Annotated in this window: 38 protein-coding genes and 3 tRNA genes; 22 read left to right on the plus strand and 19 right to left on the minus strand. The window is 61.6% G+C overall.

Features of this window, described 5'->3' with window-relative positions:
* The 5 genes from JWR51_RS17415 to JWR51_RS17435 all read right to left on the minus strand — a co-directional run.
* Positions 1-2,045, minus strand: a 2,045-nt coding sequence (locus tag JWR51_RS17415) for a valine--tRNA ligase (RefSeq protein WP_299750363.1), incomplete at its 3' end; no start/stop codon positions are given.
* 231 nt (positions 2,046-2,276) lie between these two features.
* Positions 2,277-3,059: a DUF2497 domain-containing protein gene (locus JWR51_RS17420; RefSeq protein ID WP_299750366.1), complete on the minus strand. Its 783-nt coding sequence runs from the start codon at positions 3,057-3,059 to the stop codon at positions 2,277-2,279.
* A gap of 228 nt (positions 3,060-3,287) precedes the next feature.
* Positions 3,288-4,613, minus strand: coding sequence for a TolC family outer membrane protein (locus JWR51_RS17425; protein WP_299750368.1), 1,326 nt, complete (start codon positions 4,611-4,613; stop codon positions 3,288-3,290).
* Positions 4,614-4,782: 169 nt separating this feature from the next.
* Complete coding sequence (locus JWR51_RS17430; RefSeq protein WP_299750371.1) at positions 4,783-5,433, minus strand: protein-L-isoaspartate O-methyltransferase; 651 nt, start codon at positions 5,431-5,433, stop codon at positions 4,783-4,785.
* Positions 5,434-5,617: 184 nt separating this feature from the next.
* Positions 5,618-6,859 (minus strand): MFS transporter, encoded by a 1,242-nt coding sequence (locus JWR51_RS17435; protein WP_299750374.1) that lies wholly within the window; start codon positions 6,857-6,859, stop codon positions 5,618-5,620.
* A gap of 254 nt (positions 6,860-7,113) precedes the next feature.
* On the opposite strand from JWR51_RS17435, the gene JWR51_RS17440 reads away from it, so the two are divergent.
* Positions 7,114-7,187, plus strand: a tRNA-Cys gene (locus JWR51_RS17440).
* A 133-nt stretch (positions 7,188-7,320) separates the two neighbouring features.
* Positions 7,321-7,809 carry a hypothetical protein gene (locus tag JWR51_RS17445; protein ID WP_299750377.1) on the plus strand — a complete coding sequence of 163 codons (489 nt, stop codon included), beginning with the start codon at positions 7,321-7,323 and terminating at the stop codon, positions 7,807-7,809.
* A gap of 64 nt (positions 7,810-7,873) precedes the next feature.
* On the opposite strand, the gene JWR51_RS17450 is transcribed toward JWR51_RS17445, so the two are convergent.
* Positions 7,874-8,119 (minus strand): hypothetical protein, encoded by a 246-nt coding sequence (locus JWR51_RS17450; protein ID WP_299750379.1) that lies wholly within the window; start codon positions 8,117-8,119, stop codon positions 7,874-7,876.
* Between the two features lie 282 nt (positions 8,120-8,401).
* Between JWR51_RS17450 and JWR51_RS17455 the strand changes: the two genes are divergently transcribed.
* Positions 8,402-9,121, plus strand: a complete 720-nt coding sequence (locus JWR51_RS17455) for an outer membrane protein (protein ID WP_299750382.1) — start codon at positions 8,402-8,404, stop codon at positions 9,119-9,121.
* 152 nt (positions 9,122-9,273) lie between these two features.
* On the opposite strand, the gene JWR51_RS17460 is transcribed toward JWR51_RS17455, so the two are convergent.
* Positions 9,274-9,501, minus strand: a complete 228-nt coding sequence (locus JWR51_RS17460; protein ID WP_299750385.1) for a hypothetical protein — start codon at positions 9,499-9,501, stop codon at positions 9,274-9,276.
* Between the two features lie 173 nt (positions 9,502-9,674).
* On the opposite strand from JWR51_RS17460, the gene JWR51_RS17465 reads away from it, so the two are divergent.
* Positions 9,675-11,528, plus strand: a complete 1,854-nt coding sequence (locus JWR51_RS17465) for an ABC transporter ATP-binding protein (RefSeq protein WP_299750388.1) — start codon at positions 9,675-9,677, stop codon at positions 11,526-11,528.
* Positions 11,529-11,571: 43 nt separating this feature from the next.
* On the opposite strand, the gene JWR51_RS17470 is transcribed toward JWR51_RS17465, so the two are convergent.
* Complete coding sequence (locus tag JWR51_RS17470; protein ID WP_299750391.1) at positions 11,572-12,516, minus strand: Tim44 domain-containing protein; 945 nt, start codon at positions 12,514-12,516, stop codon at positions 11,572-11,574.
* A 113-nt stretch (positions 12,517-12,629) separates the two neighbouring features.
* The gene (locus JWR51_RS17475; protein WP_299750394.1) at positions 12,630-14,138 is read right to left on the minus strand and encodes a catalase; all 1,509 of its coding nucleotides are present in this window, start codon (positions 14,136-14,138) and stop codon (positions 12,630-12,632) included.
* Positions 14,139-14,240: 102 nt separating this feature from the next.
* Between JWR51_RS17475 and JWR51_RS17480 the strand changes: the two genes are divergently transcribed.
* From JWR51_RS17480 to JWR51_RS17490, 3 genes are read left to right on the plus strand one after another with little or no spacing between them, the layout of a single operon-like run.
* Positions 14,241-15,146, plus strand: a complete 906-nt coding sequence (locus JWR51_RS17480) for a LysR substrate-binding domain-containing protein (protein WP_299750397.1) — start codon at positions 14,241-14,243, stop codon at positions 15,144-15,146.
* 53 nt (positions 15,147-15,199) lie between these two features.
* The gene (locus tag JWR51_RS17485; protein WP_299750400.1) at positions 15,200-16,144 is read left to right on the plus strand and encodes a diacylglycerol kinase family protein; all 945 of its coding nucleotides are present in this window, start codon (positions 15,200-15,202) and stop codon (positions 16,142-16,144) included.
* Positions 16,141-16,968 (plus strand): metallophosphoesterase, encoded by an 828-nt coding sequence (locus tag JWR51_RS17490; RefSeq protein ID WP_299750403.1) that lies wholly within the window; start codon positions 16,141-16,143, stop codon positions 16,966-16,968. The genes JWR51_RS17485 and JWR51_RS17490 overlap by 4 nt, the downstream gene beginning before the upstream one ends.
* 67 nt (positions 16,969-17,035) lie before the next feature.
* On the opposite strand, the gene JWR51_RS17495 is transcribed toward JWR51_RS17490, so the two are convergent.
* Positions 17,036-17,233 carry a DUF2934 domain-containing protein gene (locus JWR51_RS17495; protein WP_299750405.1) on the minus strand — a complete coding sequence of 66 codons (198 nt, stop codon included), beginning with the start codon at positions 17,231-17,233 and terminating at the stop codon, positions 17,036-17,038.
* A gap of 425 nt (positions 17,234-17,658) precedes the next feature.
* On the opposite strand from JWR51_RS17495, the gene JWR51_RS17500 reads away from it, so the two are divergent.
* The gene (locus tag JWR51_RS17500) at positions 17,659-18,348 is read left to right on the plus strand and encodes an outer membrane protein (protein WP_299750408.1); all 690 of its coding nucleotides are present in this window, start codon (positions 17,659-17,661) and stop codon (positions 18,346-18,348) included.
* A gap of 63 nt (positions 18,349-18,411) precedes the next feature.
* Here the strand turns inward: JWR51_RS17500 and JWR51_RS17505 are convergent, their stop codons facing one another.
* Positions 18,412-19,374 (minus strand): AraC family transcriptional regulator, encoded by a 963-nt coding sequence (locus JWR51_RS17505; protein ID WP_299750411.1) that lies wholly within the window; start codon positions 19,372-19,374, stop codon positions 18,412-18,414.
* A gap of 303 nt (positions 19,375-19,677) precedes the next feature.
* Here JWR51_RS17505 and JWR51_RS17510 point away from each other — a divergent pair, with 303 nt between their 5' ends.
* From JWR51_RS17510 to JWR51_RS17545, 8 genes are all read left to right on the plus strand, one after another.
* On the plus strand, positions 19,678-20,865 hold the full coding sequence (locus JWR51_RS17510) for a benzoate/H(+) symporter BenE family transporter (protein WP_299750414.1): 1,188 nt from the start codon (positions 19,678-19,680) through the stop codon (positions 20,863-20,865).
* A complete protein-coding gene (locus JWR51_RS17515; RefSeq protein ID WP_299750417.1) occupies positions 20,862-21,587 on the plus strand; it encodes a molybdenum cofactor guanylyltransferase in 726 nt (241 codons plus the stop codon). The genes JWR51_RS17510 and JWR51_RS17515 overlap by 4 nt, the downstream gene beginning before the upstream one ends.
* Positions 21,578-21,652 (plus strand) — tRNA-Asn (locus JWR51_RS17520). The genes JWR51_RS17515 and JWR51_RS17520 overlap by 10 nt, the downstream gene beginning before the upstream one ends.
* Before the next feature lie 136 nt (positions 21,653-21,788).
* Positions 21,789-23,012, plus strand: coding sequence for an MFS transporter (locus JWR51_RS17525; RefSeq protein ID WP_299750420.1), 1,224 nt, complete (start codon positions 21,789-21,791; stop codon positions 23,010-23,012).
* Entirely contained in the window at positions 23,009-23,467 is a 459-nt protein-coding gene (locus tag JWR51_RS17530; RefSeq protein ID WP_299750422.1) for an SRPBCC domain-containing protein, read from the plus strand. The genes JWR51_RS17525 and JWR51_RS17530 overlap by 4 nt, the downstream gene beginning before the upstream one ends.
* Positions 23,468-23,609: 142 nt before the next feature.
* A complete protein-coding gene (locus tag JWR51_RS17535) occupies positions 23,610-24,653 on the plus strand; it encodes a cysteine synthase A (protein ID WP_299750425.1) in 1,044 nt (347 codons plus the stop codon).
* 658 nt (positions 24,654-25,311) lie between these two features.
* The gene (gene cls / locus JWR51_RS17540) at positions 25,312-26,763 is read left to right on the plus strand and encodes a cardiolipin synthase (RefSeq protein WP_299750428.1); all 1,452 of its coding nucleotides are present in this window, start codon (positions 25,312-25,314) and stop codon (positions 26,761-26,763) included.
* Between the two features lie 13 nt (positions 26,764-26,776).
* Positions 26,777-27,493, plus strand: coding sequence for an alanyl-tRNA editing protein (locus JWR51_RS17545; RefSeq protein ID WP_299750431.1), 717 nt, complete (start codon positions 26,777-26,779; stop codon positions 27,491-27,493).
* A gap of 154 nt (positions 27,494-27,647) precedes the next feature.
* Here JWR51_RS17545 and JWR51_RS17550 read toward each other — a convergent pair whose 3' ends face one another.
* The 5 genes from JWR51_RS17550 to JWR51_RS17570 all read right to left on the minus strand — a co-directional run bounded on the left by JWR51_RS17550 (position 27,648) and on the right by JWR51_RS17570 (position 33,049).
* Complete coding sequence (locus JWR51_RS17550; protein WP_299750434.1) at positions 27,648-28,673, minus strand: amino acid ABC transporter substrate-binding protein; 1,026 nt, start codon at positions 28,671-28,673, stop codon at positions 27,648-27,650.
* Positions 28,674-28,800: 127 nt separating this feature from the next.
* The gene (locus JWR51_RS17555; protein WP_299750437.1) at positions 28,801-29,598 is read right to left on the minus strand and encodes an amino acid ABC transporter ATP-binding protein; all 798 of its coding nucleotides are present in this window, start codon (positions 29,596-29,598) and stop codon (positions 28,801-28,803) included.
* Positions 29,599-29,601: 3 nt separating this feature from the next.
* Entirely contained in the window at positions 29,602-30,696 is a 1,095-nt protein-coding gene (locus JWR51_RS17560; RefSeq protein WP_299750467.1) for an amino acid ABC transporter permease, read from the minus strand.
* A 40-nt stretch (positions 30,697-30,736) separates the two neighbouring features.
* Complete coding sequence (locus tag JWR51_RS17565; RefSeq protein ID WP_299750440.1) at positions 30,737-31,852, minus strand: amino acid ABC transporter permease; 1,116 nt, start codon at positions 31,850-31,852, stop codon at positions 30,737-30,739.
* Between the two features lie 180 nt (positions 31,853-32,032).
* Positions 32,033-33,049 (minus strand): amino acid ABC transporter substrate-binding protein, encoded by a 1,017-nt coding sequence (locus JWR51_RS17570; RefSeq protein WP_299750443.1) that lies wholly within the window; start codon positions 33,047-33,049, stop codon positions 32,033-32,035.
* A gap of 216 nt (positions 33,050-33,265) precedes the next feature.
* On the opposite strand from JWR51_RS17570, the gene metC reads away from it, so the two are divergent.
* Positions 33,266-34,453 carry a cystathionine beta-lyase gene (metC, locus tag JWR51_RS17575; RefSeq protein WP_299750446.1) on the plus strand — a complete coding sequence of 396 codons (1,188 nt, stop codon included), beginning with the start codon at positions 33,266-33,268 and terminating at the stop codon, positions 34,451-34,453.
* On the opposite strand, the gene JWR51_RS17580 is transcribed toward metC, so the two are convergent.
* Entirely contained in the window at positions 34,435-35,172 is a 738-nt protein-coding gene (locus JWR51_RS17580) for a phosphatase PAP2 family protein (RefSeq protein WP_299750449.1), read from the minus strand. The two genes, metC and JWR51_RS17580, sit on opposite strands and share 19 nt — an antisense overlap.
* 104 nt (positions 35,173-35,276) lie before the next feature.
* Here JWR51_RS17580 and JWR51_RS17585 point away from each other — a divergent pair.
* From JWR51_RS17585 to JWR51_RS17605, 5 genes are all read left to right on the plus strand, one after another.
* Positions 35,277-35,353: transfer RNA gene (locus JWR51_RS17585), tRNA-Pro, on the plus strand.
* A 62-nt stretch (positions 35,354-35,415) separates the two neighbouring features.
* Positions 35,416-35,721 (plus strand): ETC complex I subunit, encoded by a 306-nt coding sequence (locus JWR51_RS17590; protein ID WP_299730928.1) that lies wholly within the window; start codon positions 35,416-35,418, stop codon positions 35,719-35,721.
* Between the two features lie 81 nt (positions 35,722-35,802).
* The gene (locus tag JWR51_RS17595) at positions 35,803-36,546 is read left to right on the plus strand and encodes a sulfite exporter TauE/SafE family protein (RefSeq protein ID WP_299750452.1); all 744 of its coding nucleotides are present in this window, start codon (positions 35,803-35,805) and stop codon (positions 36,544-36,546) included.
* Between the two features lie 79 nt (positions 36,547-36,625).
* Complete coding sequence (locus tag JWR51_RS17600) at positions 36,626-37,492, plus strand: TraB/GumN family protein (protein ID WP_299750455.1); 867 nt, start codon at positions 36,626-36,628, stop codon at positions 37,490-37,492.
* 82 nt (positions 37,493-37,574) lie between these two features.
* Positions 37,575-38,195 carry a YitT family protein gene (locus tag JWR51_RS17605; RefSeq protein WP_299750458.1) on the plus strand — a complete coding sequence of 207 codons (621 nt, stop codon included), beginning with the start codon at positions 37,575-37,577 and terminating at the stop codon, positions 38,193-38,195.
* 98 nt (positions 38,196-38,293) lie between these two features.
* Here the strand turns inward: JWR51_RS17605 and JWR51_RS17610 are convergent, their stop codons facing one another.
* Positions 38,294-39,445, minus strand: a complete 1,152-nt coding sequence (locus JWR51_RS17610) for a Gfo/Idh/MocA family oxidoreductase (RefSeq protein WP_299750461.1) — start codon at positions 39,443-39,445, stop codon at positions 38,294-38,296.
* An 11-nt stretch (positions 39,446-39,456) separates the two neighbouring features.
* Complete coding sequence (locus JWR51_RS17615; protein ID WP_299750464.1) at positions 39,457-40,509, minus strand: sugar phosphate isomerase/epimerase; 1,053 nt, start codon at positions 40,507-40,509, stop codon at positions 39,457-39,459.
* Positions 40,510-40,767: the final 258 nt, after the last annotated feature.

The following is a 40,767-nucleotide window of genomic DNA, read 5'->3' on the forward strand; positions in this document are numbered from 1 at the left end:
CGGCATTCGTTCATTTCAAGGAAGCGCGAAGCGTTCCAGAGCTTGGTGACGAAGTTGCGGTAGCCCTCGACGCGGGACATGGAGAGCTTGAGGTCGCGCCCCTGTGCCGCCATGGCAGCGAGGGTGAAGCGCGTCGCGTCGGCGCCGTACTGGTCGATCAGTGCCAGCGGGTCGATGACGTTGCCCTTGGTCTTGCTCATCTTCTGGCCCTTTTCGTCGCGGACCAGGGCGTGCATGTAGACGGTGTGGAACGGCTCTTCCTCGAGGAATTCCAGGCCCATCATCATCATGCGGGCGACCCAGAAGAAGATGATGTCGAAGCCGGTGACCAGCACATCCGTGGGATAGTAGCGGCGCAGCTCCGCCGTCTCGTCGGGCCAACCGAGCGTGGAGAATGGCCACAGGGCCGAGGAAAACCAGGTGTCGAGCACGTCGTCGTCGCGCCAGATGTAGGCGACGTTCAGCTCACCGGTGTTCATTTGATGCAAAAAAGCATCCTGGGATGAACTCATCACACGGACCGGTCTGCCATATAGTTTAGTGGCATCGGCCAGCGCATCCTCTTCCGTCATTGCAACGAAAGTTTGCGGATTTTCGTCGTTCACAGCGTAGGAAAGCTTGCCGTTCTCCATCGTCGGGCCATACCAGGCCGGAATTTGGTGGCCCCACCAGAGCTGGCGCGAGATGCACCACGGCTTGATGTTCTCCAGCCAGGCGAAATAGGTGTTTTCGTATTGCTGCGGCACGAATCTAGTACGCCCCTCGCGCACCGAAGCCATGGCCGGCTGCGCCAGTACGTCGGCCTTAACCCACCATTGGTCGGTCAGGAACGGTTCGATGACGACGAGTTTGCTCTTCTCGTCATGGGGCACCATGATCTTCTTGTCCTCGATATGATCGAGGCCGCGTGTCGCATTGTCTTCCGCCAGGATGCTCAGCTCTGCCACGATAGCCTTTCGGACTGCAAAGCGATCAAGGCCATCATACTTTAAGATGGCAGTCAGCTGACTGTTTCGAGGCAGGTCTTTGAGGAATGCGTTGTTGCCGGCGAGGAACATGGTTCCGCGCGTGGTGAACACGTTGATCTGCTCGAGCTTGTTGCGAACACCAACCTCGAAGTCGTTGAAATCATGCGCCGGGGTGATTTTGACCGCGCCGGTGCCCAGCGCGGGATCTGCATACTCGTCGGCCACGATCGGAATACGCCGGCCCACCAGCGGCAGGTCGACGAACTTGCCGACTAGGCTGGTATAGCGCTCGTCCTCGGGGTGCACGGCGATGCCGCTATCACCCAGCATGGTCTCGGGGCGCGTGGTGGCGACGATGATATAGTCGCGCGTCTCCCATTCCGTGGGCTTGCCGTCCTCGTCATGGGCGATGGGAAACTGGTAGGTGACGCCATCCGCCAGGGGATAGCGCAAGTGCCACATGTGGCCCTTGATCTCGATGTTCTCGACTTCGAGATCGGAAATCGCAGTTTCCAGGCCCGGATGCCAGTTGACCAGACGCTTGGCGCGATAGATCAGGCCGCGCTTATGCAGCTCAACGAAAACCTTGGTGACCGCCCGAACCATCTGGTCGTCCGGCGCGCCGTTTTCACCCATGGTGAAGCGTTCGCGGCTGAAATCGGCTGAGGCACCGAGGCGCTGGAGCTGGTTGAAAATGGTGCCGCCGCTTTCGCCCTTCCACTCCCAGACGCGTTCCAGGAATTTCTCCCGGCCCATTTCGCGGCGGCCGGGAAGCTGGCGCTCCATCAACTGGCGCTCGACGATCATCTGGGTGGCGATGCCCGCATGGTCCATGCCCGGCTGCCACAGCACGTCCTTCTTCAGCATGCGGTTGAAGCGGACAAGGATGTCCTGGATGGTATTGTTGAGCGCGTGCCCTATGTGCAGCGAGCCGGTAACGTTGGGCGGCGGGATGACGATGGTGAACGTCTCGGCGCCCTCGGCGGCCCCTGCCCCGGCCGCAAAGGCATTTGCCTGCAGCCAATCGGCATAGATGCGGGACTCGACGGCGGCGGGCTCGTAATTCTTTTCGATCATCACGTCACTCACAACGGCAACAACCCGCCAAGTCTGGTGACGCGGCGGGCCGGTTCAAAAGGGTTGGGCAGACTTCAAGCAAATGCGCGCCGCAGGGTCAACAGCGACGCGTCATCAGCTCGATATATAGGACGGCTCCGGACCAATCGCCATTCAACTGATGCCGACCCGCAAACGCCGGTTCTCGAGAACAAGCGTTTCGACTCAGCCTGAGCTGAATGCCGTTCGGTCCTAGTCGCCGCGGGAGACGCGGGCGATTTCTTTTTCGACCATGCGCTCGACGACGGATGGCAGGTTTTCGTCCAGCCATTCCTTGAGCATGGGGCGAAGCATGTCGCGCATCAGCGACTCGATGGTGGCGCCGCCATTGCCGAGACCCATGCCGTTGAGCTTGGTGATCGAGGAGCGGACGGCCGCCTGGGTCGCGGGTTCAAGCAATTGTGCCGCCATATCGGAACTGAGGGTCGGGTCGGGCATCGGTGCGGCCTGCGCAACCGAAGGCTGCGGCCGGAAGGCAGCAGCGGGCGGCGGCGTGAACACAGGTTCCGGCTCGGGCTCAGGTTCGAACTGCGCCGCAATATCAAACACCGGCTCAGGTTCCGGTCCTGGCGCCAGGAGCGCCGCGAATTCCGACTCAGGCTCGGCTTCGGGTTCCGGATCGGCGATATCGAAGGCAATGTCTTCGGGCTCGACCAGTTCGGGCGGAACGAAGGCGCGCGGTGCAAAGGCGATCGGCTCCTCCTCTTCCACGGCGGCGATGGGGTTGAAGCTCAAGCCTGCCATCGGATCATCATCGTCCTGATCGTCAAGAATTTGCGAGGGCGACAGCGCCAGCGGCTCGATATCTTCGAGCATGTCGCTGAGATCGCGATTGGCTGCGGGAGCCGGCGCCAGGGATGGCCGGGCCGGAGTTGCCTGCATTGGCGGCGGCGCTGCCTGGGCAGAGGGCCGGCGCGGCACCGCCGCATCATCGTCAGCAATGATCTGCCGGATAGACGAGAGAATTTCATCCATCGACGGCTCTTTGGGGGCAGGCTTATTCATCGGTGCCTCTTACTCACTGCAGACATCGCGCTGGCGGCCATCCGCAACGTGGCCACCTGATTCGTCCCGATCACCTTAGACCGGGCCGGAAGATTAAGGAATCGTGTTCGTCCAGAACTATACGGTCTTCCACTAAAACTTGTGGCCGGACAATGTCCGGCCACAAATTGTGGATTGCAATCTCGCGCGCCAGGAAAGCTAGTCGGCGACGGTGCGCAATTCCTGCCACACGTCCTCGACGGTCGAGGTGTAGTTGTCGCCCGATTTGAGGGAGACGGGCAGCTTGAGCTCCGCGGCCGAGAGGCGGCCGGTGGCGGCAATCAGCGTGAACATGGCGATGACCCGGCTGGAGCTGGCCTGGATCAGGGTTTCCTTGGCGGTCGTCAGTTCCGCCTGGGAGTCGAGTACGTCAAGCGTGGTGCGCTGGCCAAGATCGCGTTCCTGGATCACGCCATTGAGCACCTGCTGCACCGAAGCGACGGCGGCTTGGGCCGAGGTGATCTGGGCGGAGGCATTCTGCAGCGTCGACCAAGAGGTGATGACGGCCTCGCGGACCTCGTCATAGGTCGCCATGGCGTCGACTTCGCTCTTGATCTGCTCGAGATTGGCCTTGCGCACGCTGGCGCCAAGCGCGCCGCCGGCATAGATCGGGATCGACAGCGACAGGCGGACCGAGCCGCTGACGCCCTGCTGGCCGGTATTGCCGAAGCAGCCGATGCCGCAGAGCGAGCCGATCAGATCGAGCGTCGGGCCGAACGCGGCCTGGGCACCGTCGGTACCAGCCTGGCCGGCGCGGATCGCTGCCTTGGCGCTGAGGATCGCCGGATGGCGTTCTTCGGCACTGGCGATGGCGCTATCGATACTGGCCGGCATCATGAAGCCGAAGCCGACATTGGAGGTGAGATTGGATGGCTTGTGGCCAACCCAGCGCTGGTAGCTGGCCTGGCTAGTCTGCAGGCTGGCAACCGCGGCACGGTAAGAGGCAACGGCCTGGGCCTGGCGCGCGGTGGCCTGGGCCACGTCGATCTTGGTGCCCTCGCCCACGTCGAGGCGGTCATTGGCCGACTTCAACTGAGCGTCGTAAAAAGTGATGCTTTCCTGTCGCGACGAGACCAACTGCATATCGCGGATGACATTCATATAGGCCTGGGCTACCGAGAGCAGCACGTTCTGCTCGGCATTGCGCAGCGCCTGGCCGCTCAAATCGGACAGGGCACGGGCCTGCTCGATCTCGGCTTCGGTCTTGAAATTGTCGAACAGGGTCTGGTTATAGCTGAGGCCGCCGGTGAGGCCGGTGTCGCTCTGAAAACCGCCATTGGCCACCGACCAGCTATAATCGCCGGTGATGTTGGCGCCGATCGTGGGACGCTTGCCAGCTTCGCGCAGGGCGATATCTTCGGCGGCGGACTTCACGCTCAGCAGCGCCGATTCGATATTGGGGTTGTTGGTGTAGGCACTCGCCAGCGCCTGAGCCAAGGTTTCCGCCTGCGCCGCAACGGGCAACGCTCCCAAGGCGATGGCCATGGCCCCCGCCATTAAAACACGCATTGGGTACATGACCAGCTCTCCAGTTCCATACTCTTATGCCGTGAGTTGGGCCTTCCGGCCAGCCCTGGCAATACTTAGCAAAATCTCAACCACGAGATAATTGGCTGCCGTGCCTATGGCGCAACAGTATCATCCGCCATGATAGTTAAAAAACGAATTGTTCCGCCGGCCGCGTCGAAACCAGTGGCGGCAGGCTGGCATTGAACTCGGCACGGGCGGTCACCGCAGTGCCGGCCTTCACATAAACATTGGCAACCGCGACGGCACCCTGGCGGATCATGGCCACCAGCCGTCCACCGTCCTTGAGCCGCGCGAACAGGGCCGGCGGCACGATTTCGACGGCGCCTTGCAGTAGGATGACATCGAAAAGACCGCTGGCATCGGCGATCGAGCCCGCGGCAACACGGCCATTGGCGACGCCGAGCGAGGCGAGATTGGCATTGGCCGCAGCGACCAAAGCGGTGTCTTCCTCCAGGCCCAGCACATTGGCGCCAAGGCCGGCGAGAACCGCCACCGAATAGCCAGTGCCGGCGCCGATATCGAGCACTTCGTCGCCGGGCTGAACCTCGGCGAGTTGTACCAGCTTGGCCAGTAGCGACGGCGGCGCCATGAAGCGCGCACCGGTGGCGCCCAAGGGCTGGGTGTCATCGATATAGGCGATAGGCTTACGGGCGGCGGACACGAACAGCTCGCGCGGCACCCGACCCATGACCGCCAAAATCCGGCGCTCCGTCACGTGATGGGTGCGCAGTTGATTGTCGACCATCAGTTTACGCGCGAGTTCGTAATCAACCATTGCGCCGCAGCCCCCTGCCCTTAAAATCATATGCCGGTTGTGAATATCCCCCGCGCCGCGCGCATGCAAGCTGGTGTTGCCGGGGCGCGACAAAAAGGCTGTGCGATTGAACCATATCGGCCACGCGCAAGATAGATAGGATCAGAACTTGAATCCGGATTTGGCGGTAACGCCTTGATCCTTCTCACCCCGAGAGGGTCTGCACCTTGCGGAGCGCCGGGAACATTCTGGCCCAGGCCAGCACGATCACGATGGTGCCCACGCCGCCGAAGATGCCGGCGCCGACCGGTCCGAGCAGCCCCGCGACCATGCCGGACTCGAATTCGCCGAGCTGGTTGGAGGCGCCAATGAACAGCGAATTGACGGCATTGACCCGGCCGCGCATCGCATCGGGCGTGAGCAATTGGACCAGCGAGCTACGGATCACGACGCTTACCGTGTCGGACGCTCCCAACACCACCAGCAGCGCCACCGACAGGATGATATTGGTCGAGAGGGCAAAGATGATGGTGGCGACGCCGAACACCGCCACGGCGATCAGCATGGTCCGCCCGACATTGCGCTCAAGCCGATGCCGCGCCAGCCAGATCGACATGGCGAAGGCCCCTATGGCCGGTGCCGCGCGCAAAAAGCCCAGCGCCCAGGGCCCGGCATGCAGAATATCGCGCGCAAAAATCGGCAGCAGCGAGGTGATGCCGCCGAGCAGGACTGCGAACAGGTCCAGCGACAGGGTGCCAAGAATGATCGGCCGGCTCTTTATGAAGCCCACGCCAGCAAACACCGATTGCAGCGTCACCGGTTCCCGGTCCTGAACTGTCGCTGGCCGCTGAATGCGGATGACGTTGAAGGCCGCGCCCGCGAAGAACAGGGCGGAGACGGCAAACGGGATGACCGGGCCCACGCCATAGAGCAGGCCGCCCAAGGCCGGCCCGACAACGATGGCACCCTGCATGAACGAGGTCGAGGTGGCGATGGCGCGCTGCAACATGCTGGCCGGCACGATGCCGGGCAGCAGTGCGGCCATGGTCGGGCGCTCAAAGGCGATGGCGCAGCCCAATACGGCCATACCAACGTAAATGCCGGTCGTGCTCAGCCAGCCCTGCCACACGCCCAGCGCCATGGTGGCGACGGTGACGGCTTCGATGAGCTGGCAGATGAGCCCGATCCGGCGGCGATCATAGCGATCAGCCACCTGCCCCACCACGAAGGTCAACACCAGCACCGGCAGGAATTGCACCAAACCAACAAGGCCGAGCGCGAAAGCACTGTTGGTCTGGTCATAAATCAGCCAGCCGACCGCCACGGTGACACCGTTCAGCGCCAGCGACGACAGCACGCGCGACGAGATGAAATGCCGGTATGACCAATTTTGCCGCAGCAGCGCCGAATCGATCAGCGCGGGGTCGGCTTCGGTGGTCGATGGCATCGCGGTCCTCATTGTTGTCGCAGCTATGGACGCAAAAACGGCGTGCACCAATACCACTTTGGGCATGACCCGATCGCAAGTGGGGATGGTGCACGGTTAGCCCAGCCACACACACTTGCCGTGGCGCTTGGACGGCATCAGCGCAATGACTCAGAATATTTGGTCTTGCAGCGCATCGCCCTCCAGAAAATCGCGGATCGGCATTCCGGCATCTTGCATAAACCCATGCATGGCCGTACATAGCGGCCCCTAGAGGCCTCGTGGCGGAGTGGTGACGCAGCGGATTGCAAATCCGCGTACTCCGGTTCAATTCCGGACGAGGCCTCCAGACAATTCAACATGCAGATCAGCGATCAACGCCCCGCGTCGCAGTCTTGTGCTAAGCATTTCTGGGCGTTTCCGGCGCCTCCCGTCCCGCCATCTAATTGTGGTTATCTGGTCTCAGGCCTTAGGAGCGAGCGATGGCGCAGACCAGCGGGCCTCCTAAAGCCATAAATCCGGTCGCGCTGCAGCTGTTGGTACTTGCATGCCATGGCGCAACGATGGCGCTGGCCTTCGGGCTATTTATCGTTATTACCCTGATGGACCTGCATGGCCGAGGGGTCGTTTATGTGGCAATGATGGCGCTGTTCGCGCCCGCTACGCTCTCCGGCTATGTGTGTCGAAGGCTGTCACTGCGAATGCCGTCGTCCGGCTTCACCTGGTGGATGGCCTTCCTGTTCACCCTGTCGACCGCTGGTATCGCAATGGGGATAGGCGCCTACGGCGGGATGCCGTCGCGGCCACTGGGCATGGACCGCATGCAAACTGGCGGACTTATACTGGGTGTAGGGTCGATCAGCATTCTGGCATCAGCAGTGCTGTTCAGGCTAGGCGCCAGTACGCACAAGACGGACAGAGACATCATCAAGCGCATGTTGACCCGGACCAGAGGTCGAGATGCCTCCTAAGCGGATAGCTACCTCGCGATCTCGTCGCCACGCCTAGTCCAAGAGCCGGCGGCGTACTCCGCTGCTAAAGCTTCTTGCCCTTCGGCTCGGATTTGCCGGGGTTTGCCAAGCTATGAATCTCCTGACCATACCCCGGTCCTTCAGCATCACGAGCTTGCTCCCGCACGTACTCTCCTCGCGAGCTTCCGTTGGGATAACAGTCGCTTTGGTTGCAGGATTTCACTTCTTGTCCCCAATTGTCCTGCTGGGCATTGATAGGGGTGACACCCAACGGCATGGCGACCACAGCAGCTAAAAAGAGAATTTTCATCGTCGGGCTCCACACGGTTTGCAAGCCACAACAATAGTTCCCCCCGAAGGCCGCGGCGCTAGCTACTTGTGGCTACATCCAGGCGACGTGCTCGATCGGCAGATAGGGGGTGCCGCCCCAGCCGACACAGTAAATCGAAGTCTATAATGAACATTTATTCATCAACCTGAACAACAAATGTTGCGCGCGAGACACAAAACAGAAAAGGTCTGCCTATTTAAAATAAAGGACTAGCCTTCTCCCCAGATTTAGCCAAGAAGGGCAAACCTGAGGGAGTAACAAATGAATAAATTTCTGATTTCTACGGTAGCCTTGACGTTGCTCACAGGCTCTGCGAGTGCCGCTGATTTTGGCGTGATCACTCAGGACGCCCCTGCGGGCTACATCGCCCCTACCAGCGATTGGACGGGTTTTTATGCCGGTGTATTTGGCGGCGTCGGTGGCGGATCACCTGATCTGACAATGACCATACCCGGCGGTGGGCCAGTGTTGGAATTCTTCGGCAACAGCTCTGGCGGCCTCGCCGGCGTTCAAGTCGGCGCCGATTATCAGATTGGTGATTTCGTACTGGGCGCCGTTACCGACATTGCCGTGTCCAATATCGAGGCCCGTGGTGGTGCCGCTGTTCCTATAGTTTTTGGTTATGAGTCTCCACTTAACTACTTGGGCACAGTACGCGGCCGCATCGGTTTTCTGCCGACGGATAACCTGCTTGCTTATGTGCATGGCGGTCTCGCATACGGACAGACCAGCCCAGACGTCACCGTCCCCCCCCCTGCCGGCGCTGATCTCGACCCGGTCAACCGTGTGGGGTACACAATTGGCGCGGGCTTTGAGTATAAACTCACCGACAACATTTCTGTGCAGACCGAGTACGCTTACACCAATCTGGGCAATGCGTCGGTCAGCTACACGCCCTTTGGCGGTTTCCCGGCGGGCGTAGATATCAAGGAAAGTTACGACTTCCACACCGTCAAAGCGGGCGTTAATTTCCGGTTCTGATTGGGATTGCACTCCCCAGACAGCGGCTCCAGCTTCGGTTGGGGCCGTTTTTTATTGTGTCATTTCATCTTCGCAGCGGACCCGATCGCATCGTGGCCAAGGCCATCATACCCCACGGAGCAGATCACAGCGCTGCGTCGCAACACGCGTACTTAGTCGGCAGGGCGGGGCACTTTCTTGACCTCTATCCAGTCCGCCATCCCGCCCAGCTTCAGGCTTCCACTCGATCCGTCGGCATCCAGTTCGGCCACCGGCCTGAACTGGTTGAGATAGACATAGAGATTGCTCGTCTGCTCCCAGAAACCATGGCTCTCGATCTCGAAGACCGTCCCGCGTTTATAGCCCTTCGTCGCGCCTTTGATCTGAACTCGGTTCGTCATCCAAGCCACCTCCGCAAAGACAATTTAATGCAATTCATCGGCGCCGCAACCGCTGGGTTGTGATGTTCCCATCACTTTGGCATAATGGCGGCAGTATCCGCACCGGGAGAGCAAGATGAAAACCTTCGTGTCCAATCAGAAAGGAGCCGTTCATCAACAGGACATGACGCTTTATGCAATTCCAGTTCCCCTGGGCGAGGTCGCGCGCAAATGCAGCCCCTAGCCACTTCCTAGTCAGACTTTTCCCACGCGTCGATAAATCGTCCGATGCATACGATGCAGCTGGGCGATTTGCGCACGCGCGCAAATTTCTCTCGTATTATAGGCCCCACCTGCCGCTGCTCGCGGCGGACTTGGCCTGCGCCCTGCTGGTCGCCGCAACGGCGTTAGCACTGCCGCTTTGCGCCAATTACGTCACCAAGAGCCTGCTGCAACTGCCGCAGGTGCCCGAGGCCATCGGACAGATCTACCTGATGGGCGGGGTGATGCTCGCCATGCTGGCGTTGCAGGTGGCGGCGGTGTTTTTCGTCGATTACCAGGGCCATGTCATGGGCGCCCGGATCGAGAGCGAGGTCCGCAAGGAGCTGTTCGAGCACTGCCAGAAGCTGTCATTCGCGTTCTACGACAACCAGCGCGTCGGGCAGCTGATGAGCAGGATCACCAATGATTCCCTATGGCTGGGCGAGCTGTATCACCACGGCCCCGAGGACCTGTCGATTGCGGCGCTCAAGTTCTTCGGCGCGCTGCTGATCCTGTCGTTCATCGACCCGGTGCTGACCGGGCTCATTGCGGCGCTGACGCCGTTCGCGGTGATTTACGCGCTGCATTTCAACCGGCGCATGAATGTTGCCCTCCAGGCCAGCAAGGAACGGATCGCGGCGGTCAATGAGCGGGTCGAAGATTCGCTGGCAGGCATAAGAGTGGTCCAATCGTTCGCCAATGAAGGCCTTGAGGCCAGCCGGTTCGATGAGGCCAATGGGCTGTTTCTCGAGAGCCGCAAGGACGGCTATCGTAGCGAGGCCTGGTTCTCGGTCGGGACGGCGACGTTTGCCCAATTGGTGACGGTTCTGGTGATCGTCGTCGGCGCCATCCGCGTGCTGACGGCCGAACTCAGCGTGGCCGACATGCTGACCTTCCTGCTCTGCGTGGCGGTGCTGGTCGATCCGGTGGAGCGGCTGGCCAATTTCGTGCGGCTTTGGCAGGAGGGCTATACGGGCTTCGTGCGCGCCATGGAGCTGCTGGACGTGGCGCCGGATATCGAGGATCGCCCTGGCGCAGTCGATATTGCGCGAGCAAGTGGCGCTGTCCGCTTCCGCGACGTCAGCTTTCGCTACAATGACGACGGCGCGCACGTTCTCAGCAATCTCTCGCTAGACATCGAACCGGGTGAGTTTGTCGCCCTTGTCGGTCCCTCTGGCGTCGGCAAGAGTACGCTCTGCGCCTTGATTCCTCGCTTTTACGAGGTGACGGGCGGCTCCATCCAGATCGATGGTATGGATGTGCGCAATGTCAGCCTGGCGTCGCTGCGGCGCAATGTCGGCGTGGTGCAGCAGGACGTTTATCTGTTCAGCGGAACGGTGGCGGAAAACCTGCGCTATGGGCGCCCCGATGCCGGCGACGGCGAGATCGTGGCGGCGGCCAGGGCGGCCAATGCGCATGATTTCATCAGCGCCCTGCCCCGCGGTTACGACACCGATATCGGGCAACGCGGGGTGAAATTGTCGGGCGGGCAGAAACAGCGGCTGACCATTGCCCGCGCTTTCCTCAAGGACCCCGCGATCCTGATCTTCGATGAAGCCACCAGCGCGCTGGATAATGAGAGCGAACGCGCAGTGCAGCAGGCGCTGCTCCAGCTCACCACGGGGCGGACCACCATCGTCATCGCGCATCGCCTGTCGACGGTGCGCAATGCGGACCGGATTTTGGTGCTGACCGAGGATGGGATCGCCGAGCAAGGCACCCACGAGGTGCTGATGGCGGCTGGTGGTCTGTATGCGGCGCTGCACTCGGTGCAGGCCAGCATCTGAGATAGAAAATCGGCGGCTCCGGTTGGGAGCCGCCGATGATTCATCAGGCCTGTTGAATGGCGGACAGCTTCCACTCGCTGCCGCGGGTCCGCACGAACGTCCACAGCTCTGTGGTGTCGGTGGCCACGTCCGCATCTCCCTCCACGATGCGCCCGCTCTCGCGGTCGCGCGTCACGTCGATGGACGAATAGTGCATCGCGGCGGTCGCGTAATCCTGGCTGCCTTCGCGCCAGCTTTCGGCCACGTCGCCCTTGAGCAGCTTGACCTCGGATACCTCATTCTTGAGGCCCTTGGAGGCATTCTCGCCCAGTTCCTCGGAGAGATACGACATCATTTCGGGCGTCGTCAGTTGGCGCAGCGCCGAATAGTCCTCGCGTCCGAAGGCAAACTGGACTTCGCGCAGCATATCTTCGAACCGATCGAGGTCCGCAGCCTTGACGCCGAGTTCATCGGGATTGCGTGGCGCGCGCGAAGGGCCACTGCCGCGTTGCCCGGACAGACCACCAAGCGGCGATGGGCCCGAACCACCTGAGTAGTTCATTCCGGCTGCCGCAGGCTGCCTGGAATTGCGCGAGAGCACTCCCATCACGAAGCGAATGACGAAGAAGATCAGCGCGCCTTGCACGAGCAGGCCGAAAAGGCCGGCCACGCCGCCAAAGCCGTGTCCAAGAAAGAGACCGAAAAGGCCACCGAGCATGATGCCGCTCAACAATGAGCCACCAAAACCACCGAACATCGAGCGGGGCTGCGTCGTCTGCGCACCGGGACGCGGCGCGGCGGTCGTCTGACCGGGCGTCATGCTGCGCTGCACCGGGGCGGTGATATTGGGCGAGGTAGGCGTCGCTGGCGCGGTCTGGAAGGTGCGCGTGCCGCGGCTACCAAAGCTGCCGCCACGCCGGGCTTCGGCCTGGTCGACCGACACCATCGAAAGAGCCATCACCAGCATTGCAAACAGGCTGGCTAGTCGAAAGCCCCTGGAGGCGAACATGAGCATCGTTCCTTATAACGTCGGATAATCCCGACGAGATATAGGGAGGGATACCGGGAAATTGTAGTGCGCCCAGCGAATATTGCCGCCGGGCGCCGGATATTCGGTGCGGATTATTCCGCGGCGTCGGCCGCGCTACCCTCTTCGGCCGAGATAGTGTCGGCTGGCTTGCCCGCCAGTTTTGCCCGCGCCGCGCGGATACCCAGCGAATAGGCCGGATCGATCAGCGCGAAATGCGCCAACTGCCGCTCGATGATCTCGTCCGGCACGCCGTCCATGGCAGCGGCGAGGTTGTCGTAGAGCCGGCCCTTCTGCGCATCGTCGAACAGGTTCCACAGCGCGCGCGGCTGGCCATAATCGTCATTGCCATCGCGGTGGTTGTAGCGGTCTGCATCGCCCACGATCCGCAGCGGCGGCTCCTGGATCGACTTGTCCTCGACCGGACCGCCAAAGCTGTTGGGCTCGTAATAGGCATCCGGATTGCCGGTCTTGATCCCGCCATAGACGTTCATCTGCCCATCGCGGTGGTAATGATGCACCGGCGAATGCGGCTGGTTGACCGGGATCGACTCGTAATGCGTGCCCAGCCGGTAGCGATGCGCGTCCGCATAGGAGAACACGCGCGCCTGCAACATCTTGTCGGGCGAATAGCCGATACCCGGCACCTTGTTGGACGGCGAGAAGGCGGCCTGCTCGATCTGGGCGAAGTAGTTATCCGCATTGCGGTTCAGCTCGACGATACCGACCTCGATCTGCGGATAATCGGCATGCGGCCAAACCTTGGTCAGGTCGAACGGGTTGTACGGGGTCTTGTCCGCATCCGCCTCGGGCATGATCTGCACTTCCATGCGCCAGCGCGGGAATTCGCCGCGCTCGATGCCGCCGAACAGCTCTTCCTGATAGGTCTCGCGGCTCTGGCCGATGATCTTCTCGGCTTCGCCATTGGTATAGTGACGATGGCCCTGCAGCGTCTTGAAGTGGAACTTCACCCAGAAGCGTTCGCCCTCGGCGTTCCAGAACGAATAGGTGTGGCTGCCATAGCCGTTCATGTACATCGGCGCGACCGGCAGGCCGCGATCGGAGAACAGCGTGGTGACCTGGTGCAGCGACTCGGGGCTCTGGCTCCAGAAATCCCACATTGCGGTCTTGGAGCGCAGGTTGGTCTTGGGATGGCGCTTCTGCGTATGGATGAAGTCGGGGAACTTCAGCGGATCGCGCACGAAGAACACCGGCGTGTTGTTGCCAACCAGATCCCAGTTGCCTTGCTCGGTATAGAACTTGAACGAGAAGCCGCGCACGTCGCGCTCGGCATCGGCCGCGCCCATTTCACCGGCCACGGTGGAGAACCGGATCAGCAGGTCGGTCTTTTTTCCCACTTCGCCGAACACCTTGGCGATGGTGTACTTTGAAATATCATTGGTGATGGTCAGGGTGCCGAACGCGCCCCAGCCCTTGGCATGCACGACACGCTCGGGAATGCGCTCGCGATTCTGATGCGCCAGCTTTTCGAGCAGCTGATAATCCTGCAGCAGGACGGGGCCGCGGGCGCCGGCGGTCTCGACATTCTGGTTATCCGGAACGGGCGCTCCGGCGCTGGTGGTCATGACTGGTTTGTCGGACATGGTCGTCTCCCCTGTAACAATTCTAAACTGGCGCTGTTTTGGGCCAAGTGGCCCCATTAGGCAAATTGATTGATCCTCTTGGCATGATAAGGTGAGCCTATCATGACACTTTCGCTCAAACAGATGCGCTATGCCGTGGCGGTGGCTGAAGAGCGCCACTTTGGCCGCGCCGCGCTGGCCTGCAATATCAGCCAGCCGGCCCTCTCCCAACAGATTGCCCAGATCGAGGCCGAGTGCGGCACGCCATTGTTCGACCGGCTGAACCGCGCCGTGCTGCCAACCCCGTTCGGCCTCGAATTCATCGAGCGCGCTCGCGACGTACTCGACAGCGCCGACGCCTTGATCGCCTTCATGGCCGGCCATAAGGGCGACCCGCAGCGCGCCATCCGCTTCGGCCTCATTCCCACCGTCGCGCCCTATCTGCTGCCGGCGATATTTCCGGCGCTGGCCGACGCCCTGCCCGATCTAGCCTTTGCCGTCAGCGAAAACCGCACCGATGCCCTGCTGGCCGGGCTCACCGAGGGGAGCCTCGATATCGCGCTGATCGGCACCACGGCACCAACCGAAGGCGTCAAGTTCGCCAGCGTGGCGCTGTTCGACGATCCGTTCGTGCTGGCCACCAGCCGCGATGAGACCACCGCCAACCCGGTGTCGCTGAGTTCACTGCGGCCCGAACGCATCCTGCTGCTAGACGAGGGCCACTGTTTTCGCGACCAGACCATCGCCGCGTGCCGCCTCGGTGCCGATCCAGCCGGGCGCACGTTCGCTGCCACTTCGCTATCGACCATCGTCGAGTTCGTCGCCAATGGCCAAGGCGTTACGCTGCTGCCCAGCATTGCCGTGCGCAAGGAAGCCTCCGATCCGCGCATCTCCATCCATCCGCTGGCCATGCCGGGCGCCGGCCGCCGCCTCTCGCTGGTCTGGCGCGAGGGCAGCCCGTTCGCGCCGACTTTCGAGCGCATCGGCCAAGTGATCCGCGCAACCCGGCCTGCCGATAACGCGGGCTGAACCAAACCGACGTTCACGCCGTTGTGCCTGATAATGCAAATCGGGAATGGGTCATGGGCGAGCATCGCTACCATGTCGTGCTCAATGCGAATGCGGGCACGGCCAACGCAACCGGCGTTACCAAGGCCGGGTTGCAGGAAATGTTCGAGGCGAACGGGCTGCAGGCGGAAATCGATGCGGATGCCAGCCAGCCGATGGCGGACCGCGTGGCCCGCGCCGTCGCGAGCGAGGCTAATATCGTCGTTGCAGCGGGCGGAGACGGCACGATTACGGCGCTGGCGGACGCCCTTGTCGATAGCCCAAAAAGCCTCGCCATCCTGCCGCTTGGCACGGTGAATGCCCTGGCCAAGGACCTCAAGGTTCCGCTCGACCTTGCCGCCGCCGTCGCCAGCTTGGTGACCGCGACACCGCAGAGCATCGATGTCGGCGAAGTCAACGGTCGGGTGTTTCTGCATAAGGTAGTGGTCGGGTTCATCCCCGGCGTGGCAGCGGGTCGCGAACATATCCGGGGCAACCAGACTATGGCCGCCAAGCTGGGCCTGTTGCGCTACTTCTTCCGGCGACTGGCACGCTCGCGCCGCATAGCGGTGGTGATCGATACCGATATGAGCAACGCCAGGGCGGAGCGGGTGCAGGCCATCGCGATCGCCAGCAATGCCTATAACGAGGGTTTCGGTCAGTTTTTTCACCGCGAAAATCTCGATCGGGGAACGCTGACGCTCTATGTTCTCAAGCACTTCACCTTCGCCGATTTCGTGCGGCTGACCGGCGGCATGCTGTTGGGACGCTGGCGCGACGACGAGGCGCTACGGGTGGAAAGCATCACTGCGGCGACCATCCGCAGCCACAAGGCCCTGCTCAAGGTGATGTTCGACGGCGAGGTAGAGACCATGAGAACGCCGCTGGTCTTCCGCATAAGGCCACTGGCGCTATCGGTTTTGACGCCTGTGGACGTCGGGACGCCGGCGACACCCGACATGGCGGGCGCCACGCCATGAAGCTTATTCATGTGTCGGACCTGCATTTTGGTCACCACGATCCCAAGGCTGCAGAGAGCCTCGCCGCAGACATTGCCAGCCAGAAGCCTGACCTGATCGTGGCGAGCGGCGATTTCACTCAGGTGGGCAGCAAGGAAGAATTCATCCAGGCCCGGGCCTTCCTCGATACGCTGGAGGCGCCGGTGTTCGCCGTGCCGGGCAATCATGACGTTCCGGCCGTCAATATTCTGCGCCGGTTTCTCAATCCCTACGGCCTTTACCGAAAATACATCGCCAAAGACCTCGAGCCAATGCTGGAAGTGGATGGCGTGGTGTTTGTCGGCATGCGGACGGCTCGGCGGGCGCGCCTCGAATGGAACTGGGGCCATGGCACGATTTCGCGCGACCAGTTGGAGCACCTCGAACACCGGTTCGCGCAAGCATCGCCCAATGCGATCCGGGTGATCGTCGCCCATCACCCATTGCTGTTTCCCACCGAGCCGATGGTGCAGAAGACCAAGCGGGTCAAACGCGCCGACGAAGCGCTGGAAACCTTTGCGGGCCTGGGCGTGCGGCTGGTGCTATCCGGCCATTTCCACCTCTCCTATGTGCGCAAGCACGAGGCCAAGGGAACGACCAAGGAGGGCGAACCCACCGGTTTGCGGAAGTCCGCGGTCGCGCCCATCCTCATTGCGCAAGCGTCCTCGACCATCTCCACGCGTCTGCGCGGCGAGGCCAATGCCTACAATATCATCGAGATCAGCTCGCAGCGGATCGCGATCACGGTACGCGAATGGCTGAACGAGAAATGGGTGACGCGAGAAAAAGAGTCGGAGCCGGTCTGAGGTTATCCGGCCCGATCAGGGGAGTGATCGGCGCCACCCAGGGCAGCGCCGATTGGTTTGGCCCGAACTATCGCAGATCGGCGCCAGGGAGCGGCACGACCGGCGGAAGGATGGACTGATCGTCGGCGGCAGCGACATCGCCTTCATCGGCTAGCAATTCCTTGGCGGCGTGCCAGTAATCGTCATCCTTGCCCTCCGGGGAGCCATCCCGTTCCCAAAGCTGGTAGGCGAGTTCGCGGATTTTCTCGTCGGTGACTTCAGCCATTTTGGCCTCCAGGTTAGCGTCAAAGGCGGCGTGGGAAGCGGCGGCGTCGCAACGGTCGCGGCCTATCGGTGAAACGCGGCTCGCCCGCATGAGTTGCGATGGCGCTGACCGGCAGATCGGGCCGCTCGGCGGACCTCAGGCAGTTTTGAGAAATGCGCCCAAGCTGAGTGTCAATCATGACCAGGCGCTCCGAGAGCACAGCATCGAATCCCGAGGGCCCTCGTAGCAAGATTCGAGCAATTGGCCTGTTGTCACGCCCTCCCTCGCGCTGACCGGATTGTCGTCGAATGCACTAGAATTGTCCCCCGTAGCATCAATAGAAAATGCTTCTCAAAAATCGCATATATATTTGAAAAATCAGGGTTTTCAAAATTGACCGCCCAACATTCGGCTGCTAGGGCGGATCATCTTTTTGGAGGTCCGAGATGCTTAAATCAGGTTTTATGGTGGTGCTTTGCATGGCCACCGGACTGAGCTGCACAAATGCACAAGCTCAAGAAGTCTACGACTGGAACGGCTTTTACGCGGGCGTCTTTGGCGGCTACAATACCGGCGATGTGAACTACGAAGTCCTCGACCCGACCACCGGAGCGACTCTCTTTTATGGCAATCCCGAAATTGACGGGTTTTTTGGCGGCATTGACCTGGGCTTCAATTATCAACTCGACAACGGATTTGTGATTGGCGCTGAAGCGGACATCGCCGCCGGGTCGACAGAGGGATCGTCGCTGATGTACGACGCCTTAGGCGGCACTACGGCGAATGCATCAATTCGGGGCACTTTCAGCCCCACGGCTTCGCTACGGGTTCGCGCCGGCTTTGCCGTTGATCGCTTCATGCCATTCATAACTGGCGGCGTTGCGCTGGCAGAAACCAACTTTGAGTATGTTGGCTTGGGGGCCCCGGTCATCCTGCAAGGCCTGCAGGATGTGCAACTCGGCTGGACGGTTGGCGCCGGCGTGGAATATGCCATTACCGACAATATCTCGGCAAAGGCGGAGTATCGCTTTTCCCAGTTTGGCGGCTCTGAAGAAGCGGGGCCAGCGTTGGGCGGCACCGAAAGGGCCTCCTTCCATACTCATGACGCACGTATTGGCCTGAACTATCATTTCTAGCCCATCGACCAATCGCCTTGTGACCTGATCGAACTCAAAAGCGGCCGAATGGCCGCTTTTTTGTCAGCGCATGGATCCCGGCGTGCCGCCAAACCGGCGGCGGAAGCTGCGGTTGAAATAGGAGACGTCGCCGAAGCCGCACAGGAGCGCAATTTCGCCGACACGCAGCCCGTCATTGCGCCGATCAGAGAGCATTTGACGGCTGCGCAGCAGCCGCAGCTCCAGAATTCGCTCGGAGAAGCCGACGCCAGTTTCCTGCAGCAGATCGTGGACATAGCGCTGCGAAAGACGCAGGTCGTTGGCGACGGTCTGGGCGCTGATGCGCGGATCTGTGAAGCCGGTGCGCATCTTGTCGAGAATTGCCGCCAGGCGAGCGGCGCGCAGCCCCGTAAAACCTGCGAGCTCGGCGGCCTCGCCCTTGGCGCCGGTCGCCAATCCGACCAGATCGACAATGGTGGAGGCAGCGTGGGCTCCGAGATCTGGCGTGAAGGTCAGTCCGTCGCCTTCCAGCATGGTCCAATAGCTGCGCAGCAGCCGCAGGGCCTCGTTATCCGCGCCGATCCGCATCGCCAACAGGTCATCGATGTTGGCGAAGGCCCCGGCCAGGACCTTTTGCGGAATGACGATGTTCCCCCAGACATTCTTCTCGTCGCCCGTCATCTCAAAGGCCTCGGATGCCGACACCAGCGCCGCCTCGCCACTGCCGATCGCGTAGGTGCGTCCGATCTGGGAGCCCACCATTGCGGACGCGCCGTTGTTGATCAGCAGCAGATAGCCATCGCGATTGTCCTCGTTGATGTGCTGAGTTTTGCGCGAGGCGTGTTTTATGGTGCCGGCCATTCGGCCCAGATTGACCTCGCCGACGGCCCGCGCTTCGATTTCGGCATTGAAGGGGATGTCATCGGCAATCGAATAATCCACCGACCAGATCTCGGCCATGTGGATGTCCTGCCATAGGCTGAACTTGGCCTGTTCGTTGAGGTGCGGCGGCAGGCTATCCGATGAGAAGACAACTTTGTCGGGCAAGATGGCACCTGAAAGAACTGCGCGGCGTGCTGGGAGACTAGGGCTATTTTCGCGGCCCGGCGCAAGTGCCGGGCGGTACAAGAAAAAGCCACGGCGCAGGTGACCGCCTGCTGAGTGTGCCGTTCAGACCGGGTTCACCGCTTCGCTTGCGCTCAGCGCGGTGTCGGCACAGCGTTCAAGGTCAAGAAAGAAGCTGACGTGAAGCGGCATTTTCACTTCACCGATTGAGCGCGTTTGCATAGGTTGCCTCGACCCCGAAATGAGGCGCGAGACGTGAGCGAACCCAAAACAAGAGGCCAGGCCATGGCCCGCAACGATTTTGCCCAGCCGATCATGGCTGGTGCGCTGGCGGCAGTGGTCGGCTATGCCAGCACCTTTACGCTGGTATTGGCGGCGCTGACCGCCGCGGGCGCTTCGCCACAGCAGGCGGGCTCGGGGCTGTTTTCCGTGTGCATCGCCATCGGCCTGCTCAATATCGCCGTGAGCTGGCGCACCAAAGTGCCGGTGAGCTTTGCCTGGACCACGCCCGGCGTGGCGTTCCTTCTGACGGTGGGCGAGCCGGCCGGCGGCTATCCGGCAGTGGCGGGCGCGTTCCTGTTCACGGCTGCGCTGATCGTGCTAGCGGGGCTGATCAAGCCGTTCGCGCGGCTGGTGGCCGCCATTCCCGCACCCATCGCCAATGCCATGCTGGCCGGCATGCTGCTGACGCTGTGCCTAGCGCCTATAAAGGCAGTCGGCGAAGTGCCGATGCTGGCGCTGCCGGTATTGATCGCCTGGGCTATCGGCCTGCGCTTTGCACGGCGCTATGCCGTGCCGATCGCCGTCGTCGTCACGGGCATCGCCCTCGGCTTATCGACACATCTGGCGCCCGGCGCGCTGGATGGCAGTTGGCCCAGCATAATGCCGGTCATGCCGGTGTTCACGCTCGATGCCATCGTGCGGATCGGGCTGCCGATGTTTATCGTCACCATGGCGTCGCAGAACCTGCCGGGGCTGGCGGTGATGCAGGCCAATGGCTTCGTGCTCAAGCCGGCGCCGCTGTTTATCATGACCGGCATCGGCAGCGCGCTGACGGCGCTGTTCGGCGGGCACAGCATTAACCTTGCGGCAATCACCGCGGCCATTTGCGCTGGCCCCGAGGCCCATCCCGATCGCACCAAGCGCTGGCCGGCGCCGATGGCCGCGGGCGTGGTCTATCTGCTGCTGGCGCCCGGCGCCAACCTGGCCGCCGCCTTCATCGCCGCCGCGCCGCCGATCCTGATCCAGGCGGTGGCGGGGCTGGCCCTGCTGTCGAGCCTCGCCGCCGCACTGACCGGCGCGCTGGTGCAGGAGGAAGCCCGCCTGCCGGCAATCCTGACCTTCGTCACCACGGCATCAGGCATTCTGATACTGGGCGTCGGCGCGCCGTTCTGGGGCTTGGTGGGCGGCATCGCGCTGCTGCTCATCCTGCGCTTCGGCGTCAAAAAACCCATCGAGTCCATGGGCAAATGAGCCCGCCTTATGCGCTTATCATCGCCGGCGGTCAGGGGCAGCGCCTCGGCGGCGTGCGCAAGGCCGATCTCAAGGTTGGTGGACGCCGGCTGATCGATCGTGTAGCGACCGCCCTAGGTCCCGTCGCACCACCCCTGCTGGTCGCCACGGGGCATGGAACACTCGCGTTGCCGCCAGACGCCGTGGGCGTGCCTGATCTCAATGACACGCTCGGCGGCCCCCTTGCGGGCCTCGCGGCCGCCGTCGACTGGCTGGCGGAACACGGCGTCGCCGACGGGCTGATCGTATCGAGCGCCGTCGATACGCCATTCCTGCCCACCGACTTCGTCGCGGTCCTGACCGCCGCACTCGAATCGCATGCTGCCGTCTATGCGCAGTGGGGCGACGAGTTTTATCCACCCCACGCGCTTTGGCGGCTCTCCGCCATCGCCACCCTGCCCGCCCGCGTGCGCGCCGGTACGGCTCCCAAAAGCCTCAAGGCCCTGCTCCGCGAAATCGACGCCGTGGCGCAGGATTGGCAGGCATTATCGGCGTTCAACCCGTTCGAAAACCTCAATACGCTGGCCGATCTGGTGCGGCTGGGCCAACGTGCGCGCGCCCTGCCGGGGGGCATAAGGGACAATTCCCACAGGCTGTCCGCAATCAGGGCTTGGCAAAGCAAAACAAGTTCGTTACATGGACCTCGCTGTCGCAAGACGGCGCACGAATGTGATCCGCGGTAGCTCAGTGGTAGAGCAATCGGCTGTTAACCGATTGGTCGTAGGTTCGAATCCTACCCGCGGAGCCATTCGTCCTCCTGGTTGAGCAAGGCTCACCACCCCATTCCCCTCCTGCAATCTTGCCAGCATCTGCCGCCCTTGGCATTGCCAGCGCACCGGAGCGGGAGTAGGACACGCCGGTATTTTTAGGCATCGGAATCGATAATGGACGCCGTCGAAAGCACGCCAATTGTGGCCGTGCAAAAAACCTCTGTCGCCATCATCCTGGCGGTCAGCGCATCGCATTTGCTCAATGACCTGATGCAGTTCCTGCTGCCGGCGCTCTATCCGCTGCTCAAGGAAACCTACGGCCTCAACTATGTGCAGATCGGCCTACTGACGCTGGCGCAGCAGATGACGGCATCGATTCTGCAGCCGGCAGTAGGTCTTTATGGCGACGTGAAGCCAAAGCCGTATTGGCTGGCGATTTCCATGGTGTTCGCGCTGGTCGGCGTGACCCTGCTGGCCACGGCCAATTCGTTCTGGTTGCTGGTGCTCGCGGCCATGGTCGGCGGTGTCGGCTCGGCGATCTTCCATCCTGAGGCCTCGCGCGTGGCGCGGCTGGCCTCGGGCGGCAAGCTGGGCTTTGCCCAGTCCCTGTTCCAGGTCGGAGGCAATCTGGGCACTTCGATCGGACCGCTGGCCGCCGCCTACCTGATCCTGCCGCGCGGGCAGAGCAGCGTCGGCTGGTTCGCCCTGGTGGCGATAGCGGCCCTGATCATCCTGGCCACGGTCGGTCGCTGGTACGCCGCCCATATGCGGGCGCATTCGGGCCGGCCAGTCGCCAAGGCCGCTCGGCAATTGATTTCACGGCCCCGTCTGATCGGCGCCTTCGCCGTCATCGGGGCGCTTCTGCTGTCCAAATACGTCTATATTTCCTCGATCACGAGCTATTACAGCTTCTTCCTGATCGAGAAGTTCGACCTGACGGCGCAACAGGCTCAGCTCTATCTGTTCCTGTTTCTCGGCGCCGTTGCGGCGGGCACCTTTATCGGCGGTCCGGTGGGCGACCGGTTCGGGCGGCTGACGGTGATCTGGTGCTCCATCGTGGGCGCATTGCCCTTCACCCTGGTGCTGCCGCATCTGGACCTGACCTGGACCGCTGTCGCCAGCGTACTGGTGGGCCTGGTGCTGTCCTCGGCATTTTCTGCCATCGTGGTCTATGCGCAGGAACTCATTCCGGGCAAAGTCGGCATGGTGGCGGGCTTTGTGTTCGGCTTTGCTTTCGGCATCGGCGCCATTGGGGCTGCGGTGCTGGGCGCGCTGGCCGACCACTTCGGTATTATTTCCGTTTTCAATCTCTGCGCGTTCCTACCGTTCCTGGGCTTCTTGACCGTCCTGCTGCCCAAGACCGACAGGCCCGCAACTCTGAAGGTACAGCCGGCATGAGTAATGGTAATGGTGTGGACACCGATGGCGAAAGCCAGATCACGCTGACGCGGACCATCGACGCCGATATCGAGGACGTGTTCGCGGCCTGGACCGATCCGGCGCTGATCGAGCAGTGGCAGGCCGATTATGCCGAGGTCGACCCGTTCGAGGGCGGCGAATACAAGTTCGTCACCGAGGGTGACGACGAGGACCCCGGCGAGCACATCGTTTCCGGCGAATTCCTGACCTTCGTGGAAAACCAGCGCCTGGTGATGAGCTGGGTGCACAAGGACGAAGAGACCAACGAAGAGCTGATCTTCGTGCTCGATATCCTGTTCAAGGAAGTCTCGAACGGGCGCACCAGCGTCACCATCATCGAGCGGGGCCTTGCTCATGCCGATCCTGAATCGCGCATCTTTTCGATCGAGGCCTGGAATGCCGCGCTGGAGCAGCTTGCCGAACTGATGGAATAGCGTTGCGGGGGCGGCGCTCAATCGCGGCGGGACTTGCGCAAAACCGCGTGGTCGGGAAAAGCCGTGCTGGGACCGGCACTTATTCCTTGTGGGCGCGTTGGTGCACGCCTACCAATTGGGTTCCTCCAGCTACGAAGATATCATGGCCAAGCACCAAGACCTCATCTCGGCAATCGGTAACACGCCGCTCATTCGTCTCAATCGCGTCTCGACGCTGACCGGCTGCGATATCTGGGGCAAGGCGGAGTTCCTCAATCCGGGCCAGTCGGTCAAGGACCGCGCGGCTTTGTTCATCATCCATGATGCCGTCAAGAGCGGTGCGCTCAGGCCCGGCGGCACCATTGTGGAGGGCACGGCGGGCAATACCGGCATCGGGCTGACCCTGGTCGCCAATTCGCTGGGCTTCAAATCGGTGATCGTCATTCCCGAGACCCAGAGTCAGGAAAAAAAGGACGCGCTGCGGCTTTACGGCGCTGAGCTGATCGAGGTTCCCGCCAAGCCCTACAAGGACCCCAACAACTACATCAAGATTTCCCAGCGCCTGGCCGAAAAGCTCAACAAGGAGCTGCCGAACGGCGCGGTCTGGGCCAACCAGTTCGACAATGTTTCCAACAAGCGCGCGCATGTGGAAACCACGGGCCCCGAAATCTGGCAGCAGACCGGTGGCCGGATCGATGGCTTCATCTGCTCGGTCGGTTCGGGCGGCACGCTGGCCGGTGTCGCCGAAGCGTTGCGATCGCGCAATTCGGACGTGCAGATCGGCCTCGCCGATCCTGAAGGCGCCGCGCTCTACAGCTATTACACCACGGGTGAACTCAAATCCTCGGGCAATTCGATCACCGAAGGCATCGGCCAGGGCCGCATCACCGAAAACCTCAAGGGCCTCAAGATCGATCGCCCCTACCAGATTTCCGACGCCGAAGCCCTGCCCTACGTCTTCGACCTGCTCGAACATGAGGGCCTCTGCCTGGGCGGCTCCAGCGCCATCAACATCGCTGGAGCGGTGCGGCTCGCCAACGATCTCGGGCCAGGCAAGACCATCGTCACCATCCTCTGCGATTACGGCAACCGCTACCAATCCAAGCTGTTCAACCCCGCCTTCCTGCGCGACAAGGGCCTGCCGGTGCCGACATGGCTGGAAGGCCGCACGCCCATCGATATCTCGGCAGTGGTGGAGCCGGCGTAAGGCGGGTCTACTGTCTCACCTATGGGCACCATGCCACCCCAAACTCGGTGTCACCCCGGCGCAGGCCGGGGCCCATCCTGAGATATCACCCCTGCCGCAAGGTCACCGCGAAAGCCACCCATCCTGCCACGTCCTCGTGGTTCGAGGATCGCTGCGCTCCCACCTCACCATGAGGACTACTGGGGCAAAGAGATCTATTGAGACAGCGATACCGATGGAATGCCGCAATTCCATCAGTAGCCCTCATGGTGAGGTGCGAGCCCTTTGCGAGCCTCGAACCACGAGGGCGTGGCACGATCTATCCAACTAATCCCCACCCCAAATTCCTCCCGCATAATCCCCCCCGATATCTCCACAATGGCTGCGGGTTCGCGACGAACGGCCGTGGGGAGTTTGGTGGGAGGGGAATGCGGTCGCGCGATCCCTGGGCCAGCGCGACGTTCGTCATCTCACTCAAGGGATGGCCACGTTCGAGCGGCCAGAAACCCCATCGCATGCGGCGAGACGCTGTCTCGCTTATCTACAAAACCCATGAGGCACGTCTCGCCGCATGCCGCAGTCTTTCTCAACCGCGGACCAATCGGTCCAGCGGACGTAGCCATTGCCCCTGCCCGCATCGCTGCTACAGTGCCGCGCAACGAAACTGGATGAGCGCTCCGTGGTTGGCATAGAATACGTTCTGGGCATGATCGTCCGGGATCTGCACATCGTCGCCGCCATTACCGGGGCAGTTTACCTGCTGGCCTTTGTCTGCGCCGTACGCGAGATTATGAATTCGCGCACCTCGCAGGGCTCGATTGCCTGGCTTCTATCGCTGGGCCTATTGCCCTTTCCCACGGCATTTCTGTATTTGATCTTCGGCTGGAAGGCCTTTGACGACTACGCTACTGACCGGATACGCAACGGCCGCTCGGCGCGGCCGCTGCGGGCCAAAGACCTGGCGCTGATCGATTCTGAGACCGGTGCGCTCTGGCCCGTGCAAACCAAGGTCTCCGAGGTGCCGTTCCTGAGCGGCAACGAGGTCGAACTGCTGATCGATGGCAAGGCCACCTTCGACTCGATTTTCGAGGGCATCAGCAAGGCCAAGACCTACCTCTTCGTGCAGTTCTACATCGTGCGTGACGACCGGCTGGGCGAGGAATTGGCCGAACGGCTGATCGAGCGCGCCAATGCCGGTGTTAAAGTCTACCTGCTCTACGACGATGTCGGCAGCACGGGCATGCCCAAGCGCTTCCGCACCAGGTTGCGCGCGGTCGGGATCAAGGTTGCCGGGTTCAACCAGCGCCACAAATTCATGCGCTTTTACGGCCCGACGCGGATCAATTATCGCAATCACCGCAAGATCGTGGTGGTCGATGGCGAGGTCGCCTGGGTCGGCGGGCACAATGTCGGCGTCGAATATCTCGGCGAAAACAAGAAGTTCGGGCATTGGCGCGATACCCATGTTCGCGTGGCGGGGCCGGCGACGCTGGGCTGCGCGCTGCTGTTCCGCGAAGACTGGGCCTGGGCCACAGGCGAATTACTATCCTCGACGCCGCCCGCTCTGGTGCCCACGCCCGGCGATCAGTCGGTGCTGGTGATGGGCAGCGGGCCCGCCGACAAGCTCGAAGAATGCGCCATCGCCTTCACCGACGCGATCTCGCAGGCGCGCGAGCGGCTATGGATCGTCAGCCCTTATTTCGTGCCCGACACCGATGTGCGCACCGCGCTTTACGCGGCGCAGCTGCGTGGTGTCGACGTGCGGATCATGCTGCCAGAGGAACCCGACCACAAGATCGTCTGGCTTGCGAGCATCGCCCACGCCGACGCGATGGTGGAGCACGGCATCTCGATTTATCGCTACACCACCGGCTTCCTGCACCAGAAAGTGGTGTTGATGGACGATCGCATCACCAGCGTCGGCAGCGCCAATTTCGACAACCGATCCTTCGCCATCAATTTCGAGATAACCCTCTGGTTCACCGATCCCAAGACCATCAATGGGGTCGAGGCCATGCTGCTCGATGACTTCAAGAGTTGCCGGCAGGTCGATCTCTACGAAGTCAAAACCCGACCGATGCATATGCGCTTCGCCACCCAGGCGGCGCGACTTCTATCGCCAGTGCTCTGAAAGACCCTTGGATATGACGCAATTTCTGTTTCGCGACGACAGCTATCAGCAGGAGACACCGGCCACGGTGATCGGCCTGACCGAGGCCGGTGGCATCGTGCTCGACCGCACCAATTTCTACGCCGCTTCGGGTGGGCAGCCGGGCGATAGCGGCAGTTTGTTGTTGGCAGACGGATCGACGATGGTCATTGCCACGGCGATCCATCCGGACGGCGACAAGACTGCCATCGTGCATGTGCCGGCCGAAGGCTCGCCCCTGCCCGCGCTCGGCGACACCGTCACCGCCCGAATCGACTGGGATCGGCGCTACAAGCTGATGCGGATGCACACGGCGCTGCATCTGCTCTCCGTGGTGCTGCCCTTCGCCGTAACCGGCGGCTCGATCGGCGAGGACAAGGGTCGCCTCGATTTCAACATGCCGGAGGCACCCGAGAACCTCGCCGCACTCGAGGCCCAGCTCAACGCCATGGTCACCGACGGGCACGAGGTCACAACGGAATGGATTACCGACGCCGAAATGGCGGCCAATCCGGATCTGATCAAGACCATGAACGTCAAGCCGCCGATGGGCCAGGGCCGGGTTCGGCTGGTGCGCATCGGCTCGATCGACCTGCAGCCCTGCGGTGGCACCCACGTGCGCAATACGCGCGAAATCGGCGCTCTTTCGATTGGCAAGATTGAGAATAAAGGCAAGCAGAACAGACGCGTAAGCCTGTTGTTTGCCGATTAGATTCCGCTGGGGGACCGATTGAGATTCAGCTCATGCTGAGCCGAAAATGGCGGTCTTCGAGAACCGGACCGGAGCGTACGTTTCGGTACGTGAGGACCGGAAGCGCAGAAGACTGGAATTTGCAGGCCAGCATCAGCTGAATGGCGATCGGTCTCTAATTTATGGGCGGAGCGTAGAGCAGTCCGCCATTGCTCCACAGCGCATTCTGGCCCCGCAGCAGGGCCGCCCCAGTCTGCGGGCCGAAATGGCGGTCATAGAGTTCGGAATAATTGCCGATAGCGCGGACGACATTGCTCATGAACTTGGGCGACAGCCCGAGCGCGGTGCCGAAATCGCCATCAAGGCCAAGCAGTCGCCTTACTCCAGTTGTCCTCGTTGCAGCGAGCGAGTCTATATTCAGTGAGGTAACGCCAAGTTCCTCAGCATTGATCAGGGTATAGATGGTCCAACGCACAATCTCGAACCACTGGTCATCGCCAGTGCGCACCACCGGGCCGAGCAGTTCCTTGGAAATATGCTCAGGCAGGATGCGATTGGTCGCGGGTTCAGGCAGGCCCCGGCGGATAGCCTGGAGCTGGCGGCCGGTGGCTGACACCGCCTGGCACAGCCCGGCGCGATAGGCGATGGCGAGATCGGCCGCGTCCTCATAGACCACCTCCGAATAGGTGGCCTGGTTGGTGAAAAAGAACTCCTCCATGCGGTCGAGTTCGTCGCCGCCGTCGATGACGCAGACGCTGACATTATCGAGCTCATAGGCAGAGACGATGCCGAGCGATTGAGGCACCATGAATGCCTGGCCGTCGAAGAAGGTGGGCGCCACGAAATTGGCGCCGTAGAGTGTGTCGCGCTGCTGGCTCCAGGCGCCGTTGCGGGTCAGCACATCGACGGCGCCAGTCTGCAACCAGGCGAAGCGCGCCTCGCCGCGCAAGGACCGGAACTCGATCTTGTCGGGATCGCCGAACACGGCGGCGGCGATGCCACGGCACAGATCGACGTCGAAACCGGACCATTTGCCGTCGGCATCCTGCTGGGCGAATCCGGGCAGCGGATTGGTGGCGCCGCAGATCAGAAAGCCGCGGTCGCGGACCGCCTGCAGCGTCGAGATTTTGGGAGACGGCACATCGAGCGTCTGCGCCCAGGCCGGCAGGACCAGAACAGCAAGCAGCAGGGCGGCGAGCATGACCCGCCACCCTTGCCTCATATCCAGCCCAAACCTGCCCTGCCCTATCATGGCGCGCAGCATATCCGCCCCCGGCCCGACGTGGTCAAGCCAACAAGCAGGTTGCCCCAGCTTTTCGTGGAGCCGGTCAGTGCAGGATCTGGCTCAGGAACAGCTTGGTGCGCTCATGTTGCGGATTGGAGAAGAAGGCCTCGGGTTCGTTCTGCTCGATGATCTGGCCCTGGTCCATGAAGATGACCCGATTGGCGACCTGGCGAGCGAAGCCCATTTCGTGGGTCACGCAGATCATGGTCATGCCTTCTTCGGCCAGCGAGATCATCACCTCCAACACTTCCTTGACCATTTCTGGATCGAGCGCCGAGGTCGGCTCATCGAACAGCATGATCTTGGGCTGCATGCAGAGCGAACGCGCGATGGCGACGCGCTGCTGCTGGCCGCCAGACAGCTGGCCTGGGAATTTGTGCGCCTGCTCGGGAATCTTGACCCGGTTGAGATAGTGCATGGCGGTCGCCTCGGCCTCGGCCTTGGGAATGCCGCGCACCCAGATCGGGGCCAGCGTCAGGTTCTGCAGGATGGTCAAATGCGGGAACAGATTGAAGTGTTGGAACACCATGCCCACTTCCCGGCGCACTTCGTCGATGCGCTTGAGGTCGTTGGTCAGCTCGGTGCCGTTGACGATGATCTGGCCCTGCTGGTGTTCCTCCAGTCGGTTGATGCAGCGGATCAGCGTCGACTTGCCGGACCCCGAGGGGCCGGCGATGACGATACGCTCGCCGCGCATGACCTTGAGGTCGATATCGCGCAGCACGTGGAAATCGGCATACCACTTGTTCATGCCGATAACGTCGATCGCCACGTCGGTCTTGGAGATCTGCATCTTGGAGCGGGTGACGGGCTGCCCGGCAGCTTCGGTTGCGGTGGTCATGGCTTACCTCTTGTGGCCGGTATTCAGTCGCCGTTCCATGAACTGCGAGTAGCGCGACATTGAAAAACAGAACATCCAGAACACCGCGGCGGCGAAAATGTAGCCGGTGATGGCCTGGGTCGGGGAAGCCCATTCGATGGCGTCGTTCTTGGTCTTCACCGCCTCGAGCAGGTCTTTCATACCCACGATGTAGACGAGGGACGTGTCCTTGAAGAGGGCGATGAAGCTGTTGACGATGCCGGGAATGACGTGTTTCAGCGCCTGGGGCAGGATGATAAAACCCATCCGTTTCCAGTAGCTGAGGCCCAGCGCCGCGGCCGCTTCGTATTGGCCGCGACCGATGGCCTGCATGCCGCCGCGAACCACTTCGGCCATATAGGCGGACGAGAACAGCGTCACGCCGACCAGAGCGCGCAAGAACTTATCCACCGTCACGCCGGCTGGCATAAACAGTGGCAGCATGATCGATGCCATGAACAGAATGGTGATCAGTGGCACGGCGCGGATCAATTCGATGAAGGCGACGCAAATCGACTTGATGATCGGCATGCTGGATTGCCGGCCAAGCGCCAGTATGATGCCGAGCGGCAGAGACAGGCAGATGCCCACCACCGAGATGATCAACGTCACCATTAGCCCGCCCCATTGCTCCGTGGGAACGTAGCGCAGGCCGAATATCCCGCCGCTCAGCAGGATGACGCTGGCGATCGGGAACACGATGATGAACAGGATGGCATTGAGCCGCTTGTATGGTGCCTTTGGCATGGCCAAGGGAATGATCAGCAGCGCCAGCATGGCGAAGACGATATTGACGCGCCAGTATTCGACGGCCGGATAGAAGCCATAGACGAAGAAATCGAGCTCGCTGGCGATATAGGCCCAGCAGGCGCCGACGTTCTCGACGCGGCACTGTTCGACAGTGCCGCCGGGTGGCACGGCTCGCCCGATCAGGAAACCATAAAGCGGCGGGACGATCCAGGCGAGGAAGGCCAGGCCAAGCAGCGTCAGTAGAGTATCGCTCGGCGTGGCGAAGAGGTTCTTGCGCACCCAGACGATGGGGCCAGAAGTGGGATTGGGGGCCGGCGAGGCGCCGGTCATTTCACTGCGAACGAAGGAAATATCGGTCAATTGCGCGCTCCTATCGTTCGACCAGCGCCACGCGGGCGTTGTACCAGTTCATGATCGCCGAGGTGAGCAGCGAGATCGTCAGATAGAACGCCATGGTCATGGCGATGACTTCGATGGCGCGGCCGCTCTGGCCTAGCGCGGTGCCGGCAAACACGTTCACCACTTCGGAATAACCGATGGCGGCGCCGAGCGATGAGTTCTTGGTCAGGTTGAGATACTGGCTGGTCAGCGGCGGAATGATGACGCGCATGGCCTGGGGAATGACCACCAGACGCAGCCGGTCGCTGTCCTTGAGCCCGAGCGATTGCGCGGCTTCGGTTTGGCCGTGATTAACCGCCAGGATGCCGGCACGCACGGTTTCGGCGATGAAGGAGGCCGTATAGATGCTTAGCCCCCAGGCCAGCGCCACGAATTCGGGTGGCAGTTCCAGCCCGCCCTTGAAATTGAAGCGGTTGAGAACCGGCGGGTCGAAGGTGACAGCGGCGCCACTAGCAAACCAGACGACGAGAACCAGTACAAGCATCAGTGCTGCCGAGGACAGGAACACCGGAAAACGCTTGCCCGTCGCCTCAAGCCGGCGCTTGGCCCAACGCTGGATCAGGAATGCACCGACCAGGCCAAGCAGGATGGCGACGTAGATCCAACTAAACTGCGCGTCGGGTTGCGGCCTTGGAACGAACAGGCCGCGCTGGTTGATGAACATGTCGAGCGGCAGCGCGAAAGAGTCCTTTACCGCCGGCATTGCCTTGAGCACGGCGAAATACCAGAAGAACAATTGCAGCAGCAGCGGGATATTGCGGATGGTCTCGACATAGATGGTGGCAAGCCGCGAGATCAGAAAATTTGAGGACAGCCGGGCGATACCAAGGGTGAACCCGATGATCGTCGAAAAGAAAATGGCGATAACGGCCACCAACAGCGTGTTGGTGATGCCCACCAGGAAGGCCTGCCAGTAGGTCGACTCGCGGGTGAATTCGAACAGCGAGAAACCGATGGGGAAACCCGCGGTCTTGCCCAGGAAGTCGAAGCCCGTGGTCTTGCCTTGAGCGGCCAGATTGATCGAAGTGTTGTGGACGATCCAGGTAACGAACGTGACCAGCAATACGCCGACAACGACCTGGTACATGATGCCCCGGACAACGGGGTCATTGTAGAAAGCTGTTCGCGGTGGCTGTTGCCCCGCAGACTCAAGCATTGCCATAGGTACGCCGGTCCCCTTGCACCTGAATTCAAGCCAGTGATGGCTGGCCGTGCCCGCTAAGAGAGAAGCCCGGCACCAAATCAATGGCGCCGGGCGTCAAAAGCCTTAGCGGATCGGCGCAGCGTACTGGAGGCCGCCGTCTTTCCACAGGGCGTTCAGGCCGCGTGCAAGCCCGATCGGGGTATCGGGACCAACGTTGCGGTTGAAAGATTCGCCGTAGTTACCGATGAGCTTGACGATCTGGTAAGCCCAATCCTTGGTCAGGCCGAGCGGGGTGCCAAAGTCGCCTTCAACGCCGAGCAGGCGCTTGATTTCCGGGTTGTCTGAACCGAGCATCTCGTCGACATTGGCCTGGGTCACGCCGAGTTCTTCGGCCTGCAGCAGGGCGAAATAGGTCCAGCGATTGATGTTGAACCAGGTGTCGTCGCCCTGGCGAACGACCGGGCCAAGGGGTTCCTTAGAGATGATCTCGGGCAGGATGATGTGGTCGTCGGGAACGGCGAACTTGGAGCGTTCGGCAGCCAGCGCCGAAGCGTCGGTGGTGTAGACGTCGCAACGGCCGTCTTCGTAGGCCTTCACGACTTCGTCCTGGTCAACGAACACGACGGTGTTGAATTCCAGCTTGTTGGTCGCGAAATAGTCGGCGGCGTTCAGCTCGGTCGTGGTGCCCGATTCGATGCAGATGGCGGCGCCCGACAGGTCCAATGCGGATTTGATATTGTCGGACTTACGGACCATGAAGCCCTGGCCGTCATAGTACATGGTGCCGATGAACTTGATGCCAAGCTGCGTATCGCGGCTCATGGTCCAGGTCGTGGTGCGCGACAGGATGTCGATTTCACCGGCGGACAACGCGGTGAAGCGTTCCTGCGAGGTCAGCGGGGTGTAGCGAACCTTCGTGGCATCATTGAAAATCGCGGCGGCGACGGCCTTGCAGAAGTCGACTTCGAGGCCCGCCCATTCGTTGTTGGCATCTGGCGCCGAGAAACCAGCAACACCGCCGGTCACGCCGCACTGCACATAACCCTTGGCCTTCACGTCGGACAGAGTATCGGCATGAGCCGCGGTTACGCCGAAGGTGAGTGCGGCGGCGGCCGCTATTGCGAGAAACTTTGTTTGCATTGTCTTGCCTTTGTTCCTGACCTTGCTTCTTTTACCCCGGAGCGCTGTTTGATGGCCCTCGGTTGCACCACCGCTTTGACGGCGGTTGTGATGCTGGTAACCATCGAAGCGGCTAATGCTACGGGCGTCAAGGCCCGATAGGCTGTTGAGACAGTAAGGCTGTCGCTTTTTTGAGCTTTATACCGGGAGTGATTTCATTTTGGGCAGGCTGGTGCGATGACTGATGAAAACGCAGGCGATTTACTGACGCCATCGATCGAAACACTGCTCACCCATCTTGGACGCGAACCCGACGAACAGTTCGGATTCGTCAACACGCCGGTCTATCGCGGCTCGACAGTGCTGTTCAAAACCCTGGCCGATGTCGAGGCGCAGGAACAGCGGTTTCTTTACGGGCGGGCGGGCAATCCCACTACCGAAGGTGTCGAGGCCATCGTCACGGCGCTGGAGGGGGCCTATCGCACCAAGCTGGTGCCATCGGGGCTGGCAGCGATCACCATTGCGCTGCTGAGCTGCGTCAAGGCGGGCGACGAGGTGTTGATCACCGACACCGCCTATGAGCCCGGCCGCGCTTTTGCCGATGGCTTCCTGGCCCGGATGGGGGTGACGACACGCTATTTCGATCCGCATATCGGGGCGGGCATTGCCAGCATGATCGGGCCGCGCACACGGGCGGTCCTGGCGGAAAGCCCCGGGTCGGTGACCTTCGAGGTGCATGACTTGCCGGCGATCTCGGCGGCGACGCGCGCGGCGGGCGTCCGCCTGATCGTGGACAATAGCTGGGCCAGCCCGCTGTTTCACCAGCCGCTGAAGCTTGGCGCTGATATTGTCATTCATGCCGGCACCAAGATGTTCGTCGGGCACTCGGACGCCTTTGCGGGCACCATTTCGACGACCGAAGCGTGCTGGGACGATGTTGAAAAGATCCGCAAGCTGCTCGGCTTCTTCGCTTCCGGCGACGATGCCTACCTGGTGGCGCGCGGCCTGCGGACGCTGGCCATCCGCATGAAGGAGCACGAGCGCCGCGCGCTGGCGATCGCTTCATGGCTCGAGGGCCAGACGGAGGTGGACACGGTATTCCACCCGGCTTTGCCCAGCCATCCGGACCATGCGATCTTCAAACGCGACTTCACCGGCTCGGGCAGCCTGTTCAGTATTTTGCTGAAGCCGGCGCCCCGTGATGCGGTGGCGGCCTTCGTCGATCACCTCAAGATTTTCACCATGGGTTATTCCTGGGGCGGCTACGAGAGCCTCTGCATGCCCTCCAATCCCCGCAGGATGCGCACGGCGGTGCCGTGGACGCGCGAGGGCAATATGCTGCGGCTGCATATCGGGCTGGAGGGTGTCGACGACCTCAAGGCGGACCTTGCCGCCGCGCTGGAGCGCTACGCGCGCGCTCGCTGATAGAGGCGACGGATGGCGCATAGTGGCCTCGGCACGATGCGACCGTCCGGGCGGAACTTGAACATCCAGCCGCGCCCGGCGAAAAAATAGCGCACCACATAGGCGCCGATCAGGCCGAGGCAGGCCCCTCCGAACACATCGGAGGGGTAATGCATGCCCACGGGCACCCTCGATATGGCGACGAGAATGCCCAAGCCCAGCAGCCAGAAGAACATGCGAGGCACCATGAAACCGATGGTGAAGGCAATGCCGATGGCTGTTGTGGCGTGACCCGAGGGGAAACTCTGGAAGGTCCAGTCGTTGACGACATTGTGGAAGCTGAAAGCGCCGAACTGGTCGAACATATCCGGGCGTCCCCGGCCGATCACGCGCTTGATCAGGTTTGCCACCAATCCGGGCAGGCCGACGCCGACGAAGATGTAGCCGGCCAGCATCGAGACCTCATAGCTGGCCAGCCGTGGCAGGCCGCGCAGGAAATGCCCCGCGAACACGGCGATCACGAAAATCGCCAGGGAGGGAATCAGCACCCAATCGGACACGCCGTAGTCGGTGATGGCAAAAAACGGCGCCCGCCCAGCATCGGGCCAGCCGATGGCGCCACGCGAGGCCCAGATATCAACTTGCGCCACCAGCAGCACGGCGACCACAAAACCGAGCAAAAACAGCAGCCAGGTGTCGCGATTGAGGCCCGGGGGCCAGGGTTTTGTCAGATCGATCATGGGTAGCTTTCTCGGGTGGCGGCGCGGCAGCGTCAATAGCGCATGTAAAACAGTGCGCGCACTTGCCCTTTGCGTTTGGACACGGTATCGGGATGCGGCGATCTCGGAGTGTAGCTCAGCCTGGTAGAGCACTGGTTTTGGGAACCAGGGGTCCAAAGTTCGAATCTTTGTACTCCGACCATCGCATTTTCTTCGTGCCTGCTGCATGATCCAGGCAGCAACAAGGTTTGTTGAGGACCTCGCATGACTGCCCGAATCTACCGCCCCGCCCCGAACGCCATGCAGTCAGGCAAGGGCAAGTCCAAAGACTGGATCCTGGTGCATGAACAGGCCTCGGCCCGCGGCATCGATCCGTTGATGGGCTACACGACCTCGAGCGACACGCGGCAGCAGATCAAGCTGTCCTTCGATACGCTCGAAGCCGCTGAGGCCTATGCGCAGAAGAACGGCATCCCCTACTCGGTGCAGCCCGCGCATGACGCGACGCCTAAAAAGGTGAGCTACCCGGACAATTTCCGATCCGACCGCAAGACGCCCTGGACGCACTAGCGGCATCGGCGTTCGCCATAAAAAGAATCACCCAAGCGCCGCAAGCCATTGTGGCGCTTTTGATTTTCTGGAGCCCTGTCGATGGATGCCGCGCTGCTGATCGTCCTTGCCGGCGCCGCCGCCGCTGGCTTTGCGCAGGGCGTTTCGGGATTTGCGTTCTCGCTGGTAGCGCTGTCGGTATGGGCCTGGGCTGTCGAGCCACAACTGGCGGCTCCGATGTCGGTATTCGGCGCCCTCATGGGGCAATTGGTCACCCTGCCCTTCATCTGGCGCGGGTTCGAACTCAGGAAGCTGCTGCCATTGCTCATCGGCGGATTGATCGGCGTGCCATTCGGCGTCATGCTGCTGGCCTGGTTCGACCCGGCGATGTTCAAATTCGGGCTTGGCGTGTTCCTGCTGATCTATTGCCCGATCATGCTGTTGCTGCCGCACGATTTTAAATGGGAGCGCGGCGGGCGTGTCGCCGACGCCATGGCGGGCTTTGGCGGCGGTGTTCTGGGCGGTATTGGCGGCATATCCGGACCCGTCCCGACGCTATGGACCAATCTGCGCGGCTGGAGCAAGGAGACGCAGCGCGGCGTGCTGCAGGCGTTCAACATCGCCATGCACACGACCACACTGACAATCTACGCGTTCACCGGCTCGATCACCGGCGAGGCGCTCCACATGTTCGCGATCATCGCCCCCGCGCTGGCGATTCCCGCCCTGCTGGGGGTCTCGCTGTTCCACCGGCTCAACGCCCAGGCCTTCCGCCGCATGATTCTGCTATTGCTGATGGTGTCCGGACTGACGCTGATCTGGGGCAGCGTCGCGCATTGGCTGTAGCGGCTGCCTGGTATCGTGGTTTTTGGTTTGGCGGCCGAAGGCGATCTGTCAAAGTGGGAACAACCAACCGGATTTCACCATGACCATGTCTATCCGTGTTTTCGCCGCCACAACTGCTCTGCTCACTGCCGCTGTTCCGGCCAATGCGGCCCCCGCCCTCTGGCAAGTCAGCGACGAAAACAGCAAAGTGTGGCTGTTCGGATCGTTTCATCTGCTGCCGCCTGACACCGCCTGGCGCACCGACATATTTGATCGCGCCATGGCCGATGCCGACCGTGTCTATTTCGAGACCGATGTCGGCGCTGCCGTGCAGGGCACGATCCTTGCCAAGGCGATGGCCATGGGGCTCAACCCGCTCGGCACCACCCTTTCCAGCCAATTGGAGACGGCGGACGCGGCGGCCCTTCGCTCCACCATCGCCGAATTGGGACTGCCGGTGGGGACAATCCAGGCGATGCAGCCTTGGCTCGCCACCAATATGATCAGCACGGCGGTGATCGTCGCACTTGGATATGATCCCAATAGCGGGGTGGATATTGCCTTGCAGCGCGAACTGCCCCCCGAGCGGAAGGCCTATTTCGAGACCAGCGACGAGCAACTCAGTTTCCTCGCCAGCGCGCCGCAGGAGGAGCAGGTCGGCATGCTGGTCGATACGCTCGACAAGCTCGATGACCTGCCCGGCCAGCTCGACGCCATGGTCACCGCCTGGGCCGCCGGCACGCCGGACGTGATGGCCGATGCCTTCTTCGACGACCTGGCCGGCTACGACGCCTTCACCCAGCGCCTGATCTTCGACCGCAATAAGAACTGGGTCGCCAAGATCGACACCATGCTGGCCGACAACGAGCAAGACCTGATCGTCGTCGGCGCCGGACACCTGATGGGCGATGGGAGCGTAGTGGACTTGCTCGAAAAGGAAGGTTTTCGCGTCAAACGGCTGCAATAGACAGCCTTGCACTTTCATCGATTTTGATTTGCCTCGACATGCGGCAGTATCGGCTGATGAGCATGTGGTCGGGACCGATAAATTGCGCCTAGGACGATGGAATGCCACTGCCACCAAGCACAGTCCGCTAGAGGATGTTCAAGGCATTGGCACTGGCCTGCTGCTGGTGGCCCTAGGCATTTCCGTGCTCGCTCATCTCGGCTTTTTCGTTGGCGGCATCGCCGGTGTCTCACTACTGATCCGCTACGCCACCGGCTGGAACTTCGGCGTCGTCTATTTCCTATGCAATCTGCCGTTCTTCGGCTTGGCCATATTGCGGATGGGTCGGGCCTTCACAATCAAAACCATCTTCGTCGTTGCTGCCCTCTCCGTGGTCACCGCCTGGTTACCACAAATGCTCGCCTTCGAGCGGCTCGATCCGTTATTCGGAGTGACGCTGGCGGGCATATTGATCGGCTATGGCATGTTGGCCGTGTTCCGGCACGGCGCCAGTGTGGGCGGCATTTCGATCCTGGCCTTCTATCTTCAGGATCGTTTCGGCTGGCGCGCTGGCCTCGTGCTTCTGGCCGGCGATGTGCTGATTTTTGCCGCGTCCTTCGCGTTCCTGACGCCGATGGCTATCGCCTATTCAGCTCTTGGCGCATTAGTGCTCAACCTGTTTGTCGCCATCAACCACCGCCGCGATCGCTACGTAGCACTGTAAGGATATGGCGTAGACACTGCGTTGGACGCGTTGCTTGCTCCAACAAAAAAGGGCGCAGATTCAATGATCTGCGCCCTCTGCATCCAATGTCCCGGGACTTAGACCTCGCTGAGCTTGGTCCACTTGCCATCGGCTTTGCTGGATTTCACCGAGGCGACGATGAATTCCATGCCTTCGACGCCATCGGCCAGGGTTGGCAGCAGGCCGTCATAGGCGGCGCCGTTGCCGCGGATGACTTCGGCGAACTGGCTGTAGAGCGTGGCGAAAGCTTCCAGGTACCCTTCGGGATGGCCGGAGGGGACGCGCACGTTCATGGTCGAGGCGGCATTGCCGGAGATGGCACCGCCGCGTGTCAGCAGCTGCTTGGGTTTGCCGAACTCGGTGAACCACATGTAGTTCGGATTGTCCTGGCGCCATTCCAGGCCGCCCTTGTCGCCATAGACGCGCAATTGCAGACCGTTTTCGCAGCCGACGGCCACCTGGCTGGCCCAGAGCATGCCCTTGGCGCCGCCCTGGAAGCGCAGCATGATGTGCACGTTATCGTCGAGCTGGCGGCCGGCCACGAAGCTGGTCAGATCGGCCGAGACCGCCTCGGTCTTGAGGCCGGTGACAAAGCGCAGCAGATTATAGGCGTGAGTGCCGATATCGCCGATGGCGCCGCCGGCGCCGGAGCGGGCCGGATCGGTGCGCCAGGACGCCTGCTTGTTATCATCCGCAGCGGCCTCGGTGAGCCAATCCTGCGGATATTCGGCCTGGATGACGCGGATAGTGCCCAATGCGCCCGATTCCACCAGTTGGCGGGCCTGTCGGATCAACGGGTAGCCGGTGTAATTGTGGGTCAGCAGGAACTTGGCGCCGTTCTTCGGCTTGATGTTGGCCAAAGCGCGCGCGTCTTCCAGCGTCGAGGTGATCGGCTTGTCGCAGATCACGTGGATTCCGGCTTCCAGGAAGGCCTTGGCCGGGCCGAAATGCATGTGATTCGGCGTGACGATCGACACCGCCTCGATGCCGTCGGGACGAGCCGCTTCGGCGCGGGCCATCTCTTCGTAGCTGGTGTAGATGCGGTCTTCGGCCAGCCCGATATTGCGACCGGACTCTTTTGCGACTTCGGGGCGCGACGACAGCGCGCCGGCCACCAGATCGTAATCCCCATCGATGCGGGAGGCGACGCGGTGCACGTAGCCGATAAAGGCCCCCGTGCCGCCGCCGACCATGCCCAGACGAATGCGCCTTGCGCCAGTTTCAGCCATTTTTGTTCCCCTCAGAGCCCGAGAATTTTGCGATTGGCGGCAAGGTCCGTACCCGACGACGCGAAATCGTCGAAGGCGTGTTCGGTGACGCGAATAATGTGATTTTTGATGAATTCGGCGCCCTCGCGAGCCCCGTCTTCAGGATGCTTGATGGCGCATTCCCATTCGAGCACGGCCCAACCGGCAAAGTCATATTGCGCCATCTTGGAGAAGATCGAGGCGAAATCGACCTGGCCGTCGCCGAGCGAGCGGAAGCGCCCTGCCCGGTTGATCCAGGACTGGAATCCGCCGTAGACGCCCTGGCGGCCGGTCGGGTTGAACTCGGCATCCTTGACGTGGAACATCCTGATGCGCTCGTGATAGATGTCGATGTAATCGAGATAATCGAGTTGCTGCAGCACGAAGTGGCTGGGATCGTAGAGCAGATTGGCGCGCGGGTGGTTGTTCACGCGATCGAGGAACATCTCGTAGGTGACGCCGTCGTGCAGGTCTTCGCCGGGGTGGATTTCGTAGCAGAGATCGACGCCGTTATTGTCGAATTCATTGAGGATCGGCGTCCAGCGGCGGGCCAGTTCATCGAAGGCTTCTTCGACAAGGCCGGCGGGGCGCTGCGGCCAGGGATAGACATAGGGCCAGGCGAGCGCGCCCGAGAAGGTGGCGTGTTCGGTGAGGCCAAGGTTCTTCGATGCTCTGGCGGCGAACATCAACTGCCGGACCGCCCATTCCTGTCGGGCCTTGGGGTTGTTGTGGACCGATGCCGGCGCGAAACCATCGAACTGGGCGTCATAGGCCGGATGGACGGCGACGAGCTGGCCCTGAAGGTGAGTGGAAAGCTCGGTGATCTCGAGGCCGTGCTTTTCGACAATGCCGCGGATTTCATCGGCATAGGCCTGGGAGGTGGCGGCTTTTTCCAGATCGATGAAGCTCGAGACCCAGCTTGGAATCTGGACGCCCTTGTAGCCGAGACTTGCGGCCCAGCCGCAGATGTTGTCGAGCGTATCGAAGGGGGCCTGATCCCCGGCGAACTGGGCCAAAAAGATTGCCGGCCCTTTGATGGTGCGCATGTCGGCTCCTCCCTGTGGTACGTACGTCAGAAATGGGTGATGACATACGCGGTGTTTTTGTTGGCGATAGTTTTTGACTGGTGTGGGGGCGGTGTCAAGGATTCGGTGGTGGGTTCTTGGGATCGGCGGGGGTGTGAAATGCCACTCGCTCGCCCGTTGGGAAGAGAGAAGTTGGGGCGTGTTGCCCACCCCTTCCCCGCCCTCCCCGCAAGGGGGAGGGTGTTGGGCTGAGTTGGGGGGGAAGGGTGGATCGCATAA

It is taken from the genome of Devosia sp. (assembly GCF_028290625.1).
Classification (GTDB): Bacteria; Pseudomonadota; Alphaproteobacteria; order Rhizobiales; family Devosiaceae; genus Devosia.

What these genes read in the sequence shown, in the direction of transcription:
- JWR51_RS17420 (WP_299750366.1), bottom strand. Translation starts at nt 3,059, where the DNA reads ATGGATGAAATTCTCTCGTCTATCCGGCAGATCATTGCTGACGATGAT.
- JWR51_RS17425 (WP_299750368.1), bottom strand. Translation starts at nt 4,613, where the DNA reads ATGGCCATCGCCTTGGGAGCGTTGCCCGTTGCGGCGCAGGCGGAAACC.
- JWR51_RS17430 (WP_299750371.1), bottom strand. Translation starts at nt 5,433, where the DNA reads ATGGTTGATTACGAACTCGCGCGTAAACTGATGGTCGACAATCAACTG.
- JWR51_RS17435 (WP_299750374.1), bottom strand. Translation starts at nt 6,859, where the DNA reads ATGCCATCGACCACCGAAGCCGACCCCGCGCTGATCGATTCGGCGCTG.
- JWR51_RS17445 (WP_299750377.1), top strand. Translation starts at nt 7,321, where the DNA reads ATGGCGCAGACCAGCGGGCCTCCTAAAGCCATAAATCCGGTCGCGCTG.
- JWR51_RS17450 (WP_299750379.1), bottom strand. Translation starts at nt 8,119, where the DNA reads ATGAAAATTCTCTTTTTAGCTGCTGTGGTCGCCATGCCGTTGGGTGTC.
- JWR51_RS17455 (WP_299750382.1), top strand. Translation starts at nt 8,402, where the DNA reads ATGAATAAATTTCTGATTTCTACGGTAGCCTTGACGTTGCTCACAGGC.
- JWR51_RS17460 (WP_299750385.1), bottom strand. Translation starts at nt 9,501, where the DNA reads ATGACGAACCGAGTTCAGATCAAAGGCGCGACGAAGGGCTATAAACGC.
- JWR51_RS17465 (WP_299750388.1), top strand. Translation starts at nt 9,675, where the DNA reads ATGCAATTCCAGTTCCCCTGGGCGAGGTCGCGCGCAAATGCAGCCCCT.
- JWR51_RS17470 (WP_299750391.1), bottom strand. Translation starts at nt 12,516, where the DNA reads ATGTTCGCCTCCAGGGGCTTTCGACTAGCCAGCCTGTTTGCAATGCTG.
- JWR51_RS17475 (WP_299750394.1), bottom strand. Translation starts at nt 14,138, where the DNA reads ATGTCCGACAAACCAGTCATGACCACCAGCGCCGGAGCGCCCGTTCCG.
- JWR51_RS17480 (WP_299750397.1), top strand. Translation starts at nt 14,241, where the DNA reads ATGACACTTTCGCTCAAACAGATGCGCTATGCCGTGGCGGTGGCTGAA.
- JWR51_RS17485 (WP_299750400.1), top strand. Translation starts at nt 15,200, where the DNA reads ATGGGCGAGCATCGCTACCATGTCGTGCTCAATGCGAATGCGGGCACG.
- JWR51_RS17490 (WP_299750403.1), top strand. Translation starts at nt 16,141, where the DNA reads ATGAAGCTTATTCATGTGTCGGACCTGCATTTTGGTCACCACGATCCC.
- JWR51_RS17495 (WP_299750405.1), bottom strand. Translation starts at nt 17,233, where the DNA reads ATGGCTGAAGTCACCGACGAGAAAATCCGCGAACTCGCCTACCAGCTT.
- JWR51_RS17500 (WP_299750408.1), top strand. Translation starts at nt 17,659, where the DNA reads ATGCTTAAATCAGGTTTTATGGTGGTGCTTTGCATGGCCACCGGACTG.
- JWR51_RS17510 (WP_299750414.1), top strand. Translation starts at nt 19,678, where the DNA reads ATGGCCCGCAACGATTTTGCCCAGCCGATCATGGCTGGTGCGCTGGCG.
- JWR51_RS17515 (WP_299750417.1), top strand. Translation starts at nt 20,862, where the DNA reads ATGAGCCCGCCTTATGCGCTTATCATCGCCGGCGGTCAGGGGCAGCGC.
- JWR51_RS17525 (WP_299750420.1), top strand. Translation starts at nt 21,789, where the DNA reads ATGGACGCCGTCGAAAGCACGCCAATTGTGGCCGTGCAAAAAACCTCT.
- JWR51_RS17530 (WP_299750422.1), top strand. Translation starts at nt 23,009, where the DNA reads ATGAGTAATGGTAATGGTGTGGACACCGATGGCGAAAGCCAGATCACG.
- JWR51_RS17535 (WP_299750425.1), top strand. Translation starts at nt 23,610, where the DNA reads ATGGCCAAGCACCAAGACCTCATCTCGGCAATCGGTAACACGCCGCTC.
- JWR51_RS17545 (WP_299750431.1), top strand. Translation starts at nt 26,777, where the DNA reads ATGACGCAATTTCTGTTTCGCGACGACAGCTATCAGCAGGAGACACCG.
- JWR51_RS17550 (WP_299750434.1), bottom strand. Translation starts at nt 28,673, where the DNA reads ATGCTCGCCGCCCTGCTGCTTGCTGTTCTGGTCCTGCCGGCCTGGGCG.
- JWR51_RS17555 (WP_299750437.1), bottom strand. Translation starts at nt 29,598, where the DNA reads ATGACCACCGCAACCGAAGCTGCCGGGCAGCCCGTCACCCGCTCCAAG.
- JWR51_RS17560 (WP_299750467.1), bottom strand. Translation starts at nt 30,696, where the DNA reads ATGACCGGCGCCTCGCCGGCCCCCAATCCCACTTCTGGCCCCATCGTC.
- JWR51_RS17565 (WP_299750440.1), bottom strand. Translation starts at nt 31,852, where the DNA reads ATGTACCAGGTCGTTGTCGGCGTATTGCTGGTCACGTTCGTTACCTGG.
- JWR51_RS17570 (WP_299750443.1), bottom strand. Translation starts at nt 33,049, where the DNA reads ATGCAAACAAAGTTTCTCGCAATAGCGGCCGCCGCCGCACTCACCTTC.
- metC (WP_299750446.1), top strand. Translation starts at nt 33,266, where the DNA reads ATGACTGATGAAAACGCAGGCGATTTACTGACGCCATCGATCGAAACA.
- JWR51_RS17580 (WP_299750449.1), bottom strand. Translation starts at nt 35,172, where the DNA reads ATGATCGATCTGACAAAACCCTGGCCCCCGGGCCTCAATCGCGACACC.
- JWR51_RS17590 (WP_299730928.1), top strand. Translation starts at nt 35,416, where the DNA reads ATGACTGCCCGAATCTACCGCCCCGCCCCGAACGCCATGCAGTCAGGC.
- JWR51_RS17595 (WP_299750452.1), top strand. Translation starts at nt 35,803, where the DNA reads ATGGATGCCGCGCTGCTGATCGTCCTTGCCGGCGCCGCCGCCGCTGGC.
- JWR51_RS17600 (WP_299750455.1), top strand. Translation starts at nt 36,626, where the DNA reads ATGACCATGTCTATCCGTGTTTTCGCCGCCACAACTGCTCTGCTCACT.
- JWR51_RS17610 (WP_299750461.1), bottom strand. Translation starts at nt 39,445, where the DNA reads ATGGCTGAAACTGGCGCAAGGCGCATTCGTCTGGGCATGGTCGGCGGC.
- JWR51_RS17615 (WP_299750464.1), bottom strand. Translation starts at nt 40,509, where the DNA reads ATGCGCACCATCAAAGGGCCGGCAATCTTTTTGGCCCAGTTCGCCGGG.